Annotated in this window: 55 protein-coding genes, 1 tRNA gene and 1 pseudogene (1 of these 57 running past the window's edge); 25 read left to right on the top strand and 32 right to left on the bottom strand. The window is 58.1% G+C overall.

What is annotated here, in order from left to right:
- The 6 genes from IE087_RS14315 to IE087_RS14290 form a co-directional block, all read right to left on the bottom strand.
- Positions 1-1635, bottom strand: partial view of an AAA family ATPase gene (locus IE087_RS14315; RefSeq protein WP_189370435.1) — the 5' portion only. Its footprint begins 300 nt before the window's first position; the window shows 1635 of its 1935 coding nt (coding positions 1-1635); the start codon lies at positions 1633-1635; the stop codon falls past the left edge of the window.
- A gap of 70 nt (positions 1636-1705) precedes the next feature.
- Complete coding sequence (locus IE087_RS14310; RefSeq protein WP_189370052.1) at positions 1706-2821, bottom strand: hypothetical protein; 1116 nt, start codon at positions 2819-2821, stop codon at positions 1706-1708.
- On the bottom strand, positions 2815-3018 hold the full coding sequence (locus IE087_RS14305; protein ID WP_189370051.1) for a hypothetical protein: 204 nt from the start codon (positions 3016-3018) through the stop codon (positions 2815-2817). The genes IE087_RS14310 and IE087_RS14305 overlap by 7 nt, the downstream gene beginning before the upstream one ends.
- A 396-nt stretch (positions 3019-3414) precedes the next feature.
- Complete coding sequence (locus IE087_RS14300) at positions 3415-4491, bottom strand: coiled-coil domain-containing protein (RefSeq protein ID WP_189370050.1); 1077 nt, start codon at positions 4489-4491, stop codon at positions 3415-3417.
- A gap of 202 nt (positions 4492-4693) precedes the next feature.
- Positions 4694-5902 (bottom strand): aminopeptidase P family protein, encoded by a 1209-nt coding sequence (locus IE087_RS14295; protein WP_189370049.1) that lies wholly within the window; start codon positions 5900-5902, stop codon positions 4694-4696.
- A 101-nt stretch (positions 5903-6003) separates the two neighbouring features.
- Positions 6004-6795, bottom strand: coding sequence for a hormone-sensitive lipase (locus IE087_RS14290; protein ID WP_189370048.1), 792 nt, complete (start codon positions 6793-6795; stop codon positions 6004-6006).
- Between the two features lie 78 nt (positions 6796-6873).
- On the opposite strand from IE087_RS14290, the gene IE087_RS14285 reads away from it, so the two are divergent.
- From IE087_RS14285 to IE087_RS14275, 3 genes are all read left to right on the top strand, one after another.
- Entirely contained in the window at positions 6874-8349 is a 1476-nt protein-coding gene (locus IE087_RS14285; protein ID WP_189370434.1) for an NAD-dependent succinate-semialdehyde dehydrogenase, read from the top strand.
- 109 nt (positions 8350-8458) lie between these two features.
- Positions 8459-9124, top strand: coding sequence for a L,D-transpeptidase (locus tag IE087_RS14280; RefSeq protein ID WP_189370047.1), 666 nt, complete (start codon positions 8459-8461; stop codon positions 9122-9124).
- 139 nt (positions 9125-9263) lie between these two features.
- Positions 9264-9773: a GNAT family N-acetyltransferase gene (locus IE087_RS14275; RefSeq protein WP_189370046.1), complete on the top strand. Its 510-nt coding sequence runs from the start codon at positions 9264-9266 to the stop codon at positions 9771-9773.
- Positions 9774-9885: 112 nt separating this feature from the next.
- On the opposite strand, the gene IE087_RS14270 is transcribed toward IE087_RS14275, so the two are convergent.
- Positions 9886-10179: a hypothetical protein gene (locus IE087_RS14270; protein ID WP_189370045.1), complete on the bottom strand. Its 294-nt coding sequence runs from the start codon at positions 10177-10179 to the stop codon at positions 9886-9888.
- Positions 10180-10343: 164 nt separating this feature from the next.
- Between IE087_RS14270 and IE087_RS14265 the strand changes: the two genes are divergently transcribed.
- From IE087_RS14265 to IE087_RS14250, 4 genes are all read left to right on the top strand, one after another.
- Positions 10344-11177, top strand: a complete 834-nt coding sequence (locus IE087_RS14265; RefSeq protein WP_189370044.1) for a CE1 family esterase — start codon at positions 10344-10346, stop codon at positions 11175-11177.
- Between the two features lie 18 nt (positions 11178-11195).
- Positions 11196-12164 (top strand): threonine dehydratase, encoded by a 969-nt coding sequence (locus IE087_RS14260; protein WP_189370043.1) that lies wholly within the window; start codon positions 11196-11198, stop codon positions 12162-12164.
- Between the two features lie 85 nt (positions 12165-12249).
- A complete protein-coding gene (locus IE087_RS14255; protein WP_189370042.1) occupies positions 12250-14421 on the top strand; it encodes an esterase-like activity of phytase family protein in 2172 nt (723 codons plus the stop codon).
- A gap of 98 nt (positions 14422-14519) precedes the next feature.
- Positions 14520-15779: an Hsp70 family protein gene (locus tag IE087_RS14250; RefSeq protein WP_189370041.1), complete on the top strand. Its 1260-nt coding sequence runs from the start codon at positions 14520-14522 to the stop codon at positions 15777-15779.
- A gap of 3 nt (positions 15780-15782) precedes the next feature.
- Here IE087_RS14250 and IE087_RS14245 read toward each other — a convergent pair whose 3' ends face one another.
- Positions 15783-16277 carry a ClbS/DfsB family four-helix bundle protein gene (locus tag IE087_RS14245; protein ID WP_189370040.1) on the bottom strand — a complete coding sequence of 165 codons (495 nt, stop codon included), beginning with the start codon at positions 16275-16277 and terminating at the stop codon, positions 15783-15785.
- Positions 16278-16435: 158 nt separating this feature from the next.
- Here IE087_RS14245 and IE087_RS14240 point away from each other — a divergent pair, with 158 nt between their 5' ends.
- Positions 16436-16879, top strand: coding sequence for a GFA family protein (locus tag IE087_RS14240; protein WP_189370039.1), 444 nt, complete (start codon positions 16436-16438; stop codon positions 16877-16879).
- 75 nt (positions 16880-16954) lie between these two features.
- Here IE087_RS14240 and IE087_RS14235 read toward each other — a convergent pair whose 3' ends face one another.
- The 7 genes from IE087_RS14235 to IE087_RS14205 form a co-directional block, all read right to left on the bottom strand.
- A complete protein-coding gene (locus tag IE087_RS14235; protein ID WP_189370038.1) occupies positions 16955-17422 on the bottom strand; it encodes an Hsp20 family protein in 468 nt (155 codons plus the stop codon).
- A 131-nt stretch (positions 17423-17553) separates the two neighbouring features.
- The gene (locus tag IE087_RS14230; RefSeq protein WP_189370037.1) at positions 17554-18357 is read right to left on the bottom strand and encodes a trypsin-like serine peptidase; all 804 of its coding nucleotides are present in this window, start codon (positions 18355-18357) and stop codon (positions 17554-17556) included.
- Entirely contained in the window at positions 18354-19136 is a 783-nt protein-coding gene (locus tag IE087_RS14225; RefSeq protein WP_229801393.1) for a trypsin-like serine peptidase, read from the bottom strand. Before IE087_RS14225 ends, IE087_RS14230 begins: the two co-directional genes overlap by 4 nt.
- Positions 19137-19225: 89 nt before the next feature.
- Entirely contained in the window at positions 19226-20539 is a 1314-nt protein-coding gene (gene glcF / locus IE087_RS14220) for a glycolate oxidase subunit GlcF (RefSeq protein ID WP_189370035.1), read from the bottom strand.
- A 1-nt stretch (position 20540) separates the two neighbouring features.
- Positions 20541-20894 (bottom strand): hypothetical protein, encoded by a 354-nt coding sequence (locus IE087_RS14215; protein WP_229801392.1) that lies wholly within the window; start codon positions 20892-20894, stop codon positions 20541-20543.
- The gene (gene glcE / locus IE087_RS14210) at positions 20894-22009 is read right to left on the bottom strand and encodes a glycolate oxidase subunit GlcE (protein WP_189370033.1); all 1116 of its coding nucleotides are present in this window, start codon (positions 22007-22009) and stop codon (positions 20894-20896) included. The genes IE087_RS14215 and glcE overlap by 1 nt, the downstream gene beginning before the upstream one ends.
- Positions 22010-22067: 58 nt before the next feature.
- The gene (locus IE087_RS14205) at positions 22068-23516 is read right to left on the bottom strand and encodes an FAD-linked oxidase C-terminal domain-containing protein (RefSeq protein ID WP_189370032.1); all 1449 of its coding nucleotides are present in this window, start codon (positions 23514-23516) and stop codon (positions 22068-22070) included.
- An 84-nt stretch (positions 23517-23600) separates the two neighbouring features.
- Here IE087_RS14205 and IE087_RS14200 point away from each other — a divergent pair, with 84 nt between their 5' ends.
- Both IE087_RS14200 and IE087_RS14195 read left to right on the top strand, forming a co-directional pair.
- Positions 23601-24299: a DUF599 domain-containing protein gene (locus tag IE087_RS14200; protein ID WP_189370031.1), complete on the top strand. Its 699-nt coding sequence runs from the start codon at positions 23601-23603 to the stop codon at positions 24297-24299.
- Positions 24300-24335: 36 nt separating this feature from the next.
- Positions 24336-24692: a hypothetical protein gene (locus IE087_RS14195; RefSeq protein ID WP_189370030.1), complete on the top strand. Its 357-nt coding sequence runs from the start codon at positions 24336-24338 to the stop codon at positions 24690-24692.
- Positions 24693-24787: 95 nt separating this feature from the next.
- Here IE087_RS14195 and rlmH read toward each other — a convergent pair whose 3' ends face one another.
- From rlmH to IE087_RS14180, 3 genes are all read right to left on the bottom strand, one after another.
- Positions 24788-25258 (bottom strand): 23S rRNA (pseudouridine(1915)-N(3))-methyltransferase RlmH, encoded by a 471-nt coding sequence (gene rlmH, locus IE087_RS14190; protein ID WP_189370029.1) that lies wholly within the window; start codon positions 25256-25258, stop codon positions 24788-24790.
- A gap of 12 nt (positions 25259-25270) precedes the next feature.
- Positions 25271-25702 (bottom strand): ribosome silencing factor, encoded by a 432-nt coding sequence (gene rsfS, locus IE087_RS14185; RefSeq protein WP_373296519.1) that lies wholly within the window; start codon positions 25700-25702, stop codon positions 25271-25273.
- Between the two features lie 73 nt (positions 25703-25775).
- Positions 25776-26237: a hypothetical protein gene (locus IE087_RS14180; protein ID WP_189370027.1), complete on the bottom strand. Its 462-nt coding sequence runs from the start codon at positions 26235-26237 to the stop codon at positions 25776-25778.
- A gap of 123 nt (positions 26238-26360) precedes the next feature.
- Here IE087_RS14180 and IE087_RS14175 point away from each other — a divergent pair, with 123 nt between their 5' ends.
- Both IE087_RS14175 and IE087_RS14170 read left to right on the top strand, forming a co-directional pair.
- The gene (locus tag IE087_RS14175; protein ID WP_189370026.1) at positions 26361-26894 is read left to right on the top strand and encodes a hypothetical protein; all 534 of its coding nucleotides are present in this window, start codon (positions 26361-26363) and stop codon (positions 26892-26894) included.
- Positions 26891-27109, top strand: a complete 219-nt coding sequence (locus tag IE087_RS14170; protein WP_189370025.1) for a helix-turn-helix domain-containing protein — start codon at positions 26891-26893, stop codon at positions 27107-27109. Before IE087_RS14175 ends, IE087_RS14170 begins: the two co-directional genes overlap by 4 nt.
- 56 nt (positions 27110-27165) lie before the next feature.
- On the opposite strand, the gene IE087_RS14165 is transcribed toward IE087_RS14170, so the two are convergent.
- Both IE087_RS14165 and IE087_RS14160 read right to left on the bottom strand, forming a co-directional pair.
- The gene (locus IE087_RS14165; protein ID WP_189370024.1) at positions 27166-27831 is read right to left on the bottom strand and encodes an MBL fold metallo-hydrolase; all 666 of its coding nucleotides are present in this window, start codon (positions 27829-27831) and stop codon (positions 27166-27168) included.
- The gene (locus IE087_RS14160; protein ID WP_189370023.1) at positions 27828-29237 is read right to left on the bottom strand and encodes a mechanosensitive ion channel domain-containing protein; all 1410 of its coding nucleotides are present in this window, start codon (positions 29235-29237) and stop codon (positions 27828-27830) included. The genes IE087_RS14165 and IE087_RS14160 overlap by 4 nt, the downstream gene beginning before the upstream one ends.
- Positions 29238-29308: 71 nt before the next feature.
- On the opposite strand from IE087_RS14160, the gene IE087_RS14155 reads away from it, so the two are divergent.
- From IE087_RS14155 to leuB, 6 genes are all read left to right on the top strand, one after another.
- Positions 29309-29419, top strand: a complete 111-nt coding sequence (locus IE087_RS14155; protein WP_189370022.1) for an isopropylmalate isomerase — start codon at positions 29309-29311, stop codon at positions 29417-29419.
- A gap of 56 nt (positions 29420-29475) precedes the next feature.
- On the top strand, positions 29476-30882 hold the full coding sequence (gene leuC, locus IE087_RS14150; RefSeq protein WP_189370021.1) for a 3-isopropylmalate dehydratase large subunit: 1407 nt from the start codon (positions 29476-29478) through the stop codon (positions 30880-30882).
- 170 nt (positions 30883-31052) lie between these two features.
- A complete protein-coding gene (gene leuD / locus IE087_RS14145) occupies positions 31053-31658 on the top strand; it encodes a 3-isopropylmalate dehydratase small subunit (RefSeq protein WP_189370020.1) in 606 nt (201 codons plus the stop codon).
- Positions 31659-31965: 307 nt separating this feature from the next.
- The gene (locus IE087_RS14140; protein ID WP_189370019.1) at positions 31966-32802 is read left to right on the top strand and encodes a hypothetical protein; all 837 of its coding nucleotides are present in this window, start codon (positions 31966-31968) and stop codon (positions 32800-32802) included.
- A gap of 11 nt (positions 32803-32813) precedes the next feature.
- Complete coding sequence (locus IE087_RS14135) at positions 32814-33836, top strand: endonuclease/exonuclease/phosphatase family protein (protein WP_189370018.1); 1023 nt, start codon at positions 32814-32816, stop codon at positions 33834-33836.
- Between the two features lie 33 nt (positions 33837-33869).
- A complete protein-coding gene (leuB, locus tag IE087_RS14130) occupies positions 33870-34973 on the top strand; it encodes a 3-isopropylmalate dehydrogenase (protein WP_189370017.1) in 1104 nt (367 codons plus the stop codon).
- Between the two features lie 85 nt (positions 34974-35058).
- Here leuB and IE087_RS14125 read toward each other — a convergent pair whose 3' ends face one another.
- A complete protein-coding gene (locus tag IE087_RS14125) occupies positions 35059-35895 on the bottom strand; it encodes a glycosyltransferase family 32 protein (RefSeq protein WP_189370016.1) in 837 nt (278 codons plus the stop codon).
- 515 nt (positions 35896-36410) lie between these two features.
- Between IE087_RS14125 and IE087_RS14120 the strand changes: the two genes are divergently transcribed.
- The 3 genes and pseudogenes from IE087_RS14120 to IE087_RS23785 all read left to right on the top strand — a co-directional run.
- The gene (locus IE087_RS14120; RefSeq protein ID WP_189370015.1) at positions 36411-37394 is read left to right on the top strand and encodes a DMT family transporter; all 984 of its coding nucleotides are present in this window, start codon (positions 36411-36413) and stop codon (positions 37392-37394) included.
- Positions 37395-37409: 15 nt separating this feature from the next.
- Positions 37410-37486: transfer RNA gene (locus IE087_RS14115), tRNA-Pro, on the top strand.
- A gap of 223 nt (positions 37487-37709) precedes the next feature.
- Positions 37710-37874: pseudogene (locus IE087_RS23785) on the top strand (transposase); the annotation flags it as partial.
- Positions 37875-38271: 397 nt separating this feature from the next.
- Here IE087_RS23785 and tssC read toward each other — a convergent pair.
- The 11 genes from tssC to IE087_RS14055 all read right to left on the bottom strand — a co-directional run bounded on the left by tssC (position 38272) and on the right by IE087_RS14055 (position 53986).
- The gene (gene tssC / locus IE087_RS14105; protein WP_189370014.1) at positions 38272-42837 is read right to left on the bottom strand and encodes a type VI secretion system contractile sheath large subunit; all 4566 of its coding nucleotides are present in this window, start codon (positions 42835-42837) and stop codon (positions 38272-38274) included.
- Positions 42837-43754 (bottom strand): AAA family ATPase, encoded by a 918-nt coding sequence (locus tag IE087_RS14100; RefSeq protein WP_189370013.1) that lies wholly within the window; start codon positions 43752-43754, stop codon positions 42837-42839. Before IE087_RS14100 ends, tssC begins: the two co-directional genes overlap by 1 nt.
- The gene (locus IE087_RS14095; RefSeq protein WP_189370012.1) at positions 43751-45301 is read right to left on the bottom strand and encodes a trypsin-like serine peptidase; all 1551 of its coding nucleotides are present in this window, start codon (positions 45299-45301) and stop codon (positions 43751-43753) included. Before IE087_RS14095 ends, IE087_RS14100 begins: the two co-directional genes overlap by 4 nt.
- A 40-nt stretch (positions 45302-45341) precedes the next feature.
- The gene (locus IE087_RS14090; RefSeq protein ID WP_189370011.1) at positions 45342-45668 is read right to left on the bottom strand and encodes a trypco2 family protein; all 327 of its coding nucleotides are present in this window, start codon (positions 45666-45668) and stop codon (positions 45342-45344) included.
- A 553-nt stretch (positions 45669-46221) separates the two neighbouring features.
- Positions 46222-47040, bottom strand: a complete 819-nt coding sequence (locus tag IE087_RS14085) for an alpha/beta fold hydrolase (RefSeq protein ID WP_189370010.1) — start codon at positions 47038-47040, stop codon at positions 46222-46224.
- Between the two features lies 1 nt (position 47041).
- Positions 47042-50131, bottom strand: coding sequence for an efflux RND transporter permease subunit (locus IE087_RS14080; RefSeq protein WP_268244648.1), 3090 nt, complete (start codon positions 50129-50131; stop codon positions 47042-47044).
- A 4-nt stretch (positions 50132-50135) separates the two neighbouring features.
- Entirely contained in the window at positions 50136-51344 is a 1209-nt protein-coding gene (locus IE087_RS14075) for an efflux RND transporter periplasmic adaptor subunit (RefSeq protein ID WP_189370008.1), read from the bottom strand.
- 72 nt (positions 51345-51416) lie between these two features.
- Complete coding sequence (locus IE087_RS14070) at positions 51417-52646, bottom strand: M28 family peptidase (protein WP_189370007.1); 1230 nt, start codon at positions 52644-52646, stop codon at positions 51417-51419.
- 43 nt (positions 52647-52689) lie between these two features.
- Positions 52690-53034, bottom strand: coding sequence for a ClpX C4-type zinc finger protein (locus IE087_RS14065; RefSeq protein WP_189370006.1), 345 nt, complete (start codon positions 53032-53034; stop codon positions 52690-52692).
- A gap of 26 nt (positions 53035-53060) precedes the next feature.
- Positions 53061-53390, bottom strand: a complete 330-nt coding sequence (locus IE087_RS14060) for a DMT family transporter (RefSeq protein ID WP_189370005.1) — start codon at positions 53388-53390, stop codon at positions 53061-53063.
- 2 nt (positions 53391-53392) lie between these two features.
- Positions 53393-53986 carry a TetR/AcrR family transcriptional regulator gene (locus tag IE087_RS14055; RefSeq protein WP_189370004.1) on the bottom strand — a complete coding sequence of 198 codons (594 nt, stop codon included), beginning with the start codon at positions 53984-53986 and terminating at the stop codon, positions 53393-53395.
- A gap of 811 nt (positions 53987-54797) precedes the next feature.
- On the opposite strand from IE087_RS14055, the gene IE087_RS14050 reads away from it, so the two are divergent.
- The 4 genes from IE087_RS14050 (at position 54798) to IE087_RS14035 (ending at position 57479) form a co-directional block, all read left to right on the top strand.
- A complete protein-coding gene (locus IE087_RS14050; RefSeq protein ID WP_189370003.1) occupies positions 54798-55589 on the top strand; it encodes a hypothetical protein in 792 nt (263 codons plus the stop codon).
- A gap of 127 nt (positions 55590-55716) precedes the next feature.
- Positions 55717-56226, top strand: coding sequence for a DUF6985 domain-containing protein (locus IE087_RS14045; protein WP_189370002.1), 510 nt, complete (start codon positions 55717-55719; stop codon positions 56224-56226).
- A 56-nt stretch (positions 56227-56282) separates the two neighbouring features.
- On the top strand, positions 56283-56993 hold the full coding sequence (locus IE087_RS14040) for a hypothetical protein (protein WP_229801391.1): 711 nt from the start codon (positions 56283-56285) through the stop codon (positions 56991-56993).
- A gap of 33 nt (positions 56994-57026) precedes the next feature.
- A complete protein-coding gene (locus tag IE087_RS14035; RefSeq protein WP_189370000.1) occupies positions 57027-57479 on the top strand; it encodes a YrhA family protein in 453 nt (150 codons plus the stop codon).
- Positions 57480-57671 lie beyond the last annotated feature (192 nt).

The raw sequence follows: 57671 nt of genomic DNA, 5'->3' as shown, positions 1-57671 counted from the left end.
GCCGGTGAACCGTTCGTCGGCCTGCTGGATCGCCTTCAGGTAGGTGCCCAGCTTGGCAATCGTGTTCAGTTCGCCCACGTCCGAATGCACGCGGTCGAAGACATCCATCAGCCCCGCCTCGTGCGGACGGTTGTGGCTATCGAAGGACGCCGCCACCGCCTTCTTGATCTCTTGCGCCGAGAACAATTCGTGCGCGCCCATGGGGATGTCGTGGTTCTTGCCCATCAGGAGCGCAAGGATATCGATGTAATCCTCCCGCGTCTGCGGCCCGTCCACGAGGAACCGCGCCCCGGCGCGTTGGCGCAGGGCATCGTCCACATTCTCGGGGTAGTTCGAGAACATGCCGAACGTGCAGTTGCCCCGCACGACGGTGTTGGCACCGGCAAAGCTCTCCATCAGCACGGCGGTGATTTCGAGTTGCCCGGCGGAGGACTGGCGATCGCCGCGCTTGCCTGCAAGCTGGTCGATATCGTCGATGGTGCCGAAGCCGATCACGCCGGGATCGAGCACATTGTTGATGAACGCCTTGGCATTCTGACCGGACTTGCCCTGGTAGCTGTCGATGTTGTCGGTGGATAGGTTCTGGTAGCGGAAGGCATGGCCCGCGACGCTGCAATAGCCATTGATCAGACCAGCCATCATCTGAATCAGGGTCGTCTTCCCCGTCCCCGGCTTGCCGTCGCCCATGAAGGTGAAGATGAAGCCGCCCAGTTCGGCAAAGGGGTTGAGCCGCCGGTCGAAATCATAGGCCATGAGCATCTTGGCGAGCTTCATGGCCTGGTACTTGGCGATATGGTTGCCCACGACCTCGTGCGGTTTCTTGAAGGTCATGGTGAGGGTCTGGCTTTTGGCCTTGGTCGCCGGGGTGAAGCCCTGAACGGTGAAATCATCCGCCTCCACACGCCAGCTTGCGCCGGTGAAGGGGGCAAGGCGCGGGGCGTTCTGGGCGCGCAAGCTGACCTTCTCCATAAGCGCCTCGGCAAAGGCTGTGATGGTGGCGACAAGATGGGCGTCGTCGGGGGCATGGGTGGCGATGTCCTGGTCGAGTTCCCAGAGGCAGCCATGTAGGGCGGTCTGGCCGTTGTCGGTCAGGATTTCCTCGACCTCGCCCACCTCTGCCGTGACTTCCGTTTGGTGGGCCGAGAGCAGGTAGGCGGTGGCGTTGCCGAAGACATAGAGCGTGATGAGCGCCTCAGCGGCCAGCAGTTCAGCAAACTCGGTCTTGCGAGCGGCGGGCAAGGCCCCTTCGAGGTTGGCGCGTTTCAGATCGGCGAGGCCGGAGACAGAGGCGTAGTTCTCGGCCACCGCCAACGCGATGGAGATGGCGCGGCGCAGGGCGTTGAGCGTGGTGGCCTGCACCGGCGACATGAGCGCGTCGTCGTCATCGGCCCCTTCGATGGTCGCCAACAGCTGTACGACCCCGGTGGGCACGGTGCGGCGGGTCACAAGGCCGGGTGTGGTTGTACGGAAACGGCGGCGGGTGCCCACACCGCTGGACCGTTCCTGTTGCGGCACTTCCTTGCCCTTGCCGATGCGCGGCGCATGGTCAAAGCCCTGCAACATGGACAGCGCCATGGGGTAGTGCGCCGTAATCTCGGCCTCGCGCAGTTCCATCTGATCCGATGTTTGGCTCATCTCACCGTCCAATACTTCTCTGTTCCAAAAAATCCCCCCCGGAGGGTCGATCTGCCATCTGCCCCACCCGTCAGTACCGAAGCACCCGCCCCGAAGGGCTGACCACGAATTTGCGGACCGAGCCGAAGCCGGGTGGGTTCATCTCTTCGAGCGCCTGGAAGGCGCGTTGGGGTAGGACAATGCTGCGCTCCATTCTTGTTGCCCCGAGGTCGGCACCGCGGCCGGAGAAGGGGTCGAGGGCGAAGACCTCGCGCTCAACGGAGGAGAACCAGCCCAACCGTTCCTCGATCACCCGTTCGGAGTGCAGGTCTTCCTCGGTCCAGACCAGCGCCCAATCCTGCCCTTCGGGCGCGCGGGCGGCTTTGAGGACGTCGAGGATGGGGCCCGATTGCGCGGTGAAGGCCGAAGAGTACATGGGCCCCGCATAGAAACGGCGCAGACGTTTGGGGTGCAGGTCGTCGAAATCCTCGTCAAAGCCCTTGGCGATGGTCACCAGCTTCAGCTTACCCAGCGACTGCGCCATCAGGTGCGCCTGCGCTTCGGGCCAGCGGCGGGGGTCCTTGGGCAGGGCTGTGCGGCCCGTGTCCTCGACCTCCATCATGTAAATGACGGGCAGGTTCAGTTCCGTGTCATAGACTGCCCAGTGGATGCGGAAGCTGCGGCGGTCGTCGCTCAGATTGCCGGTCCAGACGATTTGCGGATCGTTGCGTGGCCAGAAGAGTTGGCCTTTGATCAGATCCTCGTAATAGAGCCGCTGGGACAGGGCGAATTGAAGTTTCGTGGGCACTTGGCGGTCACCGATGATGACCTCGACCATCTGCTTTTTGAGCTCGTCCGCCGGTTCGATACGGTCGAGATGGCGGTCGGCCTGCAACGCGTCGGAGGCCATGGTGAGCAGCTCTTCGGCCGCCGGGAACCCGCTGTAGCGCTTGTCGATGGCGAGCGAGCCAAAGAAGCGCCCGGTGTCGCGGCCCACCAGCAGGTATTTTTGGGAAAGCGCGCGGAAGGTGAAGGTGAGTTCCGCGATATAGCGGGTAAGGATCTTGACCTCGTCCCGGTTCAGATCGCCCTCCGCCTCCATCACGCCTGCGACGCGGGCGAGGTGGCTGGTGATCGTCTCGAACTTCTTGAAGTAGCGGCGCGAGGCGAAGAGGTCAGTGAGGCCAGAGGTTTCGGCTTTCACCATCCCTGTGCTCCGGGGCCGGAGCCGTCACTCATTTTTTGGCGACCAGTTTTGTCCGCAGGCGCGTCGCCTCCCAGAAAAACCAGCGCCAATAAAACCAAAGCAATGCTAGGCAGCCATGCCAACCAAGGCGCCTGCAGAGCAAATGCAATGATCAGGGCAGCGACAGCCAACACGAGAAAGACAATCTTCTTTTTCACGTGCAGCCACCTTTAAAATCTCGTGCAGACGGCAGTCCTCGGCCGCGGGTGGGGGTGTAGCCCCCGCCCGGGGGGGCGGTCGGGGGCTGCCCGGCGGTGCCGCCGGACGAAACATCTAACAAACAAACCTTGTTCATTGGCGCCATGCCATCAGCGGATAGACCGCATAGCTGACTAACCCCTTGCGCCGTTGTGATGCAGGCGTAAAATTGTTCAGCGCACGAACTGACACCACAAATAGGCAAAGCATACAGACAAACAGCCATGGGCTAGCGGTCCCAATGCTCAGACCTAGACCAAGGTAGAACAGTCCGGACAGTGCTGCCCAAAGAACTTCACCATTACGATCAATCCAATGGACGCTTTTCTTGACTTTAGGAACAGGCACTGGCCGCCTCACCCACCATACGCATTGCTGTCGTGCTTCTCGACGATCTGCGCGAAACGCCGCGCGAAGCGCTCATCCGCCTTGGCCTTCTGCTCCAGCACGTCGCGGGCAAAGACCATCTGGTCTTCGTGTGCTTCCAGCATGTCGGCCATGCGGGCATTCGTTGCTGCACCGATCCCGGCCATGGCGGTTTGCGCCTCTTGGTCCGTCTTCACACCAATTTCGTTGATGCGGTGGGCGACGTCCTGTTGTTGGGCTGTCTTCAAAGACTTGGTCAGCGCGTCATAAAGGACCACGCGCTGCTTGGTGTCTGTTTGCAGCTTGTTGATCAGCACCATCTGGGTCGCGGCCTGGTTTTGCAGCGAGTCCACCCAGGTCTTGCCCTTTTCGATATAGCGCTCGAGCGTCTGGGACTGCGCAACCTTGACCTGCTCTTCCTGCACCATCTCGTTGTATTTGGAGTTCATGTCGGCCAGTTCCGTCTCAAGCGCCGTGCGCTTGGCGGCGTCGGTCTCGGATGCGATCTTGTTTTCCAGCGTGATGATCTGCGGGTCCATCGCCTGGATATCAGCCTGCAAGGCGGATAACTCCTGCACTGTGAATTCGCGCTCGTCCAGCGTTTCGGTCAGGTTGGCTTCGACCTTGGTTTTCTGCTCTTCCAGCATGGTCAGCTGACCCTGCAGCAACTGCACGATCACGTCGGATTTCGAGATCAGGTCTTGCAGCTTATCGTCGATCGAGGCGGACCGCACGCGTTCCTGACGCATCGATTCCGACTTGGCCTTGGCAAAGATGCCGACAAAACTCTCCCAGCCTGTCTTGGACCGCATCTCGTCAAAATCTTTGGAGAATGCTGCGGTCACATCATCTAGACCCATAATGAGTTCCGCGATGTTGGCGTTCATCACGTCCGTATGGGCATGCACGTCTTCCAGCGTCGCATTCTCGATATCCATCGAAATGTCATCGCCCGATTTCATCTTGGCGCGCGCCATCTCGATCCGGCTGGTCAGCTCAGCGATCTTTTCTTGTGCTTCTGCCACCTGAGATTGAGATTCTTCAACCTGGCTCGCGAAATCCGCCATGAAATGTCCTTTCCACTCAATGCGTTGTGCCAGATATAGGCAATGTAACACGCATTTACATCAGTCTACGTCGATAATCGATGGAATAGTTGCAAAAACACAGCGTTATGGAAAGGCGTGGGTTTTGACGCAAACTAAAAGCGGGGGCTTCGGCCCCCGTGAGTGGTGAAAATCAAGGGCAGAACTGGTTTTGTGGGGCGAGTTAACCCACCACGTTGTTGTCCGGTCCGTAGGGGAAGCCAGTGATGTTCTCATTGCCGTCTTCGGTGATTACGAGGATGTCGTGTTCGCGGTAGCCACCGGCACCCGGCTGACCCTCAGGAACGGTCAGCATCGGTTCCATCGAGATGACCATGCCGGGTTCGAGCACCGTGTCGATGTCTTCGCGCAGTTCCAGCCCCGCTTCGCGGCCATAGTAGTGCGAGAGAACACCAAAGGAGTGACCGTAGCCGAAGCTGCGATATTGCAGCAGGCCATGTTCGCGGAAATAGGCGTTCACGCCTTCGGTCACCTCGGCACATGTGACTCCGGGTTTCAGCAGCGACATGCCCAACTCGTGTGCCGCGACGTTATGGTTCCAGATCTTTAGGCTCGCGTCATCCACCGTCTCGACAAAAAGCGTACGCTCCAGCGCGGTGTAGTAGCCCGAGATCATGGGGAAGGTGTTCAGCGACAGGATATCACCCCGTTCAAGCATACGGCCCGTGACCGGATTGTGCGCACCGTCTGTGTTGATGCCTGATTGGAACCACACCCAAGTGTCACGATATTCGGCATTGGGAAAGCGCTTTGCGATCTCTATCTCCATCGCGTCGCGGCCCGCCATGGCCACATCAATCTCGCGCACACCCGCTTTGATCGCGTCACGGATTGCGTAGCCGCCCACATCGGCCACCTGCGCGCCATGGCGGATCAGGGCGATCTCGGCCTCAGACTTGTGCATGCGTTGAGTCATCGTGGTTTCGTAAAGATCAACGGTGGCGACGGGTTTGAGGAAATCCTCCATCTTGGCCTGCTGCAGCAGGGTCAGGTGGTCGGATTCGACCCCGATCACGGCCCCTTCGCCCGTCACCTCGCGCACGGCGCGCCAGAAATTGTCGCGCTGCCAGTCCGTATAGGTGATGTTGTCGCCGTGGCTGCGCCGCCAGGGTTGGCCCGCATCGATGCCGGCGCTGATGGTCACACAGGCGTCTTCAGTCACGACACAAGCATAGGGGCGGCCAAAGGCGCAGTACAGAAAGCCCGAGTAGTAAGCGACATTGTGCATCGACGTGAAGACAGCGGCGCTGGCGCCTTGCGCGTCCATTCGTTCGCGCAACTCGCTGAGGCGCGCTTCATATTCGGCAGCGTCGAACGGCAATGCGTCCTTGGCGCCATTGTGAAAACGGTAGAAATCGGGGCGAGCGGTCATCCTTGACCCTCCTTTTCAGAAAGGTCCCGGCGTTCAGGACATGGAATACGGCTGAAAATGCTGGCGACGCCATCGCCTGCGACCAAGTTATTTCTTGCGCGTCATGGTGCCATCGTCAAGCGCTGGATCATGTCGCCCTCCGGGTCTGCCAGCGCGTCGATGACGTTGAAGTGATGTTCGCCCTTGGTGACGACGTGGTCGGCGCCCCAAGCCTTGGCCAGCCAACGGGCCTGATCAAGAAACACCGGTCGTTCCTCGGCCCCGACCCACACCGTGACTGGCGTATCGGGTTTCGGTTGCCGCATCGGGCTTTCGGCCCGTGCCATTGCAACATCCATCCCAAATTCGACATTCATGGCTGTTTGCAAAAGTGGTTCGAGGTCCGACACCGGAGAGATAGGCATGACGTGGGTTAGCCGCGATAGGACAGATGTGGGTAGCATGCCCGGCGCCAGCATCCGAGCGACAAGATGCCCGCCCGCCGAGTGACCAGCCAGGCTGATTGGCCCCATGCTGCCCTCGGCCACGGCCATCACGGCCTGCGCGATTTGCTGCGTGATCCCGGCGATCCGCACGGTCGGACACAGATCGTAGGAGGGCATTGCCACACACCATCCGCGCTCCAATGCGCCTACGGCCAGATGTGACCAGTAGGACCGGTCGAACTTCAACCAGTAACCGCCATGCACAAAGATCAGGGTGCCCTGTGCCTCGCCCTCGGGCATGAAGTGATCAAGAGCCATCCGGTCGGACGGACCGTAGCTGAGGTTCAGATGCGCTCGTGCACCAAGCCCATCCCGAAACGCTTGCGCCGCCTCGGCCCAGCGTGGCGGATAGTCTGCGGCGCCTTGGATATAGGCCCCGTTGGCATAGGCATCGTCCATGTCTGGCATCATGACCCTCCTGACTTTGGAACTGGACAAGCCTACCCCGTGTTGTTTGACATGCAACAGACCCGAAAAGGACGCACCATGCTAGACCAGACCACCGATCTCAAATCCATGCTGAAGGATCCCTCGCTGCTGGAAACCCGCGCCTATGTGAACGGCGCGTGGATCAGCGGGGATGAAGGCACATTCGATGTGACCAACCCCGCCCGAGGAGATGTCGTGGCCACGGTGACCGACCTGAGCCGCGCGCAAGTGGCAGAGGCCATCGCGGGCGCTGAGGCGGCGCAAAAGGACTGGGCCACCTGGACCGGCAAGGAACGCGCCACCGTGCTGCGCCGTTGGTTCGAGTTGATGATGGAACACCAGGACGACCTGGGCACCATCCTGACCGCCGAGCAGGGCAAACCGCTGGCCGAGGCGAAGGGCGAGATTACCTATGGCGCATCGTTCGTCGAGTTCTTTGCAGAAGAGGCCAAGCGCATCTATGGAGAGACGATCCCGGGCCACCAGCGCGACAAGCGTATAACTGTATTGAAACAGCCCATTGGGGTGGCGGCGTCCATCACGCCGTGGAACTTTCCGAACGCGATGATCACCCGCAAGGCGGCGCCTGCGCTGGCAGCGGGCTGCGCTTTTGTCGCCCGCCCGGCTGAACTGACCCCCTTGTCTGCCATTGCGATGGGTGTGCTGGCCGAGCGCGCCGGTATCCCGGCGGGTGTGTTTCAGGTGGTGACAACCTCGAACGCATCCGAGACCGGCAAAGAGTTCTGCGAGAACCCTGCCGTGCGCAAACTGACCTTCACAGGCTCGACCCAGGTTGGGCGCATCCTGCTGCGTCAGGCCGCCGATCAGGTGATGAAATGTTCGATGGAGCTGGGCGGCAATGCCCCCTTTATCGTGTTTGACGACGCCGATCTGGATGCCGCCGTCGAAGGTGCGATGATTTGCAAGTTCCGCAATGCGGGCCAGACCTGTGTCTGTGCCAACCGGATTTACGTACAGGCTGGTGTCTACGACGCCTTTGCCGCGAAGCTGAAAGAAGCTGTTGAGGCGCTAAAGGTTGGGGACGGGCTTGAGGATGGTGTCACGACCGGCCCGCTGATCACGGACAAAGCCGTTGAGAAGGTGCAGGATCATCTGGCCGATGTGATCGACAATGGCGGCACGATCCTGACCGGGGGCAAGACCCACCCGCTAGGCGGTACGTTCCTGGAACCCACCGTCGTAACTGGCGTGACCCAGGACATGAAAGTGGCGCATGAAGAGACTTTTGGCCCCCTCGCCCCGCTGTTCAAGTTCGAGGACGTGGACGATGTGATTGCTATGGCCAACGACACGATCTTTGGTCTTGCCGCCTATTTCTACGCCAACGATCTGAGCCGGGTTCACAAGGTCGCCGAGGCGCTGGAATATGGGATGGTCGGGGTCAACACCGGCATCATCTCGACCGAGGTGGCCCCGTTCGGTGGCGTCAAGCAATCCGGTCTGGGCCGCGAAGGGTCGCATCACGGGATCGAGGAATTCCTGGAGATGAAATACATCTGCATGAGTGTCTGATGGACATGCTGGAGCCGGTCACAACGGCGTGACCGGTTCGGGCGCCATTTGCCCATCCTGCAGCGGTTGGCATATGATAGAGGCAATTCAGTGTGAGGAAGTTTTATCCATGTTGACCAGACGCCATTTTGTGATGACCACCGCCGCTCTTTTTTCGGCACCCATTGCCGGGCCTGCATTGGCACGCCCCATTTCCGATCAATCAAAATGGTCCGCGTGGGACTCGCAAGTCACGCCCGCCAATTTCGACCTTACCACATCGAACCCCTGGGGTGTGCACCGCCGGTTTCTGCCGCAGCGCGTGCAGGCCAATGACGGGTTGAAGCCGGGTGACATCCATGTGGATGCGGTAGCGCGATATCTGTATCATATTCAGGAAGACGGCACCGCGATGCGCTATGGCGCAGCCATTGCGCGGGGCAACCTGTATGAACCGGGCACCTACACGATCAAACGTAAGGCCAAGTGGCCGACATGGACGCCGACCAAGGCGATGATCGAACGCGACCCACAACTGTTCGAAAGACATGCAGACGGAATGAATGGTGGCCCAAGAAACCCGCTTGGGTCGCGCGCCTTGTACCTGTTCGTTGGCAACCGCGACACGTATCTGCGCATTCATGGCACACCCTACCCCCGCTCGATCGGCGGACGGGCGAGCTCGGGCTGCGTGCGTATGATCATGGCGCATATCAACCAGCTTTATCCCAATGTTACGCCAGGCTCGACCGCCTTCCTGTATCCGACGGAAGATGGTGTAACAGCAGCGAGCTAGGCAACGCGCAAGAGTTCGTCAAAAGTGCGGGGCGCGGTCATATCTTGGCCGCTCCCTTTCCCTATGGCTGGGCTGTTTTGCCTGCCTCAAACGTCCGCAAGCGCGTTGACCTTCAACACAAAACCCGCATCCATGCGCCATGACATTGCGCCCCGCCAAACCCACTGATGCGTCCAGCATCGCCGCCATTTCCATTGAAGTCTGGATTGGTACGTATCTGAAGAATGGTGTGAACGCCTTTTTCGCAGATTATGCCTTGGAGGAGTTCACGGTCGAAAAGACCGCAAAGCTGATTTCGGACCCCAGCCACGTCCTCCTTGTGTCGGAAAACGAAGACGGTATTGACGGGTTCATACGTGTGTCATTTGCCAACCCGGCGCCCGTGCCGGGCTGTTCAGACATCGAGATTTCGACATTTTATGTTCAGCCCCGGCATCACGGGAAAGGGATAGGCAAACGTCTGTTGGGTGCAGCGCTGCAGCATTGTCGCGGCGCTGGAGCCGATTCTGTCTGGCTTGCTACGAATGCAGAGAATGACCCTGCGATCGGCTTCTACCTGGCGCAGGGCTTTGCTCATGTCGGGGAAACGCATTTCCGCATCGATGAGCAGGCGTACCTGAACAATGTGTATTCACTGCGGCTGGAGTGATATGTGCGCTGATCCCGCGTGATGCCGGGTCCAACGATGAAACGAGCAGAAGCCCAGCCCAACGGGAATTGGCCCGGGAACTCGTCCGGTGCCTTGCGTCGCCTGGGGGTGATCACGTGGTTGCCGGTGCAGCCTCTTCCTGCACTTGCGTGCAGATAGGGCGCCCTTGGCGGGTGCGCAGCGGCAGGAAGGTCGTTTCGACCGGGCCGACATGGCGGTAGACGAGGCACCCATCCACCGGATCGACCTTGACCGCGTTCAGATCCTGTTTTGGATCAGCGATTTCGACAATGCGTTCAGGCAGGGGCGAGATGAAGGGCCCTCCAGCGCCGCCTGATTGCGTGGTCTCGTCACAGGCGGCCAGCATCACCATTGCCGCTGCAAGCATCACTCCGGTCCGTGTCATTTCTATCCCCCATGATATTGGTCGCTGGTCTCAGCCAAGCGTCTGCCTCTTTTATCGTGGCATGTGTCGGCACCTGCAACGGGCTGGACATCTGACGCTGACGTGAGTTGCGCGCCCGCAACGATTGCTGTGAGTTGATGGGACACAACACCCGGAGCACAGTCATGTCCCGCCTCCTGATCGCCATGCTTTCCTTTGTCCTGTTCCCTATCTCTGCAGCCGCGGCTTGCGGAGGGCGTGATGACCCCTGCGCCCTGCCAAACGGCAATTATCATATGGCCGTGCCGGAGGTGACGCAGCCACGCGGCATCGTCATGCATCTGCATGGCGGCGGTGGGCGTGGGCGCGGATTGCTCAATTCCGACCTGGCGCGCGAGGCTTTGGCGCGTGGTTATGTCTTTGTGGCACCCGATGGCGATCAGCCGACCCGTCGGTTCAAGCGGGACTGGTCGGTGCGGGGCAAGAATCTGGACTATGACCGGCAGGATTTCGGATTCCTGCCCGACGTAATGGCCGACGTCCGTGCGCGGACGGGGCTGGACGGTGGAACCGTGCTGCTTGCCGGTTTTTCACGTGGCGGGTCGTTTGTCTGGGATATGGCCTGCCAGATGCCTGACTTTGCCGATGCCTATGCCCCGCTGGCGGGCACCTTCTGGGATGATCTGCCGACAGGATGCGCGGCCCCGGTGCGCCTGTTTCACAGCCATGGCTGGAATGACCGGACCGTCCCGCTGGAGGGGCGTTCCTTTGGCGGCGGCGCGGTGGTGCAGGGCGATGTCTGGGCGTCGCTGAAAATTCTGCGCGAAACCAATGGCTGCGACGCTCGCCAGCCAGAACGCAACAGTTTTGAAGACGATCTGTGGTTCCGCCACTGGTCCGATTGCGCCGCGGGCGACATCCGCCTGATGCTGCACAAGGGCGGGCACGGCGCGCCACAAGGCTGGGCCACCCGCGTCATGGACTGGTTCGAAGGCAAGGGGCTGGACGCCGAGGGATGATCGGGGTCAGATGCGCCCATGCTGACCCGTTCTGATCTTGAGACCGCCGCCGATTTCGTTCACGCCCGCATGGCCGCGACGCCGCAGCACCATTGGCCGTTGCTGAGTGCTGCCACGGGGGCCGACGTGTGGGTGAAGCACGAAAACCATACACCCACTGGCGCCTTCAAGGTGCGCGGTGCGCTGACCTTCATGGATTGGTTAACCCGGACACACCCCGAAGTGCCGGGCATTTGCACCGCGACGCGCGGCAATCACGGACAAGGGCAGGCATGGGCCGCGAAGGGCGCGGGGCTGACGGCAAAGGTCTATGTCCCGCGGGGCAATTCGGTTGAAAAGAACGCGGCGATGCGCGCCTTTGGGGCCGAACTGATCGAGTTCGGCGATGACTTCGACACCGCGCGCGAGGAAGCCTACCGCGTGGCCGAAGAAGAGGGGCTGTTCATAGTCCCACCCTATCACCCCGAGCTGGTGCGTGGGGTCGCGACCTATGCTTATGAATTGTTCAGTGCGCAACCTGATTTGGACACCGTCTATGTCCCCATCGGCTGTGGGTCCGGCATTTGTGGGACCATCATGGCGCGTGATGCTTTGGGGCTGAAAACCAAGGTGGTCGGCGTCGTATCGGATCAGGCGCAGACCGCGAAGCTGTCGGTCGAGGCGGGGCGGTTGGTCGAGACAAACTCAGCCAACACCTTTGCCGATGGTATGGCCGTGCGGGTGCCAGTGCCGGAGGCGTTTGACGTCTATTCCAAAGGCGCTGAGCGTATCATTGCCGTGAGTGACGACGAGGTGGCGGAGGCCATTCGTCTGTATTTCACCGCCACCCATAACGTAGCCGAGGGTGCCGGCGCGGCACCCCTGGCCGGGCTGATGCAGGAACGCGCGCAGATGGCGGGCAAGCGCGTGGGTGTCATCCTGTGCGGCGGCAATATCGATACCGGCTGGTTCCGCACCGTGCTGGATGGCCATACTCCGCCGGTCTGATTTTACAAAACTGACACGCCACTGTTACGTCGGCGTCAAGCAAACGCGCCACGTCGTGCGGGATTTGATCCTGATGGAGTGTCTGATGACCAAACCCTTAACATGCATGACTTCGGCACTGGCCCTGATTGCAGGTGCCGCTGTTGCCGACGGCCATGCGACCAAGAATTTCAACCGTATCGCTTCCTTCCCCGTCGTGACCAACATGGCCGAGGGCGAGGACACATCCCGCGAGACCTCGCCCGAGATCATCGACGTGACCGCCGATGGTATGACGCTGGTTTACACCGACAGCCCGCTTGAAGCCCTGGGACTGGTGGACATCACCGATCCGGCGTCCCCTGCCCCGCTGGGCAACATCGCCTTGGATGGTGAACCAACAAGTGTTGCCATCATCGGATCGACAGCCTTTGTGGGCATCAACACGTCCGAGAGTTTCACCAACCCGTCGGGCAAGATGCTGGCAATCGATGTCGCCGCCAGGTCTGTCATCACATCCTGCGATCTGGCGGGACAGCCGGACAGTGTGGCCAAGGCCCCCGATGGCTCCTTTGTCTCTGTCGCCATCGAAAACGAGCGCGACGAAGACCTGAATGACGGCGTGATCCCGCAACTGCCCGCCGGGTCGTTGCAGATGATCGACATTGTGGATGGCACGCTGGACTGTGACAGCATCATCACCGCTGACCTGACCGGGCTGGCGGACGTGGCCCCGACGGACCCCGAGCCGGAATATGTGTCCATCAACGCCCTGGGTGAAACCGTGGTGACGCTGCAGGAGAACAACCACATGGTTGTGGTGGCCCGCGACGGGTCCATTGTAAGCCATTTCTCGGCCGGGGCCGTGGACCTTGAGGGCATTGATGCCACCGATGAACGTGGCGCGCTGATCTTTACCGAAAGCCAGATGGGCCGCCTGCGCGAACCCGATGCTGTGACGTGGATCGATGACGAGCATTTCGCGACCGCCAATGAAGGTGATTACCAGGGCGGTTCGCGGGGCTGGACGATCTTCCGCAAGGACGGTCGCGTCGTCTACGAAAGCGGTGTCAGCTTTGAGCACGCGTTGGTCCAGATCGGCCACTACCCGGACAAGCGGTCGGACAGCAAAGGGATTGAGCCCGAAAGCGTGACCTTCGCCGCATTTGACGGCACGCCGTTTGTGTTTGTCGGATCCGAACGCGGCTCTGTTGTCGGCGTCTATGACGTGACCGAACTTGAGGCACCTGTCCTGAAACAGTTGCTGCCCTCGGGTGTTGGGCCAGAAGGGTATGTGACCGTCCCCGAGCGTAACCTGCTGGTGTCCGCCAACGAAAAGGACCTGATCGAAGATGGCGGCGCCCGCGCGCATGTCATGCTGTACGAATTTGCCGAAGGTCCCGCGGTTTATCCGCATCTGACATCCGAAGGGATGGAGGAGTTGACCGGCTGGGGTGCCCTGTCCGGCATGGTCGCGGATGAGGCGGGCATGATCTATGCCGTGTCCGACAGCTTCTACGGCTTCCAGCCGCGCATCTTCAAGATCGACCCATCCCAGACCCCTGCCCGGATCATCGAGGCGATTGATGTCACCCGCGCAGGCCACCCGGCACAGAAGTTAGACATGGAAGGCATCACGCTGGATGGTGACGCGTTCTGGATCGCGTCCGAGGGGCGCACGGATCGGGTCATTCCGCATGCGATCTACAAGGTCGAGGCTGACGGCAATATCGACGAGGAAATCGGCCTGCCGCCTGAGTTGATGGCGGTCGAAAAACGCTTTGGCTTTGAGGGGATCACCAAGGTCGGTGACACCCTATGGATGGCCGTGCAGCGCGAGTGGAAGGATGACCCTGCGAACCACGTGAAGCTGGTGGCCTATAACATCGAGACCGAGGAATGGGGCGCGGTGCATTATCCTAAAGCCGACCCCGCCAAGGGTTGGGTGGGCCTGTCCGAGATCGTGGCCCATGGCGACTATGTCTATATCGTCGAGCGCGACAATCAGCACGGGATGGACGCCGTGACCAAGAAGGTCTACCGCGTGCCGCTGGCCGAGATGCAGCCAGCGCCCTTGGGCAGTGATCTGCCCGTGGTCAGCAAGGAAGAGGTGCGCGATCTGATCCCTGACCTCACTTCGACCGGTGGCTATGTGCTGGACAAGGTCGAGGGGCTGGCGATCACCCCTGACGGTACGGCGTGGATTTCGACCGACAATGACGGGGTCGATGATCATTCGGGCGAGACGATGTTCTTTTCCATCGGGTCGGTGAACTGATCCAAAGCACATGACAGAAAAGGGCGTCGGGCATCCGCTTGACGCCCTTTTTCTTTGCGCATACACCCCGCGCCTTTCCGCATGGTCAGGGGGACGGTATGGCACACACGCTGGGCATTGATTTCGGCACCTCCAATTCGGCGGCGGGCTATGTGCGGGACGGCAAGCCGCATCTTGTGACCATGGCGCCGGGGCAGACGACACTGCCGACCACCGTCTTCTTTGACTATGACGCGCGAAATATGCTGATGGGTCATCCGGCGAATGACGCTTTGCTCGACGGGATCGAGGGGCGGTTCATGCGAGCGCTGAAGCGGGTGTTGGGCACCTCGATCATGCATGAAAAGCGCCAGCTTCTGAACGAGCGGATGACCTTTGTCGACATCATCGCACGCTTTCTGGCCGAAGTGAAAAAACGGGCAGAGGCAGAGGCCGGACACGTCTTTGACCACGCCCTATCCGGTCGCCCCGTTGTGTTTCATGGCGCGGGCGATCCACGTGAGGCGCAGGCCGAAGCGGATTTGCGCGCCTGCTATCTGGCGGCGGGGTTCAAGGACGTGTCGTTCTTGCCCGAGCCGGAGGCGGCGGCGATTGCCTCGGGAGCGCTGGACCATCCCGGGGCGACAGGTTTGATCGTGGATATTGGCGGCGGAACCTCAGACTTTTCGATTTTTCGCACGGGTAATGATGGTGTCACGATCCTCGCCAACCACGGGGTGCGGATTGGCGGCACTGATTTTGACCGGTCCATCAGTATCGACCGTGTCATGCCGCTGTTTGGTGCGGGTACCCTGATCCGCAATGCCATGGGGCCGGGGACATTGCCCGCGCCCAAGGGCATCTTCAACGATTTGGCGACATGGGAGAAAATTCCGTTCCTCTACACTGCCAAAACACGCCGCATGGTCAGCGACATGGTGCAGTTGGCAGAAGAGCGTGACAAGATGGGGCGGTTAGGCACCGTGCTGGAGCACGAGCTGGGCCACGATGTCGCCTTTGCCGTGGAACAGGGTAAGATCGACGCCAATTCAGGGCGCTATGATGCCGTGATTGCGTTGGATCAGGTGACATCCGGTCTGACTGCTGCGCTGCCTGTTGCCTCATTGCGCTGCATTCTTGATCCCCATGCCGCAGCCTTGCGCCTTGGCGTTGCCGAGACGTTAAACATGGCGAGGACAGAGGCGGGTCAAATTGATCAGGTGATCTATGTCGGCGGGTCCAGCCTGATGTCGATGGTCACGGATACGATGCGCGAACGTTTTCCCGACGCGCGGCATTCGTTTTCCGAGGTGTTTACGGCCGTGGCCGATGGCTTGGCGCTCGCTGCGGACCGGCATGACGCGTCAGCGGTGGCATAAGGTTCAACCCTGTGCTCTGAGCGCGGCCCGGATGCACTTTGCCGCTGATCTGTAGTGGCTTGGCCCTGACGCTTCGGCCCATCGCCCAGCGCGCCAATCATTCCGCGCCCCCTTCATCGGGCCACCATACAATTCGTCATTCGAATGGTCGTTGATGAACGTTGTTAGCGCATCATGCTTCTCTTTCAGTCGGGCAACGGCTTGCGGCCAATCCAAATGCGCTTGCCGTTTCCTGAGGTCCGCGTTGTAGCGCTTGAGCTCATTCCATTTGTACCCCTCGGCCGGAAAGTGAACGGTCTTGCCCGCCTGCCCATCCCAATACCACCCAAGAAACAGGCCGATCCAATGGGCGCGGTGGGCGATGACGTCCTTGATCGAGGTGTCGTCCGCATCCTTTTGCAGCGCAACTGTCGGAGGTACGGTCGCGATCAGCTTGTCCAACTTCGAGAATTCCTTTGCCGTGATTTCGGCAAGTTCGGTTTTGGTGTGCGCAGGCATGTTCCCTTCCTTTCCCTGCCATCACATCAGACGTTGAAATATGGCGCTTTGCGATGGATCAGTTGCGCGCGTTTTCTTCGCCCTAAGAACACAGGTCAAACGTTGATCACCGTGCCGGGTGCCGTATCATGGTGTCTCGCATCACAGAGAGGCAGGCCATGGCAGACAGGATCACCGGAGGATGCCAATGCGGCGCTGTCCGCTTTGAGATTGACCGTTTGGGCACGGCCAGCATCTGCCATTGCCGGATGTGTCAGAAGGCCTTTGGCAATCTCTTTGCCACGCTTGTCCATGTGGAAGACATCACATGGACGCGCGGCGAACGGGCCATTTTCCATAGCTCGGACACGAACTGGCGTGGGTTCTGCAAAGACTGCGGCACACCGCTGACTTACGAATTCGACGGGCATGTCGAGATTGCGGTGGGTGCATTGGACAATCCGAACCTTGCTGCGCCGACGGTGCAAGTGAACGCGCAGTTCCAGCGCCGGTGTTTTTCGGAATTGGGCGCACTGCCTGTCAAACCGGCCGATCAGCAGGCGAAGGATGCTGAATGGAACGCGTCCGTCGTGTCGCATCAGCACCCAGATCACGACACCTGATCACATGAAAAACCCCGAGGCGCGCAAGCACCCCGGGGTCGTCCGACAGGGAAGAGAAGATCGGACGTTCAGGCCTTAGTTCACTGCCTTGGCGTCAACCACATCGGTTTCAATCGCCTTCTGGCTGGCAATCTCGATTCGGCGGGGTTTGAGGGCTTCGGGCACCTCTTTCACCAGGTCGATATGTAGCATCCCGTTTTCATGGGAAGCACCGGTCACGACCACGTGGTCGGCCAGATGGAAGCGGCGTTCGAACGCGCGGGTCGCGATGCCGCGGTGGAGGTAGGTCTTGTCCTGTTCATCCGCCTTGCGGGCCGAAACGATTAGGCTCTTTTCCTTGACCTCGACACCAAGATCGGCGTCGGAAAAGCCCGCAACGGCGATCGAGATGCGGTAGGCATCCTCATCGGTCTTTTCGATATTGTAGGGGGGGTAGCTGTTGTTGGCGTTGCTGTCCGTCGCCAGGACCCGGTCCATCAGGTCGGCGATTTGGTCAAAGCCAACGGTTGCACGGTAAAGCGGTGCAAAGTCGTATGTACGCATGTCATCCTCATTCAGAGCGATTAACTGCGGGCCTTCCATCCTTTGGACAGACCCGCAAGGTTGCTATGGTCGGACCCCGGCTGGGCATCCGACAAGATCAATGTGGTGAAGATTTTTGACCGTTCAAGCCCCTAGGGCCGAACGAACTTTGCACCCGTATTGCCTCGGTTACCGCCACCGACGGTGATGCGCCGCACTTTTGCAACCGGTTGAGCGACCTGCATCCGCATCTGGCGCTTCAGTTCTGTCACGCGGTCCGGAAGGGCCATGCCGATGGCACGTTTCTTGCCCTGCACTTGCACCATGCCGGAAATGACAGACATGATCTGTCCACGCCCGTTCAGGTGGGTGAAGACCGGCGCACCAGAGGATCCGAAGGTCACATCGCAATCGAACACCATCGCATCACCGGCCTGGTCCAGCATCTGGCATTCCTTTTGCCGGGACTGAGCGTTTTCGCGCCCGCGTCCATAGCTGACAACACTGACGGGGCCCGGTGCGATGCGCCCGTCGTGGACGTAGAACGGGGGCACTTCGAATGTTGAAATGGGTTCAGAAAGCTTGATCAGGCCAACGTCATAGCTGGCGTTCTGCGCCGTCAGCGCACCGACCGGTTCGAACCGTTCATGGGCCGCTGCGTCTGAGGCACGACGCGTGGCGACGGCCTGCCCGTCGCGAAACCCGGCACTGAAACGGATGCTGTCCGTCGGCCATAGCTTGTCCGTGCCCGGTTGATACAGGCAATGCGCTGCGGTCAGCACAAGGTCACGTGCAATCAGCGTACCAGAACAGAAGGCGTGTCCGCCGAAGTCGATGCGTCCCACGGCTTTCCAGCTTGCGGCGGCATAGTCGGTGTCAAGCGTGCGCAGCTGCGTGGTCTGCGCCACAGCCATTGGCGCCCACAACAGCGCCAATATCAGTGCCAACCCCCTCATGGCTTGACGAATTTCGCCCCGGTCTCGCGGCGCATTCCACCCAAGATACGTGGACTGACATCATCGCGTTGCGCCACCAACTCGGCTTGCAAGAGGGCCAAAGGCGTCCCAAGCGATGTGCCAAGCGATACCGCTTCACCCTCGACCTCTGCCTTGGCTGATACCACAGATACGATCTGCGCGCGGCCTTCATCAATGACAAAGATGGGCGCGCCAGAACTGCCGAAATCAACAGAGCAAGATGTCACTAGAAGCCCGTCCTGTTGCGCCAACACGCGGCACAGCTCTTGCAGCGATGGTGCTTCAGACCGCCCGGTGCCGTAGCTCACAACACCGACTTCAGCGCCGCGCCGGGGCTGGGCCGCCGTTTCAAACGGGATGATCTTGCCATCCCGAATGGGATGATCAAGCTCCAGCAGGGCCAAGTCATAGCGCACAGCTTGCGAGCTTACGTGCCCGACATATGTATAGTCGGGATGTACGACAGCCCGGCGCACATTGCGGTAGGCGGACGCACGCCCGTTGCGCCATCCAGCCAGAAATTCGACCCGCGTGTGATCAATGCGCTCACCCGTGGTCTTGTCAAAAAGGCAATGCCCTGCAGTCAACACCAGGTTCGGCGCGATCAGCGCACCTGTGCAAAAGCCGGTGCCGCCGACATTGAGGCGCCCGACCGCTTCCCAGCCAGCGGCATCCGCGCCCGACTCAAGTCGGCGCAGTTGCGCATCCTGTGCCAGAGCCGTCGATGCCAAAACCAAAGCCGCAAATGAAAGGGCCATCCATCGGCGCATACTCATAACTCTCCGATCCCATGGGGGTGGGTTCGGTCTAGGCGTGAATGGGGGCAAAATTAGGGCAAAGATGCAATTTAGCGCAAAATTGGAACATTGTTTGGATGCCGATCCAAAGCAGGGGGGCGTGGCCCTCCGGACGCCCAATCCAGCAACTCGACTGTATGCACAACGGGTACGCCGGCAGCCGACCCGATCTGCATCATGCAGCCAATGTTCCCCGCAGCGATGATATCGGGGTTCTTGGCCTCCAAGGTACGCACTTTGCGCTCTTTCAACTGCTTGGAAATCTCCGGCTGCATCAGATTGTATGTGCCTGCCGATCCGCAGCACAAATGGCTGTCTGCCGGTTCGACCACATTGTACCCGGCACGCTTCAACAGATCTTTCGGAAACGTCTTGATCTGCTGGCCGTGCTGTAAGGAACAGGCCGCGTGATAGGCAACCGTCATATCCTGCGCCTGCCCTACGGGCAGATCCAGCTTCATAAGCACCTCGCTCACGTCCATGGCGATGTCCGCAACCCGCGCCGCGTCCTTGGACAGTGGGTCATTGCGGAACATGTGCCCGTAATCCTTGACCGTAGTCCCACAGCCCGACGTGTTGATGACAATGGCATCAAGGCCTTTGCCGTCCATCTCGGTCACCCAGGCGCGGATGTTCTTGGCCGCCGTGGCATGGCTTTCGCCTGCCTTACCCATGTGGTGGGTCAGCGCACCGCAACATCCAGCCCCCTCGACCACAACAACCTCGCATCCCAAGCGGGTCAACAGGCGGATCGTGGCATCGTTGATATCGGTGTTCAGCGCCTTCTGCGCGCAGCCAGTCATCAGCGCGACGCGCATCTTTTTCTCAACCACCGGCGCAAAGCTTTGTGGATCGTCGTTTCGGCTGACGGGTGGAATGTAATCCGGGGCCATTTCCAGCATGGCGCGCAGGCGCGCGTCCGGCATCAGGCGCGCAAAAGGGCGGCCAATCTTGGCCCCCAGCAGCGCCACACGGAACCGCATCGGATACGGCAAGATACGCGCCAAAATCCAGCGCAGCGCCCGGTCGGTAAAGGGGCGTTTGTAGCGGTTCTCGATATACTCGCGTGCATGGTCAACCAAGTGCATGTAGTGCACACCCGAGGGGCAGGTTGTCATGCAGGCCAGACAGGACAGGCAGCGGTCAATATGCTTGACGACCTTCTCGTCCGGGTCCCGATCATTTTCGAGCATGTCTTTGATCAGGTAGATGCGTCCGCGCGGGCTGTCGAGCTCATCTCCAAGCACCTGGTAGGTGGGACACGTGGCCGTGCAAAAACCGCAATGCACACAATTGCGCAAGATCTCGTTCGACCGTTCGATTTGCGGATCGGTCAACTGTTCCGGGGTGAATGTTGTTTGCATGCTATCTCGCGATCATTTGTGCCGCGGCAAAGCCGAACCACGGGACGGTGGTGCCCATGGCACCTGCCACACGGACAAAGCGCCGCGCTCGAAGGGATGGAAGGACCTGGCGCACGGCACGCGCGGCCAGAACCATGACAAGCACCCAGGCCAGCCAGATGAACAACACGCTCAGAAAACTGCGGGTGACGTCGGTCGAAAAGGCAAGGCTGGCCTCGCTGTGCAACACGAAGCTCGCCAGAACGAGGACCGCCGCGACCAGCGCAAGCGGCCAGTGCCTGCCAACCACAGCGTCCAAAGCAAAGAACAGGGCCGGACCAATCACAAAAGCCATGATAAACAAAAGGATAAGCATCACGCAGCCATCAGCCCCGGATTGAGGATACCCCTAGGATCGAACCGCTGACGCAAGGAGGCAGACAGAGCGGCGACGCCGGGTGCCTCCGGCTGGAAGACCGGCACAACTGTGCGCACAGCTTCCGGGCCTTTGATCAGCGTCGCGTGACCACCCAATCCAGCCACAGTCGCCTGCACGTCTGCATGGGTTGCAGCAATGTCGCCATCGGACACTCCGGCCCAGATCAAACCACCGCCCCAATCCATCATGGCATCGCACCCGCTGGGCAGGGCGCCGATCACCGCCGGACCATCACTGGGTTTGACCGAGATGCGCCAGACCGCCTCTGCCCCGTACAGTGGAATAGCGTCGCGCACTGTGCGCCAGTCCGCGTCTGTCTCGTTGATATCACCGAAGGCGGACAAAAGGTTCTTCAACTCTCCAGCACGATACGCGACCGAGCTCTCGAAGCCTTCCAGACGTAACCAGACCTGACCATCGATCCACGCGGCACCCGACACCTCGAAGGGCGACGCAAGCGCGCGACTCATCGCATCCACCGCATGGGCCGGTTCCAAACCGTCAATCACAAGTGTTGTCACCGCTTCGACCCCTGGCAGCACTTTCAGGCTCACTTCGGTCAACACACCCAGCGTGCCCCACGATCCGCACATCAGTTTGACAAGGTCATAGCCGGTGACATTCTTCATCACGCGGCCACCGTTCTTGATGATCTGTCCAGCCCCGTCAACGAACCGTACCCCTAGCGCAAAATCGCGCGCCGCACCCGCCATGATACGACGCGGGCCGCTGGCGTTGGTGGCAACTACTCCGCCAATTGTTGATGCCCCCGACGTGCCCAGTAGCCCAGTCAGATCATAGGGTTCAAAGGCCAAGCGCTGGTTCTCAGCCGCAAGCGTCTTCTCTATCTCGGCCACTGGCGTTCCGGCCTGCGCCACAAGGGTCAACGCTCCCGGCTCATACAAGGTCACCCCGGACAAGCCAGACACATCCAGAACCTCACTGACAACAGGACGACCCACCGACCGCGTTCCACCACCACGCACAGCCAATGGCCCACTGGCCGCGGAAACGGCGGCGGCCACCTCATCTTCGGTCTTCATTTTGCTCATCTTCATCTTGCCCAATAAACTTCGGGGGTGAGGCCGTCAGGCCGAGGGGGCTGGCCCCCTATTCCGCTGCGAGTGCTGCACCACGCCGCGGCTCGGACACCGCCAGTGGAAATACCTTGGCAGGGTTTAACAGCCACGTAGCATCGAACACGTCTTTCACCGCCATCTGCGCTTCCAGATCGGCGGGGGCGTATTGGTGGGTCATCAGATCCCGCTTTTCGATCCCGACACCGTGCTCACCGGTCAGACACCCACCAACCTCGACACACAGTTTCAAAACCTCGGCCCCGAACTCCTCACACAGCTCCAGATCGCCGGGTTTGTTCGCGTCATAACAAATGAGCGGATGCATATTCCCGTCACCTGCATGGAACACGTTGCCCACCGGCAAGCCGTATTTCTCTGACATCTCGCCAATGCGCCGCAGGACGTAAGGCAGTTCTGACACGGGGATCGTGCCATCCAAGCACATGTAGTCACTGATACGCCCGATGGCCGAAAACGCGGCCTTGCGCCCAGCCCAGATGCGCGCGCTTTCATCGGCGGATGCGCTCTCGCGCAAGGCAACCGGATTGTGCCGCTTGGCAATGTCCGTGATCAGGGCAAGCTGCGCATCGATCTCAGCATCCGATCCTTCAACCTCGACAATCAGCAACGCGCCGCACATCGGATAGTCAGCCTTCGCAAAGTCTTCGCAGACCTCGATCAGCATCTTGTCCATGAACTCGATGGCGACAGGCAGAACACCGGCCTTGATGATGTCAGCGACACAGGCCCCCGCCACCTCGGCACTGTCAAACCCCATCAAAACAGGGCGCGCGCCTTCTGGCTTGTGTAGGATGCGCAACGTCGCCTCGGTCACAACACCCAACTGTCCCTCAGACCCGCAAATCACGCCCAACAGGTCCAAGCCACCTGCATCCAAGTGTGCGCCACCTATCTCGACCACCGTGCCATCCATCTGCACTAGGGTCACCCCCATCAGGTTGTTGGTCGTCACACCGTATTTCAGGCAATGCGCGCCACCGGAATTCATTGCGATGTTTCCAGCAATGGCACAGGCCAACTGGCTAGACGGATCAGGTGCATAAAAGAACCCATCCGCCTCGACGGCACCGGTCACGCTCAGATTGGTCCGGCCTGTCTGCACTCGGATGATGCGGTTGTCATAGTCCGTTTCCAGCACATCACTCATGCGGGCGACGCCCAGGATCACGCAATCGGCGGTAGGCAAAGCCCCCCCAGCCAAAGATGTGCCCGACCCACGGGGCACAACAGGCACACCCTCATCATGGCAAATGCGCAGCACATCAGACACTTCTGATGTTGTCGAGGGCAGTACAGCAACCATGGGCGGACAGCGATAGGCCGTCAGGGCATCACATTCATAGGCCCGCGTTTCCGTCGGATCATCAATGACCGCATCAGAGGGCAACACATCCCGCAAACGCGCCACCACCCGCGCTTTGCGCGCCAAGACTGCAGAATCGGGAACAGGCATTTCCATGGGGTATCCTCCACATATTGGTAAAATAATATGACCAATTTCACTGGGATGCAATCTGAATCGCTGCGGTGTAAGACCGCAGCCATGACATGGCTTGACCGCATCGCCCTTTTTACACCGCTCGATTTCGCGGCCCTCGGCCTTTTGGTGCTGGGCTGGCTGGTGATCGGCTGGCGGATCGAACACCCTCATGCGCGGCACCCCTCGACCTCGCAGATCATGGCCGGGTTCCGGCGCGAATGGATGCAGCAGATGATCACGCGCGAGCCACGAATCTTTGACGCGCAGATCGTGGCCAGCCTTCGCCAGGGCACGGCGTTCTTTGCCTCGACCTCGGTCATTGCCATCGGCGGCACATTGGCACTGATCGGCAATGCCGAACGACTGACGGGGATCGCAAACGAACTGGTCCTGATGGACAGCCCCGCCTTTGTATGGGAGGCCAAGATGCTGACGGTCGCCCTGTTCCTGACCAACGCCTTCCTGAAATTTGTCTGGGCCAACCGGTTGTTCGGCTATGCCGCCGTGGTCATGGCCGCAGTGCCCAATGACATCACCGACCCGGTATGCAGCCCTCGCGCAACCCAGGCGGCCGAGATCAATGTCACGGCTGCGCGCTCATTCAACCGCGGCCTGCGGTCCGTCTACTTCGCACTGGCCTGCGTGGCATGGCTGGCAGGCCCAATCACACTGATCGTGGCAACGGCCTTTACCCTCGCCGTCATCTGGCGCCGAGAATTCGCCTCGAACTCGCGCACGATCCTGCTGGGCACGGACACGTGACATGACAACGACACAACCAGATCATAGCTTGCAACCATGAAACACCTGATCCCCCTGCTGCTGATCGCAGCCCCCGCCTTCGCCGAAGAACCGGTGATCGAAAATGTCGTCATCACTAAAACAGGCACGGCCACCTACCGCTTTTCCGTCACCATCAGTCACCCCGACACCGGATGGGAGCACTACGCCGATGGCTGGCGGGTGCTTGATATGGACGGCAACGAACTGGGGATGCGGGTGCTGCACCACCCCCATGTCGATGAACAACCCTTCACCCGCAGCCTCAGCGGCGTCACCATCGCGGCAGGCACCTCAGAAGTGCAAGTCCAAGCCCGCGACCTACCCGCAGGTTGGAACGAAGGCACGACAATCGTCACACTTCCAACAGACTAAGCCCTTCTTCTGGCTGGAAATACCTCGGGGAGCTCGAGGGGCAGAGCCCCTCGTCAGAAAAAATGAATCGCGTCGCGCAACGCGCGGCCGTTGGATCACACCCGATGATAAGGCGATCCTGCCAGGATCGACGCCGCCCGATACAACTGTTCAGTCAACATCACGCGCACCAGCATATGCGGCCAGACCATCGCCCCGAAAGACAGCAGGTGATCCGCCTCGGCCCGCAGGCCCGGATCAATCCCATCCGCCCCGCCAATGACAAAGGCCACGTCGCCGCGCCCATTGTCCCGCCACCCGCTCAGCCGCTTGGCAAAAGCGGGTGAGGTCTCGACCTTGCCCCGCTCATCCATGCAACACAGCACGGCACCCCTGGGCAACGCACGGCGCAACAGATCAGCTTCCGCCGCCATGCCACCGCCCTTGCGGTCGTCCACTTCGGTAAAGGTCAGGGGGCCAAGGCCAAGCGCCCGGCCCGTGCGGTCAAAGCGGGTCACATAGTCTTTGACCAAATCGCTCTCGGGACCGCCCCGCAGGCGGCCCACCGCACAGATATGCACACGCATCAGCGCGCGGAATCAGTTGGTCGCGGCAGCGCCGGGCTGCCACATCTTCTCCAGCTGATAGAACTCGCGCACCTCGGGCCGGAACACGTGAACAATCACGTCGCCCGTATCGATCAGAACCCAGTCACCGGTGTCCTTGCCCTCAACACGGGTCGAGATGCCGAACTTTGCTTTCAGGCGTTCCACAAGCTTTTCCGAGATCGCTGCCACCTGGCGCGACGACCGGCCCGAACAGATCACCATGTAATCACCCATGGCAGTCTTGCCGCGCAGATCGATCTGCACAACATCTTCGGCTTTGTCATCGTTGAGGGAAGACAGCACAGCCTCAAGAATACCATCGCTTGTGGCTTGCGTTTTGGGGGCGGCCATCACAGCCGCGGCTCCATCAGCGGTCTGAACCGCGTCAGCAGAGAATGACAGGACATTGTCCTCCTTTGTCAGCGCGCCGACACATCCCCGGCGCTGGGATACCTAGATCGTAACAACGCATGCATGACATTTCAATGAAACGCGTTCAAGCACAGGGTTTCAGAGGGCCCTGTGCAACACTTTCCAGCGCATTGTCGATAGGCGCGTCCTTCACAAGGGGCAAAAAGGGGCCGTCTGCGGCAAGCCGAATGTAAATGGACACATTGCCCGTTTCAGGCAGGGCGGCGCCAAGTCGGCAAGGCTCAAAGTCCACACTCAGACTGCCCTTTGTCCCATCGGGGTCCTTGGTCTTCCACCCCCTGATCTCTGCCTGAAGCGCCCGCAACTCCGTATGAGCCACAGGAGCAACCTGTAACATGTCCCCAATCATTTCGACCGGGAAACGGCCCGAGACCTCGGCGCCGTCGCTGCGCGCGGCACGCAGATCCAGCGTGCCTGATCCCGGCAACAAGGCAACTTCGACCGGCAGATCAACTTTCAACGCAATCTCTGCCGGATCGGCCGACAACGGGTCCAGCCCTTTCATCTGAAGAATCGTACTTGGCACGATCGAGGAGCAGGCTCCGAGGCAAATCGATGCCGCTAACAACACATCCTTCATAAAATTCACCCTTTCGAATCATTATTTATTGTTTTACAGTAATTTTTAGAAACCACATGGGAAATACAAATGCAAGACACCCTGATTACCCGACGCGCCCGGCAATTTGAGTGGGCGACGATTGGCTTGCTTGGGTTGCTAGTCATCGCGGCCGTAGTTGCCATCGCAGATGGGGGTTTGTCCGTCACTGATCTGCGCGAGGAATATGACACCAAGCACTTCCCTGAAACGCCTAGCGCTTGGGCGATCACACTGTGGCGCACAATCGAAATCGCATCCTATGCCCTGTTGCTCTGGGTGTTGTGGTGCGTGCGCGGATGGCTTTCCGCCTGCGCAAACGGCGACACCTTTCACAGTGATACGGCCCGACGAGTGATCCGCATCGGCCAGGGCCTGCTTGCGCTCGCGATAGTCGAGATCATCAGCCACACAGTGATTATCCTGGCATTGACTTGGGACAACCCAACAGGGGAGCGCACGTTGTCAATCACGATAGATGGTACGGGAATGTTTCTGGTGCTGGCTGCCTGCCTGCTCACCTTGTTTGGGTATATCCAGTCCGAAGCGGCGCGGCTGATGGCTGAGAACGAGGCATTCGTATGACCAATATCATTGTTCGATTGGACGTGATGATGGCTATGCGCAAAGTCAAAGGTCGCGACCTTGCCGCCCAAATCGGCATCACTGAACAGAACCTGAGTCTGCTCAAATCCGGTAAGGTAAAAGGCATCCGCTTCGAAACCCTGGCCAAACTTTGCGAAGCGTTGGACTGTCAGCCAGGTGATTTGTTGGAAGCAAGTGTGTCTCACACGCCCTGAAAGTGCAGGAACAAATCCGCCGCGGCCCAAACAGACTTATTGGGCCGCGCGCACTTCTAGTTCAATTGCACGGCAAACTCCGCAAACGCATCACCACTGACTGCAGGCCCATGCCCGAATGCAACCCGCTTGGGCCTCAGTGCTGCCAGCTTGCGGATCGAGGCCCGCGCGGCATCCATGTTCCAGGTCGCGATACCCATGGGCAGCCCGAGGCGCGGCGCAGTGGTGAAAAGGTTCATCCCCATTGCCGCATCGCCCGCAATCAGCACCCCATCTGACGCACGCCAGAACGAGATATGTCCCTTGGTATGCCCAGGCGTTTCAATCACCTCGAACCCACCAACCCGGTCGCCTTCGATAAGAGTGCGCGCCACAGAATAACCTGCTCCCGCCATAAAACGTTGCTGAATCCGCGCCATAAAGGAGGCCGGATTCGACAGCGATCCAACAACATATCCTGTTTCCGCTGCCTCCCGCTCTGCCGGATGGCACATCAAAGACAGGTTCAAAGCCCGGCACAACTCGGCCGTAGAACCCTGATGATCTGCATGCACATGGGTCAAGGCATGGCCCGAAACGGCCTTGCCGCGCAGTGCGCGTAACAGTTTCGGCGCGGACCGTTTCACACCGGCATCCACCAAGACGTCGCCTAGCAAATAGCAATTGAGCGACTGCCGCGGCATCACCGGAATCTGCCACGCCCCTTCCCCAAGCTGAATCATAAACCTTCGCCCTCGTCACTGCCCTGCCCCAGCAACCGCACCTCGCGCTGCGGGAACGGGATGGAAATGTTGTTTTCTTTGAAAATATCCCACAGCGCCAGATACACATTGCCGCGGATATTGGTCAGCCCACCGGTGGGATCGGTGATCCAGAAACGCAGGATATAGTCAACGGAACTGTCGCCAAATCCCACGATGTGACAGACAGGCGGGCGCGAAGACAAAACGCGCTCTACCCCCTTCGCTGCCTCAATCGCGAGTTTGCGCACTTGGTGCGGATCACAGCCATAAGACGTGCCGAAATAAATATCCAAGCGCACAAAATCGTTCGAGTGTGACCAGTTGACCACCTGCCCCGTGATCAGATCCTCGTTCGGGATAAGATATTCACGACCATCGCGGGTCACGACCGAGGCGTATCGAGCCCCCAGCGTCTGTATCCACCCAAACGTGTCGCCAAGGCTGATCACGTCGCCCGGCTTGATGGACTTGTCGAGTAGGATGATGACCCCGGACACAAGGTTCGACACCACCTTTTGGAGACCAAAGCCCAGTCCCACACCGATGGCACCTGACAGCACGGCAAGCCCCGTCAGATCAATGCCCAGCGCCCGCACCCCGGCATAAAAGGCGATTGCATAGAAGACGATCTGCACGACCTTGACGATCAGCACCCGCATCGAGGGCGAGATATCCTCGTTCGCCTGAACCCGGTTCGAGGTTGTGACGGTAATGAACCGCGCCAAGGCAAATAGGCACCCGACAACGACAATGCCCTGCACCACCAGCAAGGCTGAAAAGCGCATGTCGCCTATTGAGAACGCGGCAGCGTCCAGAACCTCTGACGTCTCGTCCACGATACCAAGGACGTACAGAGTGACATAAATCCATGCGCCATACCGCACCATGCGGCGCAAGAAGATGGAGCGGATCAGGCGGGTCGCAAAGGCCACCAATAGCCACGCGGTGGCGAGGGTCGCGGTCAGGCCCAGGACATAGGACCGTGACGGCCACGTCGCCTCGCGCATGATCCAGACCAGCATCCACATGAGGACGACAAAGAACATCGCGCGCAAACGCTGATGCACAACGACCAGCACTCGCATCCGCCACTTGGGCCAACCTTCGCGCGTGCCCATCCAGTTGCGAATGGGTGGTCCCAGCCAGCGACGCAACAAGTGGGCCAACACAAAGACGGCCAACGCCATCCCCAACTGATACGCCACCCACGGGCGCAGCAGCGACATGGCGAAACTCTCGACATGTCCCAGCAATGTCAGGGCAAGGGACCAAATAATCTCGGTTAGGGTCTGCCCATCCGTGGACTGTCCCGACACAGCTGCCTCGGCCGCTGAATTCAGCGCATCGGCGATATCATTGCCGCTGCCGTCCGTATGCGTGGTCATGCCCGCCCTCCGTCACTGGCAGCATGCAATGGCAGAAGCACACGATCAATCGCACCTTGCTTGATCGGCACATGGAATCCCGTTATCTGGCAAATATGACCCGCCTCTTTGACATGGATGACCGCGCACGTCTGCGCGAACGCTTTTTCGGGGCGACGCACACGGTGCTGGCGCGCCTATAAGGCTGCCCATCCCTCATCCATCTCGAATACAGCCAATCCAAGGGAGAGGACCAACCATGTCCCCCAAGACACTCTATGACAAAATCTGGGATGCCCACGTCGCCCACGAGGCCGAGGACGGCACCTGCCTGCTCTATATCGACCGCCACCTCGTGCACGAAGTGACCAGCCCCCAAGCCTTCGAAGGGCTGCGCATGGCAAACCGCCCCGTTCGCGCCCCGGACAAGACCATCGCCGTGCCGGATCACAACGTACCGACGACGCCCGGTCGCGAAGATCCCAAGAACATGACCGAGGACAGCGCCATTCAGGTCGCAGCCCTCGACAAGAACGCCAAGGACTTTGGTATCCACTACTACCCCGTATCTGACGTGCGTCAGGGCATCGTGCACATTGTCGGCCCCGAACAGGGGTGGACCCTGCCCGGTATGACCGTCGTTTGCGGTGACAGCCACACCGCGACCCACGGCGCATTTGGCGCGCTGGCCCACGGCATCGGCACATCCGAAGTGGAACATGTGCTGGCGACGCAGACGCTGATCCAGAAGAAGTCCAAGAACATGAAGGTCGAGATCACCGGCAAGCTGCGCCCGGGTGTGACGGCCAAGGACATCACCCTGTCGGTGATCGGTGAAACCGGCACCGCCGGCGGCACTGGCTATGTCATCGAGTATTGCGGCGAAGCCATCCGCGATCTGTCGATGGAAGGGCGTATGACCGTCTGCAACATGGCGATCGAAGGCGGCGCGCGTGCTGGCCTGATCGCGCCGGACGAGAAAACCTTCGAATACGTCAAGGGCCGTCCCCACGCCCCCAAGGGCGCGCAATTCGAAGCGGCGATGGAATGGTGGAAAACACTCTATTCAGATGATGACGCCCACTGGGACAAGGTTATCACGATCAAGGGCGAAGACATCGCACCGGTTGTGACATGGGGCACCTCGCCCGAGGATGTTCTGCCGATCACGGCAAATGTGCCGTCCGCCGACGACTTCGAAGGTGGTAAGGTCGGCGCAGCCCAGCGCTCGCTCGACTACATGGGCCTGACACCGGGCACCCCGCTGTCAGATATCGAGATCGACACCGTATTTATCGGATCCTGCACCAATGGTCGTATCGAAGACCTGCGCGCCGCTGCCGAAATCTTGAAGGGCAAGAAGATCAAGGACGGTCTGCGCGCCATGGTCGTGCCGGGGTCAGGCCTTGTGCGTCTGCAAGCAGAAGAGGAAGGGCTCGCCGACATCTTCAAGGAAGCCGGTTTCGAGTGGCGCCTTGCGGGCTGTTCCATGTGTCTGGCCATGAACCCCGACCAGCTGGCCGAGGGTGAACGCTGCGTGTCGACCTCGAACCGGAACTTCGAAGGACGGCAGGGCTACAAGGGGCGCACGCACCTTGTATCTCCGGGCATGGCGGCGGCTGCCGCGATCACCGGCAAGCTGACCGATGTGCGGGAAATGATGTGAGGCCCGCTCCCACCGGAAAGGTTAACAGCCCGTTAGCCGACCATGACGGTGGGGGTGTACAGGGGGTGCACGGATGCTGCACGGGGGGTGACACCCTCTTTCCCCGGTCAAGGACACAAGATGTAGGGCGGGGTTTGACCCCGCCGCCTTCCTAGGAAAGGTTAACGACAATGGATAAATTCGAAACACTGACGGGGATCGCGGCCCCCATGCCGCTGGTCAATATCGACACCGATATGATCATCCCCAAGCAGTTCCTCAAAACGATCAAACGCTCGGGCCTTGGCGCGAACCTCTTTGACGAGATGCGGTTTGATCGGCAGGGCAACGAGATCGCAGATTTCGTGCTGAATCAGGATGCATATCGCAACGCCGAGATTTTGGTGGCCGGGGACAACTTTGGTTGCGGGTCCTCGCGTGAGCACGCCCCATGGGCGATCAAGGATTTCGGCATCCGCTGCGTAATCTCCACCAGCTTTGCCGACATCTTCTACAACAACTGCTTCAAGAACGGCATTCTGCCCATCGCCCTCCCGCAAGAGGCCGTGGACGTGCTGATGAAAGACGCCGAGAAAGGCGCCAACGCCCGCATGACCGTCGATCTGGAAAACCAGACAGTGACCACATCCGACGGTGAAAGCTTCTCGTTCGAAGTGGATGCGTTCAAAAAGCACTGCCTGCTGGAAGGGCTCGACGATATTGGCCTGACCATGGAGAAGGCCGGCAGCATCGATACGTTCGAAGCGCAAGCTGCACAGGCCCGCCCCTGGGTCTGAGCCAATATTAACCAAAAAATGGCATAGCGGTTGCCCATCGCTATGCCCCCGGAAACCCCGACGCACAACATGTTGGGGCCTTCCAATAGAGTGCCAAAATCCCGCCTCAGAAATGATGCACAAAGGCACCACACCCACCCTCAAAATGACCGAAGGTTTGCGTTTCATTAACCATAAGGCTTGAGAGCCCGGGTCAATCAAGGCAAGAATGTGTCGAGAATGAGGCACCCGCCTGACCCGGTGGGATCAAGTTGGAACAAGTCGCGGCAACGTACCAAGACTGGCCAGTTTGAAGGGATCGAGAGACGTGATAGCACGATTGTCAGGTGCCGCTATGCGCGGCTTCTTCGTGGCATTGATGATTGCCACACCAGCGCTCGTTGTGCCCGGCGCATCGACTGAATCCTCGCAAGCTACTATTCTTGTTGCACTTCTTGCAGCGTTCCTGACCTTCGTCGAATACAATTCGAGAAGCCCAAGCATCGTTGAATTCCGCGACGCGGCCCCGTTCAATCGCTTGCGCTTTGCTGCACTTCTTGCGTCCATATTCCTGCTCAGCCTGATCTGCCGGGGCAAAACGGACCCGACATTGCTGACCAATGCCCTGACCTCGATCGGCACAATTATCGGCAACAGCATCGACTTCCCCTATAGCCCCGTGCGGCTTGTGGTCTTGATGCTGCCACCGGATGCGCACGAAACCGTGGTTCAGTCCGTTCGGACCGCAGCGGGTCTGGCCTATCTTATTTCGCTGACGGCCATGGCGATGTTCCTGTTCCTTGTTCGTGTCATGGGTTGGCCATCGCGCAATGGGTCGTTCAACATGTGGGTCAACTTGCCCTTGTTCGACCCGACGGCGGGCGGTGACGTGTTGTATCGTCTGAACCGCGATGCGCGGATCAACATCGCCCTTGGCTTCCTGCTGCCTTTCCTGATCCCGGCTGTGGTCAAGATGGCCGCTGACCTGCTAAACCCGATCACGCTTGAGAACCCGCAAACCCTGATCTGGACGATGAGCGCATGGGCCTTTCTTCCCGCCAGCATGATCATGCGTGGCATCGCGATGCAGCGGATCGCGGAAATGATCCGCGACCAGCGCAAGCGGGCCTACGAAAACGCAGATACGGATTTGCTGCTGGCCTGACCCTGACAGCCATGGCCCTATTTGCAGGGGTCATGGCGCATGCAGATACGCTCCGCTTCGCAACCTACAACACCGAATTGCAACGTGATGGCCCCGGTCTTTTCCTGCGTGATCTTGCGCGCGGAGAGGATGACCAAATCGCCGCGGTGCTTGCTGTTCTGGCACACGCAGATGCAGATGTTCTGGCCCTTCAGGGCATCGATTACGACCTGACGGGCGAGGCGCTGAGCCGCCTCGCAAAGGCTGCAGGCTACACACACCATTTCGCCCTGCGCCCGAACACTGGCATGCCGACTGGGTTGGACATGGATGGTGACGGGCGGCTTGGTGGCCCACGCGATGCCCAAGGATATGGCCGGTTCTCGGGACAGGGTGGCATGGCAATCCTGTCGCGCTTTCCGATCAGGGAAGACGATGTGCAAGATCTGTCGACCCTGCTCTGGGTGGAGATGCCTGATGCCCTGTTGCCAGAGGTGAACAATGCGCCGTTTCCGTCAGAGCAGGCACTGGCCGCGCAACGCCTGTCCACGACAGGTCACTGGATCGTCCCGATTGAGACACCAACGGGCATAGTCCACCTGATGACCTTTCACGCCAGCCCACCGGTCTTTGACGGCCCCGAAGATCGCAATGGCAAACGCAATCACGATGAAATCAGGCTTTGGCAGCAGGTACTGGATGGCAATGTCGGCACGGCCCCGACAGGGCCATTCATCATTGCCGGGGATGCCAACCTGGACCCTGAAGATGGCAGCGGTCTGCATGGCGCAATTCGTGACCTTCTTGCAGATCAACGGCTTACGGATGTGTCCCCGCAGGGACAATTTGGCACTGACACCGTCGATTGGGATGATCCGGTGCCCGGCAATCTGCGTGTCAGCTACGTGCTGCCTTCAACACACTGGCGTGTCGTGGACAGCGGGGTGCTGTGGCCTGCACCAGACGACCCCATGGCCGAAACAGTTGCCACAGCCAGCCGGCACAGGTTGGTTTGGACGGACCTGACCCTTGACCCCGTGGGCAGTGGTGAGTAGGCGAAACCCCGAGCAATCAAAGGAGTTTCGCCCATGTCCAATCCGTCGATCTTGATCCTGCCGGGCGACGGCATCGGTCCTGAAGTCATGGACCAGGTCACCCGCGTCATCGACTGGTTCGGCGCGAAACGGGATCTGAGCTTTGACGTGTCGACCGACCTTGTCGGCGGTGCCGCCTATGACGCGCATGGCACGCCGTTGCACGACGATACGATGGCCAAGGCGCAAGAGGTTGACGCCGTCCTGTTGGGTGCCGTGGGCGGCCCGAAATACGACGATCTGGATTTCAGCGTAAAGCCCGAACGCGGCCTGTTGCGCCTGCGCAAAGAGATGGACCTCTATGCCAACCTGCGCCCCGCACAATGCTTTGACGCTTTGGCCGATTTCTCATCCTTGAAAAAGGATGTTGTCGCAGGTCTTGACATCATGATCGTGCGCGAACTGACCTCGGGCGTCTATTTTGGTGAGCCACGCGGCATCATCGAAGAAGGCAACGAGCGCGTTGGCATCAACACCCAACGCTACACCGAAAGCGAAATCGAACGCGCAGCACGCTCGGCCTTTGAACTTGCCATGCGTCGCAACAAAAAGGTCTGCTCGATGGAGAAGGCCAACGTGATGGAAAGCGGCATTCTGTGGCGTGAAGTGGTGACACGTGTGGGCGCAGAATACCCCGAAGTCGAGCTGAGCCATATGTATGCCGACAACGGCGCCATGCAGCTTGTCCGCGCACCCAAACAGTTCGACGTGATTGTCACCGACAACCTGTTTGGTGACATCCTGTCTGACTGTGCCGCGATGCTGACCGGGTCACTTGGCATGCTGCCGTCGGCATCGCTTGGTGCCCCCATGGCCAATGGCCGACCAAAGGCGATGTACGAACCCGTGCACGGATCAGCCCCCGACATCGCAGGTCAGGGCAAGGCAAACCCGATTGCCTGTATGCTCAGCTTTGCCATGGCACTGCGCTATTCCTTTGATCAGGGTGACGAAGCTGCACGTCTGGAAGGGGCCATTGAAAAAGTGCTGGCAGACGGCGCCCGAACAGGCGACCTGATGGGGCCGGAAGGCGGTATCCCGCTTAGCACCAGCCAGATGGGCGATGCCATTCTGAATGCCCTCGATGCAAGTCGCTAACACTACGGGGGAGTGCAAAAAGCACAAAAAGCAATCGATTGCACCAGAGTAGTGATAACAAAGATGTTTTGGGAAACCGATAAACTCAGTATCTGTCTTTTACGATAGCCGTGTTTTTTTGCTCTTCCCACCATTTGCCTCGGCCTTTATCTGGGTATTGAAGTTTCGGGTTGGTAAATTGGCCCTGATGGCTCACTGTTCTATATGGCCTGTATTCGAGATCAAACTTCTCTAATACAGGCCACATTGCAGCCGGCCCGGTCATTTCAAAAACATCACTAACGCTGTTCTCCACGATATTCGAACGGACCTTGTTTTCAAGAGCGGCAAAAAACGAGTTATTTGGCGCACTTGCCAAAAAACTATTTGTCGCGCACCCATTGCGATCAATCAAAAGAAGTTCGGTCGCTTTTGAACTCAGTGTGCGCTCAAGCGGCCATACTAAATTGGCATCGATATCCAAATACACACCACCATTTCTTAACAAAACTAGGATTCTCCAGTAGTCGGCAACCGCAGCACCGATCTGTAGATTTTCTAGGGTTTCGGCAATGTGAGGTTCAAAGTTTTCAGATACATATGCCTTGCCCTGGTCATTTGTCATGAAGCGGAACTCATATGTTGGAGCGAGGAGTCTATTGAACCTATTTGCAATATAAACTGCAAGAGACACCTTGTTCGTGTAGTTTGTTTGCCAGACGATACGCGGTATTGTCTTCTGTCGTTTTGATTTAATCAAAGGGGCGCTACGGGCAGGGATTTCACATCTGAACCTCGGAAACAAAAAGCTATGAAAGATGCAAAATATCTTAATACTATTGGCCAGAATTTTAACGATCCTGCTGAACAAAAAGGCGGCAGGGTATTCTTGGAAATCCTTAAAGCCAGTTCTCTGTGAACCATGCCTGAGTTCACCTGCCATTTTTACACCTCTGTTCAGTATGTCTTGACAATCCCTATTGTTCGGGTTCGTCGGAAATGTCTGGCGCATACCGGACGTAGCTTCACGCATCTTGCACAAACCTTAGCCAAACACCACACTGACCCGCGATCAGACGGCACAAAGCTGTCGCATGCGAACGCGGTTGGGATACGCTGAGTTAAAAACATCATGGATCACAATCGTTCAACGCCACGACCCGTTGAAAAAAGGTTTTGGGCATCGGCTGCGGCAGATCGTTTTTGCAATGCAGGTGGGTGGTCGCCACGCCGCGCATGCTTGCAAACCTTACATCTGGATTCGCAACTCGGACACCGTACTGCGTCAGAAACACATCTGCGACGTCCCGTCAGCCGGTTGTAACCGTAAGACGTACAGATTTGACTGGCGACCGGTAAAAGAAACAGTTGTCAACGCGAGCTATCAACTTTTACAGCAAATGGCTTCGAGTTAAACAGGCGCGGTCCGTCCAAGTGCTACGAATGGGGCCAACTTTCATGTCTGCAAACGCCAAGGGCGCAGTACTAGCGCTGATTGCTTTCGCCCTGTTTTCAACCCACGACGTGTTCATCAAGACATTGGGAGCGCTCTATTCCCCGATCCAGATCGTCTTCTTCAGCGTTCTGCTCAGCTTTCCATTGGCAACGATAATGCTGATGCGCGATGCCAAGCCCGGAACGCTGGTGCCCGTACATCCATGGTGGATGGCTTTGCGCACAGCCGGGGCAGTCATCACCGGCGTATCGGCATTTTATGCCTTTTCAAACCTGCCTTTGACGCAGACCTACGCCATCCTGTTCGCCACCCCCCTGCTCATCACGGTCTTGTCCATCCCCATTCTAGGCGAGAAGGTCCGCCTGCCCCGCTGGCTGGCGGTGATCGTTGGCCTTGCCGGTGTGATGGTGGTACTGCGCCCCGGTGCCACCGACCTGACGCTCGGCCATGCTGCGGCCATTATCGCAGCGTTTTCCGGCGCATTTGCATCCATCGTTGTGCGCAAGATTGGCGCTGAAGAACGCACCGTTGTCCTTTTGTTGTATCCAATGGTTGGCAACTTCCTGGTGATGGGTGCAGCGTTGGCCTTTGTCTACAAACCAATGCCGATTGAGCATTTGGGCATGCTGGCTGTGATATCGGTCATGGCCTGGGTCGCCGGGCGTTTCATCATTGCCGCATACCAGACCGGAGAGGCCGCAATCGTGGCACCCATGCAGTATTCGCAAATCCTGTGGGCAACCATTTACGGCCTCTTCTTTTTCAACGAGGTGCCGGACAGCTATACCGGGATCGGTGCCGCGATCATCATTGCTTCGGGCCTGTTTATCGTGTTCCGCGAAAGCCGGTCCGGAAATTCGGAAAACAAGCCAGTTCTGCGGACCCGCAGCCGTATTGGCACACCAGGCGCGTTCCGGGTTAGCAGCCTCATGACCAGCGGGCGTTTCCGTGACAAGCCTCTTGCCAAAACACCGGACGAGGAGTAATCCGCGCCGCACGGTCGGAGTGTAGCTCAGCCTGGTAGAGCACTGTCTTCGGGAGGCAGGGGCCGGAGGTTCGAATCCTCTCATTCCGACCAATAAATCAAGAGTTATTGTAGAGTTACAGGGACTATCACGTTGTCCGCTATCTGCAGACACTTTGGAAACAAAGGATCGCTTTGCGGGCTTTTGATTGGTCGGTTTTGGGCTGTTTGGCCTAGTGTCAGGTCCGATTGATTTCGGCTTGGCGGCATACTTCTCCGTTCAAAAAAGCGGGCGGTTAAGACGTCTGATCTCTTATGGCTGACCAACGATGCCCAAATGGTGCGTCCTGAGCCCTTCTTCCCCAAATCCCAAGGCAAGCATCGCTTTGATAACTGGCGTGTGTCGAGCGGCATAATCTTCGCCAACCGCAATGGTTTACAGTGGCGCGATGCGCCTTCGGAATGCGGCCCATTCAAGGCGTTCTACAGCCTTTGGAAGCGTTGAAAGACAATGGCAAAATCCTGTATCGCGGGTCGGAAGCGATGCAAGACCCCGGTCAAATACGCAAGCGCCGATGTAAGAGACGCAACCAGATAGAGATCATGTTTGGGATTGGCGAGGCCTCGCCATTCGCTGCGACAGATGTCCGAAGTCTTCCTTTCAGCCATCGTGCTTAGAGCAAACGTCATACATTGATTGTTGGTCCTGACCCTACGCAGTGTTTCCCATCAATTGCAGCTTTGAGGGAGTCGCAATGCGACCATAAAGGTCAAGTTGGATGTCTGCTTCGGACTGATTGAGAGCAGGCAGATTCTTCGCATTTAAGCTATCTTTTTCGTCTTGGCCATTCCGACGATTTTGGCTTGGTTTATGTGACCGGAAAAGTTTGCGTGCCATACTAAGAACTCGTACTGCCCGGCAGTTTGGTGACGAGGCGCAAACTCGTACCGACCCCCTCCGCTTGATAGCTCGGCGTCAGAAGTAACTTGGCTTCATACACGCCGGGGCTTCCGTGGGCTTGATCGACCTGAACTTCTGCTCTGGCAAGCGGGTGGAGGGCCTTTTGTACTTCGGAGGACGTGGTAGGGTTTCGGTCAACATACTGGTCGATCCAAGTTTGCAAATGGTCTTGCATATCCTTGCGATCCATGAAGCTTCCCATTTTGTCCCGCGCAATGACTTTGAGGTATTGGGCAAATCGCAGGGCCGGAAAAACATATGGAAGGCGGGTTTGCATATTCGCAGCTGCGCTTTGTTCAGGATCGATAAGCTGCGGCGGGCGGCGCAGGGTCTGCGCGCCGATGAACGTTGCGGTGTCCGTGTTGATGCGATGGACCAAGGGCAACAGCCCAAGCCGCGTCAGCGCCGCTTCCTGCCGATCAGTTATGCCGACGCTGACCGGGCCGATCAGTTCCGTATTTCCCACCACGCCACTTGCGGCGGCAGTTGTGAGGCCGGAAACTTGACCACCGGACTGGACGCCACGAATTCGGGTTGTCCATCCATGTTCTTTGAAGCTGCGAGCGACGTTAGTAACCATACCGTAAGCGGCGCTCATCCAGGGCAGAGGACGCTGCTCGTGCATTGTCAGCTCCTCTAAGGCGAATTCACTGGGGGGACGATCTATCCCATGCTGCGCGCGCGCCAGAATCCGCGGAACGGCCAAAGCGATGAATCCAGCGGCCTCGCTGTCACGCAAGCCGTTCCAGGCGGCATAGTTTTCCTGGGAGTTTACAAAATCCAGGTCCAATTTTCGTTGCAGGTCGGGCCAGTCTTCGATTTCCAGCAGGGTCGGGCTGGCCGCGGCAATGAACGGCGCCAGAGCGGTTTCAGCGATCTTTGCGACAAAACCCAATGTTGCCACATCCGCAGATTGGTGGTCGAATTCAAAATCGCCGACAAGGACCCCGAACGGCTCACCGCCGAAGAAACCATATTCCTCTTCATAGATGCGCTTGAACAGATATGACTTTTCAAAGTCGCGTCCTGCGTATCGCTTAGCGGTCTGGCTCAACTCGTCTTTGGAGATGTCCATCACGCGAATCTTTAGGGTCTGATCCGTCTCGGTGTTGTTGACCAAATAGTGCAACCCTCGCCATACACTTTCGAGTTTTTGCACCGGCTCACTATACAGAATTTCGGTTGAAGTATGGGACAATAGCAGGCGGTATTTTGTCGCTAACTGACCTGTGCGATCGGTCGCAGATGTGTGGAAGTGTCCATCAGGTTCGTCCAGAGTACAGGCCATCGCTAATGTCGCGAGATAGATTGCCTCGGTCTTGGTTTTGGCAGGTATGTCGATGTCGCCGAGGAGCTCCAGTTCCCGGCGATTACCATCCGGATCGAGGCGCCAATCCGGCACCTTGTCCTCAAGCTCCAATATTCTGTAGTCGGACATGACTTGGAATAGCTGGTCGACCAGTTTAGGCTCGCTGAGGACTTTGTCGGCTGCCAATACGAAGTCTGGCGCCTCCTGGAAATGGTTGTTGAGCGCGACAAGAGTGGTGTAGGTCCAATAGGCCGACCGAAGGCGCGGGGTGCGCTCAGCAATCCGATCCAACGTAAAGTCTTCGAGGCTTTTGAAAACAAGATCGAATTCCAGGTCCTCAGGTGATTGGCGAAACAACTCACCGGGCATCTGGGGCAATTCCGCGGAAACACGACCAGAAGCGCGTGGTGCGATACCTCGGAAAAAATCATCAAAGCTGTTTGCGTCTATCTCCTTAAACAACCGCTCGGCGACTGGTGGGATGTCGTATTCGGATTGTTCGCCGGACAAATCCGCCATAACGCCAATCACGAACGGTAGCTCGACTTGTTGCGCGTTGCCGTAGGATTCGGAGTCGTAACTGATCTGCACCCGAGGTGGTCGATTGCGTTGGATGAATTTTTTGCTCGACGAGGCAGGCCGCGGGATCATGCGAAGGGATTCGATCTCGGCCTTCCCAATGGCGGGGCGCAGGCCGATCCAGGTCTCGCGCCGCGTGATCTTGAGGCGTTCTGCATAGGCCGCACGCACATCAGCGACTTGGTGTAAGTATGAACCTCCCTTGACCACAGCAGTGTCTGGGTCGCTAGTGTCGCCTTCGCACCATTCCGCGACATTGCCTAGCATATCGTGAAAGCCCCACGCATTCGGCCTTTTTTGCATCACCGCTTGTGGCGCAGAAAATTCCGTCATGTCGCGTTCGACTGAACTTTGCATGGCCTGGGAGGGGCGAAACCAAGCGATGTCGGACAACGTGTGATCAAAGATATCCTCTGGTTCTGGCGTGCCATTATAGGTCGTTGTTTCCAAGGATCCGGCCCGGCAGGCATATTCCCATTCCAAAGGAGTCGGCAGACGCAAACGCGCCTCCCATCTAATGCCGCGTATGGCCTCGAAAACAGCCTCAGCATCGATCAATGAGAGCCGGTCGGCCGGTCGGCTCTTCAGGTCATCAGGGTCAGCATTCAGATAGCCTACGCGTTCCAGATAGTCGGAACCCAGCAACTCGCGCATGTCACTCAAGACCATGGGGCGTTCCATGAGCCAGAACCCGGTGGCGAATACCAATTCATCACGGCGCTGCAAGGTTCGGTTGAGGGACTCGCTTGGCCCCGGTCCGACGACGCCGTGGCCAGGTACGACCCAGCGAAAGCGCAGATGAGCATCGCCGATGGCGAGATCCGCGCGCGGCCCGATCTGGTCCACGACCACTTTGTCCGCCCAAGTGACGGCAGTGGGGTCCATGGCAGAAATATCCATGCGGCTACGACCCGATTGCAGGACGAAAGGCGCTTCGATTTCCCCCAGACGGATCTGCTCGCCGGACTTTGGCACAGTGTTAAAGCTAAGTCGTTCTTCGGTTGCGGGATCGACCACTTCGACCCCAGTGTCCCGCATCGTGAGAGTGCCCAAGGCCTGGCCTGTGACCATGCCGCTAGACATCCAAAAGACGCCATTCTGATCGCGGGTCACATTAGCGTGCCAGTCAGCGGCATTGGGTTGTGTCTCAACAAGAACCGGCGGGACAAAGTTGGGGTCGTTCTTGAGAATGGACAATAGCGCCGCCGCCGCATGGGGGTGCTGCCAAATTCCATCACGAGAGGATTTATGGCGGTGCCCGATCCGCGAGAGCCATGCCTCCTGCCCAGACGACAGGTCTTCTTTTGCCGCCGCCCCATGCATATTGGCAAAGAATGTGTCCGCGGCCTCAAGGTCCGAGGGATCAACAAAGCGGTCGTCGACGCGCAGTGCGGCAGGCAGGCCAAGGATTTCTTCGTACCAGATTTCGTCGGCACCACCGTGGCGCCAGTCCCGGATTGTCCCGAGCGCCGAGGACACTGCATCCGGGTCATGGGTAGCAAGGCCCACTAGACGGCGGGTATAGGCAGCGCGGGCGTCAGGGTCTAAGCTCGCAGCTTCCGCAGATCGGGACGCGAGTGCGGGGTGACGCCAGAGCGCGATTTCATCTGCGATGGTAGCGTCAGGCAGAACATTGCGGCGTAGCCCCCGGAGAAGCCCGGGTTCAAGCCGAATCGTTGGCGACGCCAATGCCAACAGACGGTCAACCCGTGCGCCATCACTGGTATCAATTGTGTCTGCTTCCCAAGGTTGCGTTTGCCATGGCCCGATCAAGTTTCGATCCGGACCGTCATCTGACAGCGGCAACAAGGCATGAGCTTTGCCATCGCCAAAGATGAACTCGCGGGCCAGAGCGCGCCACCACCCCACCAATCCAGGCGGTCCCAAAAGACCCAAATCCCCAAGCACCAGGAGCGGCCCAAGCCCGGGGCTGGGCCGACTCGGGCAATCCCGGGATACAGGGCGCAATTCACCGGTTGCTTCGTGCAGCATCCAAACCATCACGTCGAGTTGCGGGAACAGAGTGCGGATTTGGCTGACCATCAGAGATTGGTCATCAAACAGCGGTGTTAACCGCGTGCTGCGGTCAACGATGATCTGAAGCCGTTCTGAGCGGAAGGCGGCCTCTTTGCGCGGAACCTCGGTCAAGGGGTGCCCGGTGGCAATCCGGCGAACCACTTTCGGGATGTTTGGTTTGCCGCGCACCTTAACGGTGTTGATCACATCCTCAATGAGGTGCTGCACCTGTTTGCCCGTCGCCAAAGGATAGAACTTCGGCGGTCGGTTTGGGCGATTACCCCAAGCCACGTTGACTAAGGCTTGGGGTGGCTCAGCGGCGGACGAACTCTTGTCGTCAAGGGTTGTCAGGCGCGCGCAAACAATGGGTGTGTCCTCTGCGTCGCCCACGATTGTTTCGTCGAGGGGCATCCCCTCAAACAGACGAGAGCCACGCTCCATCTCCTCAAAGACCGAGTCGGTTTTTGGGGCTAATTGCGCACGATAGTCGAACCCGAACCATGCAGCGCGGGCGCGATCTGCCCCCTCCAGATCAAGCCCAGCGCGGACCAGATCGGCCCGGCCCACAGCTGGTGGTAGCGCGCGGCGGGTGTCCGGCATCAGCGGCTTGCCTTTCGCAAGAAGAACTGGCCGATCTCAGCCGTGCGTTGCTGGATCGAGGCGAAATCCTGCGGTCCCTGAGAAAAAAGCGCACGCAGTAAGTCAAGATACTCCGCCAGCCCGGGCAGAGGCAGCAGGCGTTCCCGACGCGCGGTTTCCCGGTCTGCGTTCACCGCCTGTGCGACATGGCTCAAACTGTCGGCCTGGGCCGGGTTTGGATAGTAAGCGCTCCCGCGAGACACCAGCCATTCCACGAAGGCATCACCAACTGGGGCGACCATATGATGCACGATACAGCGGCGTATGAAGGCTTTGGGCAAGGGGCGTTCATCGTTAGAGGTGATCACAATCAAAGGCCATGTCCCAACTTCAACTTGGGCATCCCGTCCCGGCACACTGAATTTTCCTGCGCCCAGGGCTTCCAAAAGCCCGTTGGGCACCGAGCTTTCGGCCTTGTCAATCTCGTCAATCAAAGCGACCGACCGTGACGGCGGCGGTACGGGATTGTTCGCCGCTTGCGCGGCCCCCATAGGATCGAACGCCGACCAGAGTACGCCCGGCGAGATAAAGTTATCACGGCTCAGGCGCTTGCGAACCTGATCCGCCGCCTCGCCTTGACTGGCGGCAGCGAGTTGTGCTTCGGCAAGACGCGACACCGCATCTTCGGTCCACAAAAGGTCCCCCGGTTCGGTTAGGGCATCGACCGTCTTGGAAACGAACTGCCAACCTTGTGACACGGCCACAGCTTCGGCCAATTGGGATTTACCGATTCCGGGCTCACCCAGCAACAGAAGTGGGCGCTCGGCGCCCAAGGCCGCTTCCACAGCCTGAATATCCAATTCCGAGAAGACATGAACCCGGCGGGGGTCTTCTGCCAGAACAATCTGCTTTCCATCATGCAATGTGGTTTCAATCATGTGTCCGCCTCCTTTGGGAGCAAGGTCAAGAGCGGCCGAAACCGCCGAAACTCCTCCGGTGCAAGGTCGGGCTTGATCGCGACCATGCCAATGTTGGGATAATCCATCCGGATCGCCTGCAATCGCGATTGCAATGCTTCGCGCTCCGCAGCACGTGTTGGGCCAGGATCGGCCTCAGCGAAGTAATAGGACGGCTCTGTTTCATTGAAATCAGCACGATAAGCAAGTTCTTCCTGCAGAATCTCGCGGCGGATTTTGATCCGTTCTGTACTATCGACCGGAAAGTCACACACAGGGCCCATGCTGTCTTCGAGCCATTTGTCCACCTCCAGCAGATCCGCACCCAATCGCGCTTCGAGGTCCTTTGACACTTGTGGACCTGACGGGTCGCATCCGGTTTCTGGCAACGGAGGCAGCGCGTGGGTGCCGGGCGGCAGCGCAGAGGCGCGCCCGCGTGATGGCTGGAACTTGGGCAGTCGATTTTCTGCTGCAGCCATGAGGAATTCAGCACCCATGCGGGAACCGGCGGCACAATCATCGAAACCGCTGGCCGGGTCGAAGGCGGCTTGTCGGACCGAGGACAGGTCGGGCGGAGCCGTTCGGCAAGAGGCGTAGCACACGACAATGAGCTGCATGATTGAAGGCTCGAGAGGCGACGGCCCTTCGCTCAGCCGGATCAAGAGCCGCACACCTTGTGCCAGAGGCTGGTCTGCAAGCGCCGTTGCGATGGCATCATCTGCGCTATCCTCGGCAATCCCCAACGCACCCGCTAGTCGGGCCTTCGCCAATGGTCCGACCTCGGTCATCGCCGTGATCAATTCTTCCTTATAGCTGGTGTCAAAAACCTCGATGAGGCCAAGCGCCTGCCGGAACCCGGCGGCCTTCAACATATCGAGCACGCTCACCGCTTCCAGTACGCGTGCCTCACCATTTGGCAGACGCGCCAACAGAATGCCCATGACCCGACCATTGACAAAGAGTGACGCACCGGATGCGCCAGACCAGCCATCCTGTGCGGCTTGACCGAGCTGTCCTCCCGCCATCCCGATCTCGGCATCTACCTGATAGCGGGCCGTGTTGGGCACGCGGCTATGGGATTTCCCGGACAAGCGCCGCGGTGTGGGCGCGTGTTCTTCCCAAGCTCCGTGGGGGAAACCTTCCGACAACCATTCCGCGTTGTTGAAGGGCTCGACCTGGGAAAAAAGTGCGACAGATACAGAGGCCGGATGCGAGACTGAAACAAGTGCAACATCAAGTTCAGCGCAGCTCCAGATCACACCACGGGCCGCATCGGAACCTTTGTCCAGGTGGCAAATCGCGTCAAGATAGCCGCTGCGATCCAGGGCAGGATCGGGCCGGTATTCGCGCTCGGTTGCGTGCCAGAAACGCACCCGAACCGGGGTGTCAGCGACATTGTCAGGTACCACAACGTGGCGCGCGGTAAGAACCACGCCACGCGCCACTGGCACACCGGTTCCGACAGAATACTGACCGGTCGTCTTTTTGACGGCGATTGCAACAGTGAGTTTCTCGAAGTTTCCCGACACTACGCGACCTTACAAGTCAGCTTGCTTTTCCAAATGTGATTTAAAAGGCACCGCGGGTTTCTGCGTCAATCTCTGCCCGGCCACCGGTGGTCGTGTCTGTGACGTTCAGTTTCAACGTCACCGTATGGGCCGTTTCCGCGGAGTAGCTGGCCCCGGCATTTGCACCTGCCTCTGCGCCAAAGCCAAACACCGAAAATTTGACTTTGCTGCTGCCTCCACCCTCGACACTGCGGCTCAGGCTACCCTGTATTTGCAATTGCGCCTCGACGATCTCAAAAGACAGTTCACCGTCAGGACGCGCCGCCTGCGCTTCGATGATCTGTGATCGCAACTCTTCAACTGCTTCACCAATAGAAATGGGCTGCATTGAATATCCTCCAAATATGACTTTGGAAAAAGCGTATCCCTACCGTCATGCTCGTGTCGAGGGTTAGGACAACGTGTTGAGGCGATCAGTCTTTTGCGTTCACAGCGAATGGCAGGTTAGACGGGCTGCAGCGCTACAACACCATGCGGTGATCAAGGGCATCAATGAGCGGAACCTGTCTGACACTGTACGTCTTGCACGTGGCCATCTCGCAACGTGATTGCGCCGCACTAAGTTCAGCCAAAGTGTTTTGGATTGAACCAGTAGCATGGCGCAATCGTACCCCTCGACCGTCGAAAACGTGTGGGATTACCCTCTCCCGCCGGCGTTTGAAACCTCTGCCACGATGCACAACTGTGGTGCTCAATAGTAGCATTGTTGTCGGCACATGCGATGCTATTCGGATGCTCAAACACATCATGCCCCCACTTATCATGTACTGCCTGCGTGGCGACATTGCAGAGCAGCTGCCCCCTATAGAAGGCGGCAGTTATTGTGAATGGAAAGGCATTTGACCAATGAGCCGGCTGGCCCTTGTTGGCCTGATTTCAAATCAACGGTTCGGGTTCTCAACGTGCTGTAGTGCTTCTGTTATCGCACGCTTGAACACATCCGGCCGATCAAGGTTTGTAAAGTGACCGACGGCCGGCAGATCAATCACCTTGAACCCTGGCTTGTCCGCCAACACCATGATGGACTGGTCGAGGAAGTAGTTGATCGCAGTGTCACGATCTCCACGCAGTACAACGATTGAGCCCGGGAATTCCACGGCGGCGTGCAACCGGTCAAACGTGTGTATGTTGCGATCAATCAAGTGCATGACGCGGCGGGACGCATTTCGATACATGTCTTCGACTACGGGTTGCATACCATAGTTGGTGGTCGCGCGTCGCGCAATGAAAGCGGGCAATCGCCGCCCCAAAAGATAGTAGGTCACAAATTTGATCCAAACGACCAATGGTGTCAGACGATACTTGTACGCCGTGCCGCAAGTGATCAGCGACCGGAGCAGATCCGGGCGCTTCGCTGCAATTTCCAGGCCCACCATCCCGCCGAGGGAGTTGCCAAGCAGGTCGACGTACTCAAAGCCACAATGCTCAATGACACCGATAACGTCGTTGGCCAGACAGGCGACCGTGTAATCCTTTGTACGTCCATTCCTGACCATGGCCGAGTGGCCGTGACCTCGAAGATCAATTGTCAGAACGCGACGTGTTTCCGCCAACCATTGACGTTCCTCTTCCCACTGCATGTGACAGGCCCCAAGCCCATGACATATAACCAATGGAATACCGGCTTCCGGGCCCGCCAATGTATAGCCAATGGGAATAAATGGATCGACGGAAAGGTATTTGGGGCGCTGTGTCTTCACTCTATCTCTCCTGACCGGCAGCGTTGACTTGGCGATGCATGCGCTTGGTGCTTGGTGAGACCTTGAACAGAATGGCATACAATGCAGGGACAAGGCCAAGGCTGATGAGCGTGCCTGCGATCAGGCCCCCAACGACCACGATATTGAATGACCGCCACAAAGGTTCCGCCGCGATCATGAGAGGGATCAAACCGAAAATAGTGGTGAGTTGTGTCAACAAAATAGGACGCAATCTTTGTGTGGCGCCGTCAAGTAAAGCATCGTACGGGTCAGCGCCATTGGCGCGAAGTTGATCAACCCGCTCAATCACCAGGATGGCATTCGATACGATGGTCCCAATCAACGCGAATATGCCAAGGAACGACATGAAGTCGAACGGCATACCGGTCACAAGCAATGCCGCGCTGACGCCAACAAGACAAAATGGAATACTAGCCGCAATGATTGCCGTTCTACGGACCGAGTTGAACTGTATCAGAAACAGCCCCAATATTGCGACTATACAGTGCGGCATGTATTCCGTTATGGCAGCAGACGCCTCTGCGGCTTCTTCGATGTCACCGCCAATTTCCACAGTTTCTCCAAACCACAATGACAGTCGATCAATGTCGGGACGCACTTGATCGACAAGTTCTTGTGCGGTCATCGAAGGGTGACGGGCAGAAATGGTGATCGTACGTCGAAAGTCGCGCCTTTGAAGCACACTCGGCACACCGACTAGGCGCAGATCTGCCACGGCGGACAGTGGGATAAGTTGACCGTTTTCGCCGCTGAAAGTGAAGGATCTGATTGCGTCGAAATCCGACCTTTCGTGCGCAGGTGCCTGGAATACCACAGGAAGCTCTACGCCATGTTCCTGATAGGTTGTTGCAAGGGTTCCTACAATCGAATCGTCCAGTGTTGCTGAGATTTGGTCTTTGCTCACGCCACTGCGCAACAATCGCGCTACATCGAATTCCGCGTCCAAACCCGGGACCATGGTCTCCCAGTCGAAACGCGCTTCAATTGAGCCCGGAATACGGGTGAACGCACTTCGAACTGCCTCACCATGCGCAACCAGGCGTTGGTAATCTTCCCCTGAAATGCGCAGCACCGCAGTACCGGTGTCAGTCTCACCCAGCGAGAACCGCTTGGGCAAGGCTTCGACGTCTGGCATTTGCCTTTGCACATGGTGTCGAACACGTTCGATGACTTTATCGATGTCCGCGTGTTCCACTGTATTTACGACCAGAAACGCCCGATGCGGGGCTGGATTGGGCGGGTTGAGGCCCAGGATAAAACGGGGGCCGCCAGACCCTATATAGGCGACATGCCCGGTGATCTCGGGGTTGACTTCGCGATCATTCAGAAATGTCGCAAGCTGCGTCACCTTGTCTTGCGTCGCTTCGGGTGTTGAACCGGGCGCAGCCTCAAACGGTATTTGAAACTGATCACGATCCGACGGCGGAAGAAAGCTGAAAGGGATGTTCCAGGCCGCCCCGAGTGCGGCAACAAGCACCACGAGCATTGCAGTGCAAAACAGGATACGGGCGCGCAAGATGACAAGGAGTAGGCGGCGATACACCATTGCAGACCAGGGCTCACACGGCTGCGCTCGGTTCGCTTTGGCTCCAGTTGACGAACCGCGGGGAATGAGTGCGCTTATCAAGAGCGGGATCACCGTCACTGCGACCAACCAAGAGACAATCAGCACAATTGCCATGACGAACGCCAAGTCACGCATATACTCCGCCGTCAAACTGCTGGCAAAGACGGGCGGCGCGAACGCGAGAGCAGTTGCAAGCGTTGACACCAATAGAGGAGGACCAAGCGTGTGCGGCGCACAGACGATCGCGTCTTCAAGCAGGCCACCGTTCCGCAGTCTCCTGGAGATGTCTTCAGCCACAACAGTGGCGTTGTCGACAAGGATACCAAGTGCAATGATAAAAGACGCAATCGTGACTTGGTTCAGCTCCAATGCAAGCGGGCGCATAAACAATAATGCAGCAAGCATCGTCACAGGAATGGAAAGTCCAACCACCATGCCCGTGCGCCATCCAAGGAAGACGATTGTCACGATCAACACGACGATGACGGTCATATAGAGCGTTCGTTGCATTTCAGCGATGACATTCGTCACGACATCGGCTTGAAAGGTTACCTCGGCGAGTTTGAAACCGACTGGCAGTTTGGCCGACAACTCTTGCATACGATGTCGAAGCGCTTCGCCGAATACCTGAACGTTCCCGCCCGGCTGCATCTCAATCCCGACAACCACGGCTGGCGCGCCATCAAAAAGAACGGCCGTTTCCAGTGGAGACACAGTTTCACGCTCAATCCTCGCGATGTCCCGCAAGGCGACAGCCCCGCCATCTCCAAGCGGCAGCTTTTGATTTCTGAGGTCATCCAGACCGATCAATTGCCCATCAGCGTCTATGTTGAGCCGTCGCCCACCGACCCGCAAAAAACCTGAGGGTGCAGCCAAGGTCGCCGTGTTCAAAACGGCAGCAATGTCTTGAGCCGCAAGCCCCAGGGCAGAAACCTTCTCCCTCGCGAGCGTCACAACCACGCGCTCGGGGCGCATACCCGTGACAGTGACACGGCTTACATCTTCCATGCGGTTCAGATCGTCTTGCATCATGCGCACGGCCAACCGGGTATCCCCCCAGTTGTAGTCTGTGTCCGGGATGATGGCGTATGTGGCGACAGCAGTTCGACCAAAGTCATCGTCTACCAATGGACCGATGGTTCCGTCGGGAAGCATGGTATTGGCAAGACGTGTGCGAAGCCGCGACCAAGCGGCTTCAACATCTTCATGGTCGTCGGCCAACTCTATGCGCAACTGCACTTTTCCTGCTCTGACCGTCGCGAAGATATGTCTGACTTCTGGCAACTGCTCGATTTTTGCTTCGAGTGGTTTGGCCAGCAACTCTTCGGTGTCCCAGATGGATAAGCTGCGGTTTTCGGCGTAGATGACGGCCTGCTTTATCGGAATTGTCGGCTCTTCTTGTGAGGGGTAGTTGCTAAGGGTCAGCAGGCCGCCAAACATGACAATGAACATACAGAACATGGTAAAACGACTATGTTCGAGGGCCGACGCTGATATGCGCATTGCCTTAGTCCGCAGTGACCGGAAGAGGAGCGACCAAGTCCCCATCGTTCAGAAATCGGACGCCAGCTGTCACAACACGCTTGCCGGGCTGTAGATTAGATGAGCGTAGCTTGTCGCCGCCGGCCGGAATGACCGCCACATTCAGCCGGCCGATCCGGCTGGTTTCGTCTTCAAAAACAAAAACCACCCCTTGGCCGGGTTCGCGGCCTGGTAAGAAAGCCGACAATGGAAAATCAGCCATCCTCACATCGTGTGGTGAGAAAACAAACCGGACTTCCACAGGTGCACCGGGGGATGTTTCCTGGGACGAAGGCTCTATCTGCACCTCCACTGTCACGAGGCCACCACGCCCCTGGCGTTCTCCCACACGCAGAACGAACCCGTCCAGTTGCGTATCTTCAGTTTTCAAGATGGCGCGGGTGCCCTGCACCAGCTTCGACGCAATTGCGCCGGGTACAAGCACAACAGCCTCAAACGCGCCGTCGCCATCGATCTCGAAAACTGTTTGACCGGGTTGCATGAACTCGCCGGGCTCTGCCAACCGGCGTGCAACCGTGCCGTTTATTGGCGACATAATACGTGCTTCCCTCAGCATTCGTTCAGACAACTCCAGTTCGGCGTCTGCGGCGCGGACATCTGCTTGTGCAATCTCGAGCTGAGCAACTGTGCTTTGAAAGGTAACGGGTGGCACAACTCCGCGCTCAAACAGGCTTTTCTGAGTGGAATGCAGAACTTGCATGTTTTTCAGCGCGGCACCTGCACGATCGGCGATGGCGCGTGCGCGTTCCAGGCGGCGTTCAAATGGTTGTGGCTCAAGCCTTGCCAGCTCCATTCCATAGTCGACGTTGTCCCCGATCTCGACGTTTGTTGCTTCAACTACACCGGCTTGCGCAAAAGCAAGGCGGACCCGTTCTGACGATTGAATGGTGCCCACAAATGCATGGGATGTATGACCGACTGCCGGAGCAACTGTGGCCAAAGCGACGGTGCGGGGACGCTCTGGCGTCGCTTCGCCAGTTTCGACCGCATGACAGGCCGCCAAGTAAAAGGCCAAAGCCACGAGCAACGCTTTCAGCGCAGCTGTTGTAACACCTACCTTCGTGCTGCGATAAAGTGCGATTGCGTTCAACACACTGATCCGCACGATGCTGACGTCGCTGGTGTTTTTGGAAGGTTTTGAAACTCGCACCGTATCGTACCTCTCGTAGGTCATTGACCTATTTTTGGGGTAAAACTGTTCTGCTCCCGGATGCAGGGGGTAGATTTCTGCCTCTGGCCGGGGACGTTAAGAAATGGTGTAAATGAACCGTTTGAGGGCCAGCGCGCACTCAACAACTTTGGCCGGATCCACAAGGTCAAGCGTGTCCTGTACGCGGTGCGTGACGGTCTGAGTGGACATATTCTCAAGAAGCCAATTCGATGTCACTGCGATGGCAGGACAACCCGCCTGCACGAACATGCTGTGATCGCCCTGAAACCATTCGAGCCCCCGGCAAGACGCAGGTGCGTTGGCAAGTAAGGTCGCGGCGGATTTCTCCATGTCTTTAGAAAGGCTGAAGAACGAATACGCGGTCTTTCCCTCTCGATACCCGACACCATCGACGTTGATGTTCAAGGTCACCTGGTCAAGAGCCCCTTCCATATCTCTCAAGTAGGCCATCTGGCCTGGCACCGCATAATGGTCTTCGCCGTTCAGAGCGACCAAATCTATGCCGTGGCTACCGTTGTAATCGGCAAGGAGATTGGCAAGCAGCAAAAGGGTTACAACACCTGTAGCATTGTCCAATGCGCCTGGAATGCCCTTCTTGGCGTCGATATGCGCAGTTATCACAATGCGTTTGCGCGCACTCTTATTCATCCGACCAAGAACATTGGCCGCTTTTGCCGTGATACGGGCCGCATCGGACCTGAGTTCGAGACGGTGACCCGTGAACGACAGCAGCCTGTCTGCATCCTCCTCGCTCATGTAAACGGACGGTACATCAAAGTCTCCGTCCTCGATCATGGGCATCGCTCGTGGCGCGCCTTGGGACTGCATGGCGGTGATGATGGCTTTGGCCCCTGAGCGTTCGAGCAACGCGATGGTCCGTTGTTGTTCGTCCATCGAAAAAAACGGAAAATTCTTGGGCATCAATGGCTCTGCTGCAAGAGAGCCGTATAGCAAGATGAAAGCCCCCTCGGCCTCTATGCACTCGAGCTGGTCCAACGTGGATACCGCTTCCAATCGTGCGGTTGCATTGACACGCCGCGCGTAGGGACTCGGAAACACATCAAATGATGTGCCACAGGCTGCCTTGAGCGATGCATGCCCGCCGCACCAATCAAGTGCGTCAAACCACTGTTCATGTGTCGCCCAGCCGGCCTGTTCGAGTTGAGCTTTGAAGAAAGCTGTTGCGTCACGATTGCCGTCGCAACCTACACTTCGATCCATCACGTCGATGGTGAGGTACTTCAACCACGCCACGGTTTCTTCCAAGTCAGCATCGCGCGTATCGGTATTGGCAACAATCGTCATGATAGACACCATTGTGTTTGAGTTAAAAAACGCTGGGCTGTACCTATTCGAAGCGCTGCTGCGCGACGTCCTGAGAGACGCCAAGCACAGCGCCAATTGCAGCCCAGCCGATGCCGCGACTGCGCAGCTCGTCTATTTGGCTTTGCAGGCGCGTTCTGGATTTGTCGACAAGCGCTAAGGATGCAGCCGCTTGGTGCAGCAAATTCTCATCATCATGCGTCGGTGTCGTTTGCTGATCCCCAGTTTGCTCCTGTGCTTCCAGTGCATCGCGCGTTTTGATCGTTCGGACGCCTACCTCAATACATTGATCACAGATGTTTACGCCTGGCCCGGCCAGGAGCGCGCTGACAGACTGAGCCTCAAGGCCGCAGAATGAACAAGTAAGCATGAGGTTTCTCCGTTTAAACAGGGACATCAATGATTGGTCGAGTTGGATAGCGTATTGACGACGACTACTCCGCAAACAATCAAACCAATTCCGGCAATTGCCGCAGTATCAAGGGCTTGGCGAAAGACCAAAGCGCCCAACAATGATACAAGGACAACTCCTGTACCTGCCCAAATCGCGTAGGCGATCCCCAGCGGCACGGTTCGAAGTGCGAGTGACAGAAAAAACAATGCAGCGCCAAAGCAGATCACGGAGGTTGCGGCGAAGCCCCATTTGCTGAACCCAGCCGAATACTTCAACGCCGCACTGCCTGCCACTTCAGCGATGATTGCCATGCTCAGGTAAGCCCAATGCATCGTTATTCCCAGACCCTTAGGAGATGCTGAATTGCCTTCGATACATCATCAATCAATGCCGCAATGCCATCGCCATGAGCACTGCCACGTGAGAATTGAACCTGCAGGGACGCACCATCGATTAACGCAACCAGAACCTGGGCAAGGCCTGCGCGACGATCCAGCGACAAGTTAGGTGACATGATGGCAACCAACTGTTCGATATGTGACAGAATGTAAGCGTAGCCATCGGCTTTGATCTTGGCATAACGGTGATCGTGTAGTGCAAGGACCTCCATAATGGCATAGAAGCGCCCCGCATCGCTTGCATAGTATCGCATCAGCGACCCGACAGCCTGGTCCACATTTGCTTCAAGGTCATTGGGGTTCCACAGCACATTGCCAAGCAACTCGATTGGCTTTTGCGTTTCGCCGAGAATGACAGCTTCGACCAGGTCATCCTTGGTTGAAAAATAGTATTGTAGATTGCCGACCGATATTCCGAGTTGGTTCGCAATTTTCCTCAGAGAGACGCCTGAGTAACCCTGGTTCAAAAGCATCTGTCGCGCCGCTGCCTCTATGGCCAAACGCCGCTCCTCGCCCTTCGAACTTTTCAACGGTTCACTTTTCATGTTTTCGGCTCAACTTTGCAATCGTTAAGCAACACGTAATAGGTCGATGACCTATTATCAATAGGCCAGCAGATTTTCTGCTCGAAGGCGCGGAGCGATCTGCATTGATTTTCTGCAAAGCCCTCGTCTTGCGCATTGTTGTTGCAATGCCTGTCTTATTGTCCGCGCTGGCCAGGCGAGCGGCGAACAATGGTCATGTCCGCGGTGTTTGGTGAACCCGCGCAGGCGTTTTGGGGGGCTAAAGCTTGTTGGCCGCTTTCGCGGGTGAGGCAACGCGAGCCTGCTGCTATTCACGTCTGACGCAAAGGCGCGCCAAGCAGACCTTCGAGTCCAAAATACGAACGGCAGGTTTGGCTGCAGACCGCTAGCTCGTTTGTTGCACAATTCCGAGCACGCATTGAATGGCAGGTTCGACGGGCCGCACCTGACGTCGCCTCGGAGCTATGATTGACAAGTGCTGTACGACCACCCAATGGCCAGATCATCTTGGCAGTAGCGGAACGTCAGGCTTGCGCGCGTGTAGCTGACACAGACAAGAAACCCGTTGTCGCGGACAACACCACACACATACGTTTAGTCAACAGTGGTCCATTTCGGCCATGAACTGGCTTCGTAGAGAACTAGACCATTCAAGATACGAATAGCCTCAACGTCCACATGCGCGATGAGACCACTGACGACGGTCGTGCTGAACCGGGTTTTTTCGCCGATCACCGACCTGCAAAGCGAGAAGTCTTGTGGGCATGCATGCACGTGGGCTCAATAAGGTCCAGTATCTGCAATTGGGAGAGCAAACGTGCATAACCAAAAGTATCGTATCATTGCCCCCACGTGCATTGCGTTGGCTTTAGGTGGCGTTTTGATTGCCACCGACAGCCCGTTTTCCGGTCGACTTCTGACGCGGATCGAGGCGCACCGTCTTATGGATCGTTTCAGCGAAACCCGTCTTGAGCTTCGTTCGATTGAGGGACGCGGGGAGAAGACGAGGATTATCCTTTCGCGTGTTGGTGACCCCGTACCGCTGGAGCCCATTTTCGTAAATGCATGCCCCTATATCCATTGTACACACGACCTCTCTGCCGCGCTCTGGTCCCGGGATGTCCAGCACGAAATTGCCAACTACATCTTCGACACATTTGATGAGTGTGGGTTGCCCCCAATCGCCATTCCGAAGATCACTTTACCTTGGAACAAGGCGCAGTCTTATGATCGGCGCCCTGTGGGGCAAATCTTTAATCTCAGAACAACCATCTTCGTGGACACCGCGGATATTGACGACGACGTCTCTCAGTTTCAGACGAAAGCCGAAAACTGCGTGAAAGCCCTTCAGCGGCAACCAACAGAGAATCCGGGCTGGGCGCTGGTTACCGAAGATGTTGGGTTTACGATCAAAGCGTTACCCTTGCGGGATGATCTGCGGCGGCCCGCCGTCCGGCCGGTGCTGCACCCAGGACCTTACATACCGACCAGAGACGGCGGTACCGCAATCCGTAAAGTGGGCAGAACAATCCACTTCCATCTGGTCCTTGAAGGAGAGGAGACATTCCTATCCCGCCTGACTGTATCGGAGCATCCCGATCTGCAGTAAGCCCAAACCTATATATGTTTGGTAAAGTCACGCCATTTGGCAGTGCCAATGGCAAAGTTACGCCGTTTTGTCGTGCTCTCACCGACTAAAGCTTGACCGCCCGACCTTCCGGAAGGTGAATACCTTCATGTCTGATACGATTAGCCTTCCCTTTTTTGGAGGCGCATCCGTCGCCTTGTTGAGTGATGTCACGCAGCTTCCGCCCGCCGCAGGCGATGCGCTGCGCAGGTTTTCAACACTCACACCTGCGGACCGCTCATCGATCACACAGCACGTCTATGCCTACTATCGCGATATGCATACTCATGCGGGAGGCAACTTGATTGATGAAGTAATGCCACGGCCCAACCAACCCGATGATATTTGGAAACATATTCACCCGCTGTCGATCGCCATCAAGTCCCGGCCGACGCTGTTCAGCGACACCAAAGCGGAGAGTCCGACCTTCTATGTGCTGCTGGAAACGAATTGCGACTGGGAAGATGAACACGGATTGCTGTTGTCCTGGAAAGAGGGTTACGAGCTGGTAAAGGTTGGTGAATATGACGACAAACCAGTGCACGGCAGCGGGGTGCCGGCTGGGGTCATTTATCATTCAAGCTATGACGAGAGCTTCAGTACATTCCGCTCGCTTTAAAGGTTGAAAACGAGCAACGGCAGGGATTTTCCCCTTAGAGTAAGGAGCACTGCAAGATGAAGCGATTTTCACTCTGTATCTTTCTTCTGTCGCTGGTCGCGGGTTCCTGGTCACAAAATGCCTATGCACAGAATCTCACGATCCAGATTGCGCCAGATTTTGCTATGTCCAATCTGAACCGGGAGTTGCTCGACAGGCGAAACAAAAACCAAAATCCCCATGCAAAAGCTCCTGCAATCGCAGATGAAGATGCTTTGAGGTTTATTATCGATCCGGTCCGCCGCGCCGAAAATTTGCGCAGCTTTGTGGCCCGCACCCAGAAAACCGATCCTGCAGGGGCCGCGCGCCTTAGCGCCATTCTTGCTTCGGTCGATGTCATGGGCATGATTGCCAACGCGATGAACTCAGTGGATCTTGAAGCTGACAATGTGGCTGATGCATACGCGGTGTGGTGGATCAGCGCTTATCAAGGAAGCCAAGGCGTGACGGACACACCGTCTCGCGAGACTTACCAAGCTGTGCGCGTGCAATCGGCAAATATCTTGCTTTCAACACCCACCTTGGTGAATGCATCGCAAGCCGAAAAGCAGCAACTGGCCGAAGCCTATTTGCTCCAGGCAGCACTGATTGATTCAGCTGTCGATGAGCTGCAATCGGATCCAACCCAGCTGGATGCCCTGAAATCAGCCGTGGCAGAAGGGGCGATGGCCTCGGGGCTGGACCTCGCACTTTTAGAGTTGGTAGCCGATGGGTTTCGGTTGCGCTGAACGTAGGAGTGCTTGGCAGTGTTGTCCGACTTGATGAAGGAACTCCTAGGGAAGATTGCTGATGAGCAAGCTGCCGCTGCGGAATTTATACAAGGGCCCGCTGCACCGCAGGACATCGAAGCTTTGGCGACAGCGCTTAAGATCCAGATGTCAGCAACACTACCAGACGACATGCGGGCGTATCTGTCTCTTTCGAACGGAACGGATTTCAATGGGCTGGTCCTCTATGGAGCTTTTCAGTCGACTGACAAGCCGGGGCCGGGCGGTTTCTGGCAAGGCCTGATTGCGGCCAACAGTGAATGGCGCGAAGCTGGGGATCACGATACCTATGTCATTCTGGGGGAGACGGGAATGGACCTTTTAACGGTCGGCCTCCGAGGGCAGAGCGCAACCAGTCGCGACCGAATGTCGGGCGATCAAATCGAAAGTTTTCCATCTGTCGCGGCGATGCTCGAGTCTTATTTGTTGCAGCACATACATGCGTGATTGGGCGAGCTGTCGTGTGTCGCAACCCGACCAACGACAGCCCCGTCCTACCTGCGATGGCCATCCAGCTCTCAAGACCAACGTCTGTTTCGTGGAATTGCACTGCGGCATCATTCACTACGAAGAACGTCCGGTAATGGGATGTACCGGCTGCTTCACCCAGCAGGTTAGGCTTTGCCTATTTCTGCGAAC

The sequence above is a fragment of the Tateyamaria omphalii genome (assembly GCF_014651375.1).
Classification (GTDB): domain Bacteria; phylum Pseudomonadota; class Alphaproteobacteria; order Rhodobacterales; family Rhodobacteraceae; genus Tateyamaria; species Tateyamaria omphalii.
Note: the sequence above shows the minus strand (reverse complement) of the source record. Positions and strands in the feature narration are given on the sequence as shown.

Bases quoted from the DNA above. Each gene is read 5' to 3' on its own strand.
- IE087_RS14310 (WP_189370052.1), bottom strand. From the start codon at position 2,821: ATGGTGAAAGCCGAAACCTCTGGCCTCACTGACCTCTTCGCCTCGCGC.
- IE087_RS14300 (WP_189370050.1), bottom strand. From the start codon at position 4,491: ATGGCGGATTTCGCGAGCCAGGTTGAAGAATCTCAATCTCAGGTGGCA.
- IE087_RS14295 (WP_189370049.1), bottom strand. From the start codon at position 5,902: ATGACCGCTCGCCCCGATTTCTACCGTTTTCACAATGGCGCCAAGGAC.
- IE087_RS14290 (WP_189370048.1), bottom strand. From the start codon at position 6,795: ATGCCAGACATGGACGATGCCTATGCCAACGGGGCCTATATCCAAGGC.
- IE087_RS14285 (WP_189370434.1), top strand. From the start codon at position 6,874: ATGCTAGACCAGACCACCGATCTCAAATCCATGCTGAAGGATCCCTCG.
- IE087_RS14280 (WP_189370047.1), top strand. From the start codon at position 8,459: ATGTTGACCAGACGCCATTTTGTGATGACCACCGCCGCTCTTTTTTCG.
- IE087_RS14275 (WP_189370046.1), top strand. From the start codon at position 9,264: ATGACATTGCGCCCCGCCAAACCCACTGATGCGTCCAGCATCGCCGCC.
- IE087_RS14270 (WP_189370045.1), bottom strand. From the start codon at position 10,179: ATGACACGGACCGGAGTGATGCTTGCAGCGGCAATGGTGATGCTGGCC.
- IE087_RS14265 (WP_189370044.1), top strand. From the start codon at position 10,344: ATGTCCCGCCTCCTGATCGCCATGCTTTCCTTTGTCCTGTTCCCTATC.
- IE087_RS14260 (WP_189370043.1), top strand. From the start codon at position 11,196: ATGCTGACCCGTTCTGATCTTGAGACCGCCGCCGATTTCGTTCACGCC.
- IE087_RS14255 (WP_189370042.1), top strand. From the start codon at position 12,250: ATGACCAAACCCTTAACATGCATGACTTCGGCACTGGCCCTGATTGCA.
- IE087_RS14250 (WP_189370041.1), top strand. From the start codon at position 14,520: ATGGCACACACGCTGGGCATTGATTTCGGCACCTCCAATTCGGCGGCG.
- IE087_RS14245 (WP_189370040.1), bottom strand. From the start codon at position 16,277: ATGCCTGCGCACACCAAAACCGAACTTGCCGAAATCACGGCAAAGGAA.
- IE087_RS14240 (WP_189370039.1), top strand. From the start codon at position 16,436: ATGGCAGACAGGATCACCGGAGGATGCCAATGCGGCGCTGTCCGCTTT.
- IE087_RS14235 (WP_189370038.1), bottom strand. From the start codon at position 17,422: ATGCGTACATACGACTTTGCACCGCTTTACCGTGCAACCGTTGGCTTT.
- IE087_RS14230 (WP_189370037.1), bottom strand. From the start codon at position 18,357: ATGAGGGGGTTGGCACTGATATTGGCGCTGTTGTGGGCGCCAATGGCT.
- IE087_RS14225 (WP_229801393.1), bottom strand. From the start codon at position 19,136: ATGGCCCTTTCATTTGCGGCTTTGGTTTTGGCATCGACGGCTCTGGCA.
- glcF (WP_189370035.1), bottom strand. From the start codon at position 20,539: ATGCAAACAACATTCACCCCGGAACAGTTGACCGATCCGCAAATCGAA.
- IE087_RS14215 (WP_229801392.1), bottom strand. From the start codon at position 20,894: ATGCTTATCCTTTTGTTTATCATGGCTTTTGTGATTGGTCCGGCCCTG.
- glcE (WP_189370033.1), bottom strand. From the start codon at position 22,009: ATGAGCAAAATGAAGACCGAAGATGAGGTGGCCGCCGCCGTTTCCGCG.
- IE087_RS14205 (WP_189370032.1), bottom strand. From the start codon at position 23,516: ATGGAAATGCCTGTTCCCGATTCTGCAGTCTTGGCGCGCAAAGCGCGG.
- IE087_RS14200 (WP_189370031.1), top strand. From the start codon at position 23,601: ATGACATGGCTTGACCGCATCGCCCTTTTTACACCGCTCGATTTCGCG.
- IE087_RS14195 (WP_189370030.1), top strand. From the start codon at position 24,336: ATGAAACACCTGATCCCCCTGCTGCTGATCGCAGCCCCCGCCTTCGCC.
- rlmH (WP_189370029.1), bottom strand. From the start codon at position 25,258: ATGCGTGTGCATATCTGTGCGGTGGGCCGCCTGCGGGGCGGTCCCGAG.
- IE087_RS14175 (WP_189370026.1), top strand. From the start codon at position 26,361: ATGCAAGACACCCTGATTACCCGACGCGCCCGGCAATTTGAGTGGGCG.
- IE087_RS14170 (WP_189370025.1), top strand. From the start codon at position 26,891: ATGACCAATATCATTGTTCGATTGGACGTGATGATGGCTATGCGCAAA.
- IE087_RS14165 (WP_189370024.1), bottom strand. From the start codon at position 27,831: ATGATTCAGCTTGGGGAAGGGGCGTGGCAGATTCCGGTGATGCCGCGG.
- IE087_RS14160 (WP_189370023.1), bottom strand. From the start codon at position 29,237: ATGACCACGCATACGGACGGCAGCGGCAATGATATCGCCGATGCGCTG.
- IE087_RS14155 (WP_189370022.1), top strand. From the start codon at position 29,309: ATGGAATCCCGTTATCTGGCAAATATGACCCGCCTCTTTGACATGGAT.
- leuC (WP_189370021.1), top strand. From the start codon at position 29,476: ATGTCCCCCAAGACACTCTATGACAAAATCTGGGATGCCCACGTCGCC.
- leuD (WP_189370020.1), top strand. From the start codon at position 31,053: ATGGATAAATTCGAAACACTGACGGGGATCGCGGCCCCCATGCCGCTG.
- IE087_RS14135 (WP_189370018.1), top strand. From the start codon at position 32,814: ATGGCCCTATTTGCAGGGGTCATGGCGCATGCAGATACGCTCCGCTTC.
- leuB (WP_189370017.1), top strand. From the start codon at position 33,870: ATGTCCAATCCGTCGATCTTGATCCTGCCGGGCGACGGCATCGGTCCT.
- IE087_RS14125 (WP_189370016.1), bottom strand. From the start codon at position 35,895: ATGGCAGGTGAACTCAGGCATGGTTCACAGAGAACTGGCTTTAAGGAT.
- IE087_RS14120 (WP_189370015.1), top strand. From the start codon at position 36,411: ATGTCTGCAAACGCCAAGGGCGCAGTACTAGCGCTGATTGCTTTCGCC.
- tssC (WP_189370014.1), bottom strand. From the start codon at position 42,837: ATGCCGGACACCCGCCGCGCGCTACCACCAGCTGTGGGCCGGGCCGAT.
- IE087_RS14100 (WP_189370013.1), bottom strand. From the start codon at position 43,754: ATGATTGAAACCACATTGCATGATGGAAAGCAGATTGTTCTGGCAGAA.
- IE087_RS14090 (WP_189370011.1), bottom strand. From the start codon at position 45,668: ATGCAGCCCATTTCTATTGGTGAAGCAGTTGAAGAGTTGCGATCACAG.
- IE087_RS14080 (WP_268244648.1), bottom strand. From the start codon at position 50,131: ATGCGCATATCAGCGTCGGCCCTCGAACATAGTCGTTTTACCATGTTC.
- IE087_RS14075 (WP_189370008.1), bottom strand. From the start codon at position 51,344: ATGACCTACGAGAGGTACGATACGGTGCGAGTTTCAAAACCTTCCAAA.
- IE087_RS14070 (WP_189370007.1), bottom strand. From the start codon at position 52,646: ATGACGATTGTTGCCAATACCGATACGCGCGATGCTGACTTGGAAGAA.
- IE087_RS14065 (WP_189370006.1), bottom strand. From the start codon at position 53,034: ATGCTTACTTGTTCATTCTGCGGCCTTGAGGCTCAGTCTGTCAGCGCG.
- IE087_RS14060 (WP_189370005.1), bottom strand. From the start codon at position 53,390: ATGCATTGGGCTTACCTGAGCATGGCAATCATCGCTGAAGTGGCAGGC.
- IE087_RS14045 (WP_189370002.1), top strand. From the start codon at position 55,717: ATGTCTGATACGATTAGCCTTCCCTTTTTTGGAGGCGCATCCGTCGCC.
- IE087_RS14040 (WP_229801391.1), top strand. From the start codon at position 56,283: ATGAAGCGATTTTCACTCTGTATCTTTCTTCTGTCGCTGGTCGCGGGT.
- IE087_RS14035 (WP_189370000.1), top strand. From the start codon at position 57,027: ATGAAGGAACTCCTAGGGAAGATTGCTGATGAGCAAGCTGCCGCTGCG.